Source organism: Pseudoalteromonas sp. MMG007 (assembly GCF_018100985.1).
GTDB lineage: Bacteria > Pseudomonadota > Gammaproteobacteria > Enterobacterales > Alteromonadaceae > Pseudoalteromonas.
This window is the reverse complement of sequence record NZ_JAGJEI010000014.1, coordinates 57,672-115,342: the sequence shown is the minus strand read 5'-3', so window position 1 is coordinate 115,342 and position 57,671 is coordinate 57,672. Positions and strand designations below refer to the sequence as shown.

44 protein-coding genes and 2 pseudogenes (2 of these 46 cut by a window edge) are annotated in these 57,671 nt (G+C 40.6%); 22 read left to right on the top strand and 24 right to left on the bottom strand.

Features of this window, described 5'->3' with window-relative positions:
• The 3 genes from J8L71_RS15265 to J8L71_RS15255 form a co-directional block, all read right to left on the bottom strand.
• Positions 1–815, bottom strand: partial view of a S41 family peptidase gene (locus J8L71_RS15265; protein WP_211001289.1) — the start only. Its footprint begins 2,404 nt before the window's first position; only the first 815 of its 3,219 coding nucleotides appear in the window; it begins with the start codon at positions 813–815; the stop codon falls past the left edge of the window.
• Positions 816–971: 156 nt separating this feature from the next.
• Positions 972–2,369 carry a 5-methyltetrahydrofolate--homocysteine methyltransferase gene (locus J8L71_RS15260; RefSeq protein WP_211001288.1) on the bottom strand — a complete coding sequence of 466 codons (1,398 nt, stop codon included), beginning with the start codon at positions 2,367–2,369 and terminating at the stop codon, positions 972–974.
• Between the two features lie 32 nt (positions 2,370–2,401).
• Entirely contained in the window at positions 2,402–4,789 is a 2,388-nt protein-coding gene (locus J8L71_RS15255; protein ID WP_211001287.1) for a TonB-dependent receptor, read from the bottom strand.
• Positions 4,790–4,930: 141 nt separating this feature from the next.
• Here J8L71_RS15255 and J8L71_RS15250 point away from each other — a divergent pair, with 141 nt between their 5' ends.
• Both J8L71_RS15250 and J8L71_RS15245 read left to right on the top strand, forming a co-directional pair.
• Positions 4,931–5,347 carry a MerC domain-containing protein gene (locus tag J8L71_RS15250; protein WP_211001286.1) on the top strand — a complete coding sequence of 139 codons (417 nt, stop codon included), beginning with the start codon at positions 4,931–4,933 and terminating at the stop codon, positions 5,345–5,347.
• Between the two features lie 402 nt (positions 5,348–5,749).
• Entirely contained in the window at positions 5,750–6,586 is an 837-nt protein-coding gene (locus tag J8L71_RS15245; RefSeq protein ID WP_211001285.1) for an alpha/beta hydrolase-fold protein, read from the top strand.
• A 21-nt stretch (positions 6,587–6,607) separates the two neighbouring features.
• Here J8L71_RS15245 and J8L71_RS15240 read toward each other — a convergent pair whose 3' ends face one another.
• Both J8L71_RS15240 and J8L71_RS15235 read right to left on the bottom strand, forming a co-directional pair.
• Positions 6,608–7,510 (bottom strand): homocysteine S-methyltransferase family protein, encoded by a 903-nt coding sequence (locus J8L71_RS15240; protein WP_211001284.1) that lies wholly within the window; start codon positions 7,508–7,510, stop codon positions 6,608–6,610.
• A 166-nt stretch (positions 7,511–7,676) separates the two neighbouring features.
• Entirely contained in the window at positions 7,677–7,922 is a 246-nt protein-coding gene (locus J8L71_RS15235; RefSeq protein ID WP_004586033.1) for a DUF3297 family protein, read from the bottom strand.
• Between the two features lie 631 nt (positions 7,923–8,553).
• On the opposite strand from J8L71_RS15235, the gene J8L71_RS15230 reads away from it, so the two are divergent.
• From J8L71_RS15230 to J8L71_RS15215, 4 genes are all read left to right on the top strand, one after another.
• Positions 8,554–10,137: an alkaline phosphatase gene (locus J8L71_RS15230; RefSeq protein ID WP_211001283.1), complete on the top strand. Its 1,584-nt coding sequence runs from the start codon at positions 8,554–8,556 to the stop codon at positions 10,135–10,137.
• A gap of 11 nt (positions 10,138–10,148) precedes the next feature.
• Positions 10,149–11,936, top strand: a complete 1,788-nt coding sequence (locus J8L71_RS15225) for an alkaline phosphatase (protein ID WP_211001282.1) — start codon at positions 10,149–10,151, stop codon at positions 11,934–11,936.
• 125 nt (positions 11,937–12,061) lie between these two features.
• Positions 12,062–12,775 (top strand): hypothetical protein, encoded by a 714-nt coding sequence (locus J8L71_RS15220; protein ID WP_211001281.1) that lies wholly within the window; start codon positions 12,062–12,064, stop codon positions 12,773–12,775.
• A 295-nt stretch (positions 12,776–13,070) separates the two neighbouring features.
• On the top strand, positions 13,071–14,834 hold the full coding sequence (locus tag J8L71_RS15215) for a P-loop NTPase fold protein (RefSeq protein WP_211001280.1): 1,764 nt from the start codon (positions 13,071–13,073) through the stop codon (positions 14,832–14,834).
• 104 nt (positions 14,835–14,938) lie between these two features.
• Here J8L71_RS15215 and J8L71_RS15210 read toward each other — a convergent pair whose 3' ends face one another.
• From J8L71_RS15210 to J8L71_RS15170, 9 genes are all read right to left on the bottom strand, one after another.
• Positions 14,939–16,828, bottom strand: coding sequence for a monovalent cation:proton antiporter-2 (CPA2) family protein (locus tag J8L71_RS15210; RefSeq protein WP_211001279.1), 1,890 nt, complete (start codon positions 16,826–16,828; stop codon positions 14,939–14,941).
• A gap of 92 nt (positions 16,829–16,920) precedes the next feature.
• Complete coding sequence (locus J8L71_RS15205) at positions 16,921–17,814, bottom strand: DUF4097 family beta strand repeat-containing protein (protein WP_211001278.1); 894 nt, start codon at positions 17,812–17,814, stop codon at positions 16,921–16,923.
• 204 nt (positions 17,815–18,018) lie between these two features.
• The gene (locus J8L71_RS15200; RefSeq protein ID WP_211001296.1) at positions 18,019–20,550 is read right to left on the bottom strand and encodes a TonB-dependent receptor; all 2,532 of its coding nucleotides are present in this window, start codon (positions 20,548–20,550) and stop codon (positions 18,019–18,021) included.
• Between the two features lie 639 nt (positions 20,551–21,189).
• The gene (locus J8L71_RS15195) at positions 21,190–22,035 is read right to left on the bottom strand and encodes a DUF4198 domain-containing protein (RefSeq protein ID WP_211001277.1); all 846 of its coding nucleotides are present in this window, start codon (positions 22,033–22,035) and stop codon (positions 21,190–21,192) included.
• 34 nt (positions 22,036–22,069) lie between these two features.
• Positions 22,070–22,579 (bottom strand): DUF2271 domain-containing protein, encoded by a 510-nt coding sequence (locus J8L71_RS15190; RefSeq protein WP_211001276.1) that lies wholly within the window; start codon positions 22,577–22,579, stop codon positions 22,070–22,072.
• Positions 22,579–23,211, bottom strand: coding sequence for a PepSY-associated TM helix domain-containing protein (locus tag J8L71_RS15185; protein ID WP_211001275.1), 633 nt, complete (start codon positions 23,209–23,211; stop codon positions 22,579–22,581). The genes J8L71_RS15190 and J8L71_RS15185 overlap by 1 nt, the downstream gene beginning before the upstream one ends.
• Positions 23,212–23,335: 124 nt before the next feature.
• Positions 23,336–23,734 carry a YbaN family protein gene (locus tag J8L71_RS15180; RefSeq protein ID WP_211001274.1) on the bottom strand — a complete coding sequence of 133 codons (399 nt, stop codon included), beginning with the start codon at positions 23,732–23,734 and terminating at the stop codon, positions 23,336–23,338.
• Positions 23,735–23,861: 127 nt separating this feature from the next.
• On the bottom strand, positions 23,862–25,184 hold the full coding sequence (locus J8L71_RS15175) for a FlxA-like family protein (RefSeq protein WP_211001273.1): 1,323 nt from the start codon (positions 25,182–25,184) through the stop codon (positions 23,862–23,864).
• Positions 25,185–25,284: 100 nt separating this feature from the next.
• Positions 25,285–25,767, bottom strand: coding sequence for a MarR family transcriptional regulator (locus J8L71_RS15170; protein ID WP_211001272.1), 483 nt, complete (start codon positions 25,765–25,767; stop codon positions 25,285–25,287).
• A 427-nt stretch (positions 25,768–26,194) separates the two neighbouring features.
• On the opposite strand from J8L71_RS15170, the gene J8L71_RS15165 reads away from it, so the two are divergent.
• The 6 genes and pseudogenes from J8L71_RS15165 (at position 26,195) to J8L71_RS15140 (ending at position 30,490) form a co-directional block, all read left to right on the top strand.
• A complete protein-coding gene (locus J8L71_RS15165) occupies positions 26,195–27,049 on the top strand; it encodes a D-hexose-6-phosphate mutarotase (protein ID WP_211001271.1) in 855 nt (284 codons plus the stop codon).
• Between the two features lie 30 nt (positions 27,050–27,079).
• Positions 27,080–27,613, top strand: coding sequence for a PH domain-containing protein (locus tag J8L71_RS15160; protein ID WP_211001270.1), 534 nt, complete (start codon positions 27,080–27,082; stop codon positions 27,611–27,613).
• The gene (locus J8L71_RS15155; protein WP_211001269.1) at positions 27,606–29,153 is read left to right on the top strand and encodes a PH domain-containing protein; all 1,548 of its coding nucleotides are present in this window, start codon (positions 27,606–27,608) and stop codon (positions 29,151–29,153) included. The genes J8L71_RS15160 and J8L71_RS15155 overlap by 8 nt, the downstream gene beginning before the upstream one ends.
• A 121-nt stretch (positions 29,154–29,274) precedes the next feature.
• Positions 29,275–29,526: a hypothetical protein gene (locus tag J8L71_RS15150; protein ID WP_211001268.1), complete on the top strand. Its 252-nt coding sequence runs from the start codon at positions 29,275–29,277 to the stop codon at positions 29,524–29,526.
• Positions 29,498–29,713 (top strand): annotated as a pseudogene (locus tag J8L71_RS15145) (hypothetical protein); the annotation flags it as partial. The gene J8L71_RS15150 and the pseudogene J8L71_RS15145, both read left to right, overlap by 29 nt.
• A gap of 57 nt (positions 29,714–29,770) precedes the next feature.
• The gene (locus tag J8L71_RS15140) at positions 29,771–30,490 is read left to right on the top strand and encodes a DUF6445 family protein (protein WP_211001267.1); all 720 of its coding nucleotides are present in this window, start codon (positions 29,771–29,773) and stop codon (positions 30,488–30,490) included.
• A gap of 657 nt (positions 30,491–31,147) precedes the next feature.
• Here J8L71_RS15140 and J8L71_RS15135 read toward each other — a convergent pair.
• On the bottom strand, positions 31,148–32,281 hold the full coding sequence (locus J8L71_RS15135) for a PepSY-associated TM helix domain-containing protein (RefSeq protein ID WP_211001266.1): 1,134 nt from the start codon (positions 32,279–32,281) through the stop codon (positions 31,148–31,150).
• 288 nt (positions 32,282–32,569) lie between these two features.
• On the opposite strand from J8L71_RS15135, the gene J8L71_RS15130 reads away from it, so the two are divergent.
• Complete coding sequence (locus J8L71_RS15130; RefSeq protein WP_211001265.1) at positions 32,570–33,184, top strand: PQ-loop repeat-containing protein; 615 nt, start codon at positions 32,570–32,572, stop codon at positions 33,182–33,184.
• Between the two features lie 78 nt (positions 33,185–33,262).
• The gene (locus J8L71_RS15125) at positions 33,263–34,051 is read left to right on the top strand and encodes a PhzF family phenazine biosynthesis protein (protein WP_211001264.1); all 789 of its coding nucleotides are present in this window, start codon (positions 33,263–33,265) and stop codon (positions 34,049–34,051) included.
• A gap of 7 nt (positions 34,052–34,058) precedes the next feature.
• Here the strand turns inward: J8L71_RS15125 and J8L71_RS15120 are convergent, their stop codons facing one another.
• The 5 genes from J8L71_RS15120 to J8L71_RS15100 are packed head-to-tail and all read right to left on the bottom strand — an operon-like array spanning position 34,059 to position 41,119.
• The gene (locus J8L71_RS15120) at positions 34,059–35,303 is read right to left on the bottom strand and encodes an ATP-binding protein (protein WP_211001263.1); all 1,245 of its coding nucleotides are present in this window, start codon (positions 35,301–35,303) and stop codon (positions 34,059–34,061) included.
• Positions 35,290–36,645: a sigma-54 dependent transcriptional regulator gene (locus J8L71_RS15115; protein WP_247655328.1), complete on the bottom strand. Its 1,356-nt coding sequence runs from the start codon at positions 36,643–36,645 to the stop codon at positions 35,290–35,292. The genes J8L71_RS15120 and J8L71_RS15115 overlap by 14 nt, the downstream gene beginning before the upstream one ends.
• A gap of 12 nt (positions 36,646–36,657) precedes the next feature.
• Positions 36,658–39,162, bottom strand: coding sequence for an ABC transporter permease (locus tag J8L71_RS15110; RefSeq protein ID WP_211001262.1), 2,505 nt, complete (start codon positions 39,160–39,162; stop codon positions 36,658–36,660).
• Positions 39,159–39,851 carry an ABC transporter ATP-binding protein gene (locus J8L71_RS15105; RefSeq protein ID WP_211001261.1) on the bottom strand — a complete coding sequence of 231 codons (693 nt, stop codon included), beginning with the start codon at positions 39,849–39,851 and terminating at the stop codon, positions 39,159–39,161. The genes J8L71_RS15110 and J8L71_RS15105 overlap by 4 nt, the downstream gene beginning before the upstream one ends.
• 11 nt (positions 39,852–39,862) lie before the next feature.
• Positions 39,863–41,119: an HlyD family efflux transporter periplasmic adaptor subunit gene (locus J8L71_RS15100; protein WP_193226755.1), complete on the bottom strand. Its 1,257-nt coding sequence runs from the start codon at positions 41,117–41,119 to the stop codon at positions 39,863–39,865.
• 806 nt (positions 41,120–41,925) lie between these two features.
• On the opposite strand from J8L71_RS15100, the gene J8L71_RS15095 reads away from it, so the two are divergent.
• Both J8L71_RS15095 and J8L71_RS15090 read left to right on the top strand, forming a co-directional pair.
• Complete coding sequence (locus J8L71_RS15095; RefSeq protein ID WP_211001260.1) at positions 41,926–43,104, top strand: efflux RND transporter periplasmic adaptor subunit; 1,179 nt, start codon at positions 41,926–41,928, stop codon at positions 43,102–43,104.
• A 12-nt stretch (positions 43,105–43,116) separates the two neighbouring features.
• The gene (locus J8L71_RS15090) at positions 43,117–46,248 is read left to right on the top strand and encodes an efflux RND transporter permease subunit (RefSeq protein WP_211001259.1); all 3,132 of its coding nucleotides are present in this window, start codon (positions 43,117–43,119) and stop codon (positions 46,246–46,248) included.
• Positions 46,249–46,337: 89 nt separating this feature from the next.
• Here J8L71_RS15090 and J8L71_RS15085 read toward each other — a convergent pair whose 3' ends face one another.
• Positions 46,338–46,790 (bottom strand): cytochrome c, encoded by a 453-nt coding sequence (locus J8L71_RS15085; RefSeq protein WP_211001258.1) that lies wholly within the window; start codon positions 46,788–46,790, stop codon positions 46,338–46,340.
• Between the two features lie 225 nt (positions 46,791–47,015).
• On the opposite strand from J8L71_RS15085, the gene J8L71_RS15080 reads away from it, so the two are divergent.
• Entirely contained in the window at positions 47,016–49,355 is a 2,340-nt protein-coding gene (locus tag J8L71_RS15080) for a S8 family serine peptidase (protein ID WP_211001257.1), read from the top strand.
• Positions 49,356–49,366: 11 nt separating this feature from the next.
• Entirely contained in the window at positions 49,367–49,900 is a 534-nt protein-coding gene (locus tag J8L71_RS15075) for a hypothetical protein (RefSeq protein ID WP_211001256.1), read from the top strand.
• 74 nt (positions 49,901–49,974) lie between these two features.
• On the opposite strand, the pseudogene J8L71_RS15070 reads toward J8L71_RS15075, so the two are convergent.
• Both J8L71_RS15070 and J8L71_RS15065 read right to left on the bottom strand, forming a co-directional pair.
• A pseudogene (locus tag J8L71_RS15070) lies at positions 49,975–50,443 on the bottom strand (DUF2721 domain-containing protein).
• A 408-nt stretch (positions 50,444–50,851) separates the two neighbouring features.
• Positions 50,852–52,642, bottom strand: a complete 1,791-nt coding sequence (locus J8L71_RS15065) for a hypothetical protein (protein ID WP_211001255.1) — start codon at positions 52,640–52,642, stop codon at positions 50,852–50,854.
• A 288-nt stretch (positions 52,643–52,930) separates the two neighbouring features.
• On the opposite strand from J8L71_RS15065, the gene J8L71_RS18570 reads away from it, so the two are divergent.
• The 4 genes from J8L71_RS18570 (at position 52,931) to J8L71_RS15055 (ending at position 56,559) form a co-directional block, all read left to right on the top strand.
• Positions 52,931–53,131 (top strand): transposase domain-containing protein, encoded by a 201-nt coding sequence (locus tag J8L71_RS18570; protein ID WP_247655327.1) that lies wholly within the window; start codon positions 52,931–52,933, stop codon positions 53,129–53,131.
• Between the two features lie 303 nt (positions 53,132–53,434).
• Entirely contained in the window at positions 53,435–53,593 is a 159-nt protein-coding gene (locus J8L71_RS18565) for a hypothetical protein (protein WP_247655326.1), read from the top strand.
• 218 nt (positions 53,594–53,811) lie between these two features.
• Complete coding sequence (locus J8L71_RS18560; RefSeq protein ID WP_247655325.1) at positions 53,812–54,318, top strand: transposase; 507 nt, start codon at positions 53,812–53,814, stop codon at positions 54,316–54,318.
• 48 nt (positions 54,319–54,366) lie between these two features.
• Entirely contained in the window at positions 54,367–56,559 is a 2,193-nt protein-coding gene (locus J8L71_RS15055) for a S9 family peptidase (RefSeq protein WP_211001254.1), read from the top strand.
• 49 nt (positions 56,560–56,608) lie between these two features.
• Here the strand turns inward: J8L71_RS15055 and J8L71_RS15050 are convergent, their stop codons facing one another.
• Positions 56,609–57,671: the 3' portion of a HAMP domain-containing sensor histidine kinase gene (locus tag J8L71_RS15050; RefSeq protein ID WP_211001253.1), read on the bottom strand. It continues 425 nt past the right edge of the window; 1,063 of the gene's 1,488 nt are visible here — the last part of the coding sequence; the start codon falls outside the window, past its right edge; it ends in the stop codon at positions 56,609–56,611.

Below are 57,671 nucleotides of genomic sequence, written 5' to 3'. Positions count from 1 at the left end.
TTAGGGCCCGCTGATGGCCAAAGTACGTCAAAGTTTTTATAATTAGTGAGCTTTTTAGGCTCACTGCCTTTGCGGTATTGGTAAAGGTTTAATGTGTAATCACGATCAGATACAAAATAAATATTGTCGCCAACCCAAGTAGGTTGCTGGTCAGTTGCGGGGTTAGTGGTAAGTTGCTCTGAAGTGTTATTTTCTAAATCGTAAATCCATACGTCTTGCGCACGGCCGCCACGGGTGCGTTTCCAGGTGCGAAACTCACGGTCAATGGGCGTATAAACATACTTGCTACCATCAGGGGAGAGCATACCGCCGCCAGTTTCTGGAATAGCTAAAGGTTGCTCAAGTCCACCGTCGGCAGGGACCATATAAGGGCGGCCCATACGTTTTCCCCACGGGGTGCGGTTTGCTCTAAACACTACATTTTTGCCATCGGCTGTCCAATCTAAAACGCGGTAATCAAAACCACCACGCGGTGGCATTGGGCCAACATCGTTATAGTAGGTAAGTTGTTTAAGGCCTGAGCCGTCGCTGTTAATTACATAAATTTGGCGGCTGCCGTTATATTCGGCTGAAAATGCAATGCGTTTACCGTCAGGAGAAAATTTAGGAAAGGTTTCAAAACCAATATGATCGGTTAAACGTTTACTTGCGCCTGTTTGCGTATCAGCAATATAAATATCGCCGCTGTAAACAAAGGTCACGTTTTGGTTATGAATATCGGGAAAGCGCAGTAAGCGTGTGTCTTTAGTTTCATAAGCAGATACACCCGGTGCGATAACCGCAGCCAAGAGTGCTAAGGTTGTTATTTTTTTCATGGGATTACATCCTATATTAAAAGCGGTTACATCATAACAATCAGGTTATAAATAGCGATGCACTTGTGATAAAAGGTCTGTTACAAAATGTGAATAAAAAAGGTTGGCGTTAAGCTGCCAACCTTTATGTAAATGCTCTTTATTTAGCGCATAAAATTAATGGTCGTGGTCATCTTCAACCTCAGCAATACCTAACCATGTTAAGCCTGCTGGTGGAAAAGTTAACTCTAGTTCACCTTCAACCTCTAAGTCTTCAAGGTGTACTTGCACAACGTGCTGAGCAATTGGGTCGGCAACATAAGCAAACTCACCATTTTGCGCCACCGTCATGCTAAAGCTCATACCTTCAGGCATGGTTGATACATCTTGTTCGGTAATATCAACTTGGCCTGCAAGTTCCCAGTGCATTTCGCCATCATGGTCATGCCCCGTAAGTACATTTAAAAAGCCTAAGCTGTCGAGCACTAAAAAGTGTTCACCACTGGCTGAAAAAGAATAAGATACAGCACTTGCGCCATCGGCTAGTTGCCATTCTACTTCTTCCATTTCGGCATTTTCAGGATGAATACTCAGTAATACTGAGCCACTGCCATCGTGTCCTGCGGCAACACCAAAAATAGTGTCGCTATTTTCGTGGCCATATAAAGTACCAATGCGTTCAGTGCCTACCGCTTCTATATTTGCTACTTTTTGTGCTTCGTATACATCACCTTGCTGGTGAGCTATTAGCACACCATCACCACAACCAAATACAACATAGTCGTGATTTTGTGCTGCACCGTGTAAATCAGGGCACGTAACTTCTAAGGTCTGTTCAAGCTCGTATTCACCATCATGAAAGTGATAAACACCTACTTGATCTGGCAGTACTTTAGCAACCGATGTGTTATCTGCATCGTCGCGACGAATAGTTGATAGCAAATGCTCACCTCGTGGCTCTGCTACACCGTGCATATTTATATCGTAGCTAATACCAGGGAGTGTTGGCGTTGCGTTAGTGATATCGCTATCCGTTAACACTTCAACCGAAGCTGGCGCACCTGAATCTGCATCGCCATCGTAAAATATGGCTAATTGTCCGTCGTGGGTCATTAAGTGTGTAGGGCGGCTGCCACTTGTTAGCTCGTAGCTACTAAATGCAGGGCCTTGCTCGTAATCATGCAAGTGCTCACCGTGATCTTCGCGCCACATACCGCCGTCTATAAACCCTAGGTAATCTTGAGTTCGGTTTGTAATTACAGCGTAACGAAAGTCAGGCGAAGCCGACAACGTATTTGACTCATCGTTTAATACAAACGTATCAAGCAGTGCGTTATCGTCTAAATCAAAAAAGCTCGCTTCGTTGCTATCCCCAGCCAGTACGGCAAGTCTGCCAAGTGAGCTTATGGTATAGCCGTCGTCATGGTCGTGATCATCATCATCGTCGTGATCATGTTCATCTTCTACAACGATAGGATCTTGTTCCACAATGTTGGTTTCTGCATCGCCACAAGCTGTAATAAATGTAGTACTAATTGCCAGTGCAATAAGCTTTAATTGATATAGCTTTTTCATGTTTATTTCCTTTAATTATAATTTTTTAACGCTTAAAAATAACCGCGAATACCTAGCGCAAAACTACGTCCTGGACGTGGCGCTATATCCTTTACAAACGAGCTGTGCACGCGTGCCTCTGTATCTGTTAAGTTGCTACCTCGTAGGTACACAGACATATCTTGGTTTAATACTGAAAGGTCGTAAGAGATGCTTGCATCAACCAATGTGTAACCGTCTGTGGCTGTTTCTTGTGGGGCTGTGCGGTCTTGCTTTTGATAGCGAGTAACGTGAATATGCGCACTGAGTTTATCTGTTTGATAGCTTAGCTCGCTACCGAAACGAAGCGGTGGAGTACGGGGTAAATCGCCGCCGTCTTTAAGGCGTGCACGAACGTAATCTGAGAATAAATCTACTTTAAATTCATCGGTTAATTGCCACGCAATTTGCGCTTCAAACCCGTGTAAAATTACGTCGTCTGTTTTAAATAAATAAACCGGCAGTTCTGATGAATGGTCGTGTTCGTCAGCGCCTTCTTCTTCATCGCCATGGTCGTGGCCACTTTCGGCGAATAAACCGGTGTCTATTTGGTAATAGTAATTATCTACTTGGTTGTAAAAGGCATTTAAAATAAAGCCAACATCACCTTGGGTTTTACGCAGGGTTAAATCGATATTATTGGCTGTTTCCAAATCAATTGCTTGATCAGATAAACCCAAATGGCCGTCTTCATCTAAATCAAATAGTGCACCTACTTCGTAAGTGCCAGTACCAATGTGTGGCCCAAACGATAACAATTCAGAGGCAGAGGGCGCACGTTCAGAGCGCGATACAGAAAGGCCTAAGTTATAGTTAGGTGTAAAATCCCACACTACGCCTGCTGATAAACTGATTGGTGTAAATTCATGCTCTACGTCAAATACGCGGGTAATTTCTGCACTTTCTTCATGGTCGTGATCATGTTCGTCGGCTTCTTCTGCTTCATCGTGTGCGTGAGCATCAATATTTGGCAGTAATACGTCGCCTGCATCAATGGTTACACGCTCTATACGCCCACCTACTTGCACTAAAAAATCACCAAAGTGTCTTTCTTCCATTAGTGCTACAGCAAAGCTTTCGGTTTCTGATGGAGGCGTAAAGGCCTCTTCACCTTGTGCTTCAACATCGCTTTGTTTGTAATGAAAGCTAATGCCGCCATTCCACTCGTTAAATTGGTTATGTAGTAGGTCTATGCGTAATTCATTTGTTTCGTTTTTAAAAGTAGTGCCTACAGCGCCACCTTCAATTTCAGCGTGTTCGTAGTCGGTATGGCCAACGCGCAGGTTTACTTTGTTTAGCCATTTATTATCTAGGTTGTACTCACCTAATAATTGCACCTTAGTTTGTTCTAAATCAGCAAATACGCTTTCTTCTTCGTCGCTGTGCGTATGGCCTGGAATGCCGTATTGACGATTAAATTGCTCTACTGCTAAGCCAATAAAGCCGTTATCCATTAAATAGCTAGCGCCAACAGTAAAACCGTCAGACTCTTCATTACTGTTTTCAACAGTGTAATTGCCACTATGGCTTTCATCGTCGCTATCTATATCTGCGGCTACAGGTACCTCGTAGTCGTCGGCCTCACGCCAAAATGCATCGGCGTAAAAAGCCACCGAGTCTGTGCCTGTGGTGGCATTAAACGAGGCTACTTTTTGGTTATCTACCGAGTTATGTTCTACGTTCCACTCGCCGCGTGTTGTGCTGTCGGTTGGTACACGGCTATCTACTACATTAACCACACCACCAATCGCTCCGCTACCATAAAACAGTGTTGCTGGGCCGCGTAATACTTCAATTTGTTGTGCGGTAGAGGCTTCTGATGCAACAGAGTGATCAGGGCCAACGCGCGACACATCGCTTACATCAAGGCCATTTTGAGTAATGAGTACACGCGGGCCGCTTAAACCACGAATAATTGGTGTACTGGCTACTTTACCGTGAAAGTTAGTATTAACGCCTGGGAGTTTTTCAAGGCTGTCGCCAAGGGTTGCAGCTTGTTGTCGTCTTAATTGTTCGCCAGATAAAACGCTAACAGGTGAGGCAGATTCCATTGCCGACATATGAATAGGGGTTGCTTCAATATCAATAACTTCAATAGGCGAACGCTTTAAATTAAACGTAACCGATTGGTTTTCATCATTCGTTATTGTTATATCGCGATGAAGATGCGCATAGCCAGGGGCTACAACGTGAAGTTCTTTTAAGCCATTGTTTAGCTCTGCTATAACAAATTTACCGTTTTCGTCGGTGGTGACTTTAAGGTCTGAGCCTTCAACTTCTATGGTTGCATTGGTAACTATTTTACCTTGATTGTTTAAAACAACGCCTTCAATTGTGGATGCCAGCACACTTGCTGGTAATAAAGCTGCGATGAGAACAGCTAATTGTGATCTAGGTTTCATTTGACTACCTTGTTAGATGTTATATTATATCAATTATGCGAGAAATGTTATAATGTATCAATAGTAATTAACTGTTGTTACTAAAATGTCTCCTTAAAGGTAACGCTTTTGAGTAGAGGCACTAATTTAGTAGAGGAAATAATGAAGTCGAGTCAAAGTGTTATGGATCGTATGGCGATTGGGTTATCGTTAATGTGTACAGTACATTGTTTTGCAACCCCGGTTATTTTAGCGCTATTGCCAAGCTTTGCTGTACTGCAAATAGATAGTGAACAATTTCATTTATGGATTCTTGCAGCGGTATTACCCACCAGTTTATTAGCACTGAGCTTAGGCTGTAAAAAGCATAAGCGTAAACGTTATATGGCCTGCGGCGTTATTGGACTGTCTTTTATGATATGTGCGGTATTGCTAGGGCATGAAATAGCCGAAAAAGCACTAACCTTAATAGGATCAGCGTTTATTGCTGTGGCTCATTGGTTTAATTACCAACAATGCCTTAAACAAAATGATGATAATTGCCCGTGTTCAGGCGATGAATCTGATCAGGTAGTTTAGCGGTGTTAGTGCTACAAACAACTAACGTGTAGCACTTTAAATTAATACCCTAGTGTTTAAATTTTTTAATAGCTTAAAGTAATAAGTGGGTTAAAGTAGTCATCCAATATTGGTTTATTATGCTTGGCTTAGGTTAGGGCGTGCTGATCTTTGCGGATTGAAATTTGTTCAATCTAGGGGCGATTAAATCGCGGCGCGAGGTTTGTAACCTAGTGGGCTAAGTAAAAACCGAGTAACAAAGAGTTTATCGCCCCTAGGCAGAACCCGAAGGGCAGCGCATGTTTGGCATTTATGCTGCGTTATCGCCTATTTATGGGGAGTAACCACACTTCATAGGCTCTGCCTTGCCTAAAAACCAAACATACTGCTGCAAATTCAACCATCAAGGATCAACACGCCCTAATGAATACTGCTGTAAAATACTTACTGTTACTTTGCGCTTTAATGTGTTTTAAATTAAGCGCAAATACCCCGTACCAAATCCCTAGAAGCAGCGTTATTGAGCTCACTGAGCCCGTGACCAATCGGGTATACCCTGTTTTTATTCAGCTTCCTAAGTCATATAAAAAGCACCCTGAAAAAATATATCCAGTTATTTATTTAACCGACGCGCCGTATACGTTTCCTATTGTGGCGGGTGCTACACGGTTTCCTATGAATAGCGGTAAAATGCAGCAGGCTATTATTGTGGCCATTAGCTACGAAAAAGGCTCCAAAGGGTCTAATAGTCGAATTAGAGACTACACACCAAACAAGGCTCAAAGCTGGAAAAAACAAACCGGTAACGCTCAAAACCATGCGCTGTTTTTAAAAAATACGGTACTGCCATATATAGAAAATGCCTACCGAGCAAGTAGCACACAAAAAACCTATATTGGTAACTCTTTAGGCGGCTTATTTGGTGCCACTATTTTATTTACGATGCCCGATTTATTTAACAATTATATTATTGGCAGCCCATCAGTTTGGTTTAATAACAATGCGATTTTAGCGCTTCAAGCATATAAACCTAAAGTGCCTACTAAGGTTTATATATCGGTGGGGGCAAAGGAAACCCCAAGTTTTGGTGAAGGTCAAAATATGGTGGAAGGGGCAAAGCAATTAACGCAAAAAATTAATGAACTTAGCAGTGACAATATTGAATTAAAAAGCGTTGTTATTGAAGGGGCGAGCCATGCAACCGCTTTTCCTACTACGGCGATACAAGGGCTTGATTGGGTAACAACAAATAAGCCCTAATATTTAAAAAGCACTAAATGCCTAAGCGCTTTCAAGTTCCAGCTTCCAGTTTGCCAGTACTTCAATAAACTCTGGGCCTATACCACAGCAGCCGCCGATAATGCTTGCGCCCTGGCTGTGCCACTTTTTAGCAAAGCCTAAGTATTCTGAAGGTGAAATATCGCGGTACGCTTGCGATCCTTCGTTGGCTTTGTAGTCGCGCGCGATAGGTGTAAAGCCATTAGCAAACGCGCCTAAAACAACGCTTTTATTTTGCTTGGCTAATACTGCGTTGGTATCGCTAAAGGCTTGCTCTATAACCTCAGGTATTGAGCAGTTAAAGAAAATACCCGCAACATTTTGTTCAAGCAAAGCCGCTACTGCGTCACTTACCAGTTCACCAGAGCGAAGTTTAGCTTGCTCGCTTACCACATCATTTAAGGTAAATGCGTAATAACATGGCTTGTTTGAGCCTTTAAGTACGCTTGCCATAACGTGTGCTTCTTCAATGCTCGATATGGTTTCGCCAATCCATAAATCTACATACTCGTCTTGCGCTTTATATAACGTATCTAAAATAGTAAATGCGCGCTCGCTTTCAAATAGTTCAGGGCGGTAAGAGCCAAATGCTGGTGGTAATGAACCTGCTACTAATACATTTTGTTTAGCGTTTTGAGCAACTTCTTTTGCGATGACCGCAGCTTGCTTTGCAAGAGCTGCGCCTTGAGCTTGGTATAGCGCTTCACCTAAATGAAAGGGCACACAGGCATAACTATTAACGGTAATTATTTCAGCGCCGGCATTTATAAAGCCTTGGTGGGCCTGCGTTACAAAATGCGGGGCTTCTATTAGTGCTTGTGCACTCCACAGTGGCTGTGTAAAAGGCGCGCCAATGCGCTTAAGCTCGCGTCCCATGCCGCCATCTAAAATAGTGAGTTTATTCATAACAAGCCTTTGTGTATCTGTACAATATGGCGCTATTCAACCATGTTTTTAATAAAATCATAATGAAACTTCATCACCTTTAACATGAAAGAAGCTCAATACTTTTCAATAGGTATAAAAAAAGCGACATCTCGTAGGAGAGTCGCTTATTTGAGTAAGATTGAGCTTACTTATAAAATACCTCTACCGTACCTTTTACTTTCATAAGTAATGGCTGACCGCGGCGGTCTAGCGCTTTAGGTGCGGCAATTTTAATCCAACCTTCGCTAATGCAGTATTCTTCTACGTCAAAGCGTTCTTTGCCATTTAAGCTTACGCCAATTTCGTGTTCAAACACTTCTTCTACGTAATGCTTGCTGCGTGGGTTAATAGAAAGCTGATCAGGTAATGCTGGTTTTGTTGAATCGGTCATGGTTTTAATCTTTATTAAAAAGTGATGCGCTATTGTAGGTAATCCACTCAATACGCTCAAGGTTTAATACATTAGTGATTAAGGTCTGCTGACCTTTCAAGATTAAACTTGCAGCAAGCTATTTGGTATTTAGACCGGCTGAGACTATGAAGTGTGGTTATTCCCCACAAATAAGCGATAACGTAGCTTTAATGCCAAACAGGCGTCTTTTTGGTTCTGTCTAGGGGTTATTTACTCTTGTTGCTTACATGAGTGTAGATAAGGGAGAGTGGGCTGGACACGAAGGATTTGCCCGGTTTTTAGTTATTCTTACATGGATGTAAGTCATCTAGCTCAAAGCCTTGCGCCGCGATTTAATTGTCTGGCAGAAACCGTAGTTTCATGTCTAGTCCACTCTGGTTTAGGTGTAACATTTGTGCCAGTTTTAAATAACTCTTTTAATAATTTACCTTACATGTGTAGCGTTTAACCGCTGCGCTTTTTTTGTCTTATTTTTGTAATGGTTTAGTCATAGTTTCTTCATCAAAAAGTCCTTTGGTAGTCATCTCTGTTTTTTATAGTGCTGCGGTTACAAATTTGAAGCATGCGCTTCAAGCAAAAAATAACCACTACACTATGGGAATAATAAAGGATGAAAATTAAAAAAATTGCTGCGGCAGTTGGCTTAACGCTTATGTTAAGCACAGCAAGCCATGCCAATGTATTACCGCAAAGCCAAACAGATAGTAGCTGGTATACCAATGCCCAAACCACGTTAGCTGCCAAAACGGTTCAAGCACAAAACGAAAGCACAACAAAAGCTAAAAACGTCATTTTATTTGTAGGCGATGGTATGGGTGTATCTACCCTTACTGCTGCACGTATTTTACAAGGCCAGCGCGCGGGTGAGTTAGGTGAAGAAGGTTATTTAAGTTTTGAAGAGTTCCCATACTCGGCGCAAGTAAAAACGTATAACGTAGATGCGCAAACCCCCGATTCTGCGGGTACCATGACCGCGATGATCTCAGGCGTTAAAACCGATGTAGGCGTAATTGGTGTAGATGAAGATATAGAGCGCGGCGCGTGTTCAACTGTTGCGGGCAATGAGCTTTTAACGGCTACGGAGCTTGCTGAAATAAAGGGCCTAGCAACGGGTATTGTTTCAACGGCGCGTATTACTCATGCAACACCTGCGGCAACCTATGCTAAATCCGCAGACCGTAACTGGGAAGATATCTCAGACATGCCAGAAACCGAAACAGCGTGTGAAGATATTGCCTCGCAATTGGTAAATTTTGAAAAAAACCTAGAAGCCCGTTTTGTAGGTACCGACGTAGATGGCCTTGATTTTGTAATGGGCGGCGGTCGTCGTCACTTTTTACCAAAAGATGCTGCCGCTAACTCAGCGGATGCAGTAAGTGAGGTAGAGGGCGATCGTACTGATGAACGTAACTTAGTGACTGAGTGGCAAACTCAATACCCACAAGGTACTTATGTAATGGACCAAGCGGGCTTTGATGCCATTGCTGACGACGCTACTAAAGTATTTGGGTTATTTAACGAATCTCACATGCAATACGAAGCCGACCGCGCAAACGATGTAGCGGGTGAGCCTTCATTAAGTGAAATGACCAGCAAAGCAATTGACGTATTAGGCAAAAACGAAAATGGTTTTTTCTTAACGGTTGAGTCGGGCCGTATTGACCACGCACACCACGCGGGCAATGCTTATAACGCACTTAACGACACCATAGAATTTGCCAAAGCAGTACAAGCTGCGGTAGATAACACCAACCCAGAAGAAACCCTTATTTTAGTCACCGCCGATCACAGCCACGTGTTTACGATTGCTGGCTACCCTAAACGCGGTAACCCAATTTTAGGCCAAGTAGTTGCCGTTGGCGAAACCACACCAAGCCTTGCTGCCGACGACATGCCTTACACCACAGTAGGTTATGCAAATGGCTTAGGGTTTAGAAACTTCGTTGATGAAACAGATGCCGATGCCGCTTATTTAACTGGCCCAGTTGCTGGACGTGTTGAGCTTACAGGCGTTGATACTACTACTCCTGGTTTTCACCAAGAAACCACAGTACCCCTTGGCTCAGAAACCCATGCCGGTGAAGATATTTCATTGCATGCTAAAGGCCCAGGTGCACAGCTAGCTCAAGGCGTAATTGAGCAAAATGTAGTATTTCACTTAATTGATCAAGCTCTTGAACTAACTCAGCAATAATGGCGGCTAACATGAACAAATTAACAGCACTTTCTTTAGCAGTAATGGTCGCGCTTGCAGGTTGCAGTGACAACGACAAAGACGAAAATAATATACTCGCGGTAGATAACACCATTGCCGTAGGCTCTGAGCAATGTGTTAATGGCGGTGTAGAAACCCAAACTGGCGTAGATACAAACGGCAACGGCGTGCTAGATAGCGACGAAGTTAGCTCTTCTAACTTGGTATGTAACGCACCGGCTACGTCACTTACCAGCGAGCAACTTGAATCACTCACCAGTAATACATGGTTTAGCGGCGCACAAGCACAGCTTGAAAAAACACAGCAAGCAAATGCAAGTGTAGTTACAGAGTCGGGTAAAGCTAAAAACGTTATTTTATTTGTAGGCGACGGCATGGGTATTTCTACCGTAACGGCTGCACGTATTTTAGCAGGCCAGCTTGAAGGCGGTTTAGGTGAAGACTACCAGCTAAGCTTTGAAACCTTGCCCTACTCAGGTTTTGTTAAAACCTACAACGTAGATGCACAAACACCGGATTCGGCTGGCACTATGACGGCAATGGTGTCGGGTGTTAAAACCGATGTGGGCGTCATTGGTGTAGATGAAGACATTGAACGCGGTGACTGTTCAACCGCCCAAGGTAATGAGCTAGTTACCTCGCTAGAACTTGCAGAAATTGCCGGTAAAGCAACAGGCCTTATTTCAACGGCGCGTATTACCCATGCAACGCCTGCAGCAACGTATGCTAAATCGGCTGACCGTAACTGGGAAGATATTTCAGATATGCCAGCAGGTTCAGAAGCCTGTGAAGATATTGCATCGCAACTAGTTAACTTTGAAGCCAATCTAGAAGCGCGTTTTGCCGGTATTGATGTAGATGGCATAGACGTAGTAATGGGCGGCGGTCGTCGTCACTTTTTACCAAAAGATGCAGCAGCAAACTCAGCCGATGCAGTCAGTGCGGTAGAAGGCGATCGTACTGATGGCCGCAACCTAGTGACCGAGTGGCAAACAACTTACCCAAGCGGCACATACGTTATGGATCAAACTGGTTTTGATGCAATCAGCGACGATGCCACTAAAGTATTTGGTTTATTTAACGAATCGCACATGCAATACGAAGCCGACCGCGCAAACGATGTAGCGGGCGAGCCGTCGCTTTCGCAAATGACCGAAAAAGCAATTAACGTACTAGATAACAACGACAATGGCTTTTTCTTATCGGTAGAAGCAGGGCGTATTGACCACGCGCACCATGCGGGTAACGCATTTAATGCCTTAAACGATACTGTTGAGCTGGCTAAAGCGGTAAAAGTGGCAATGGACAATACCAACCCAGAAGAAACGCTAATAGTGGTAACTGCTGATCACAGTCACGTATTTACCATTGCAGGTTACCCTAAACGTGGCAACCCAATACTAGGTAAAGTGGTGGCCGTGGGCGAAACCGAGCCAAGCCTTGCCGCCGACGATATGCCATACACAACGGTTGGTTACACCAATGGTTTAGGCTACAGAGATTTAGGCGATGAAACTAACGCCGATGCCTCTTATTTAGCCGCACCGGTTACAGGGCGTGTAGATTTATCAGACGTTGATACAACTACACCGGGCTTTCACCAAGAGGCACTTGTTCCCCTTGGTTCAGAGACTCACGCAGGTGAAGATGTGGGCGTATACGCAATGGGTCCAGGCGCTCATTTAGTAACAGGCACTAATGAGCAAAGCTTTTTATTCCATGTAATGGACTTTGCGGCTGATTTAGTTAAAACAGCCGACGAAAAAGTAACGCAGTAAGCCGCTAACTTGTATGTTCAAAAACAACTCGTACCGTGTGCGAGTTGTTTTTTTATGTCATAAAAATGCCATTGTAAGTCGTTATTGTATAGCTATTACAGTGATGTTTAAAAAGAGAAAATTTAATGAAACTCGCATTATTTTTAATGGCAACACTTGCCAGTACCAGCACGTTAGCGCAGCAATGTAATATTGATAGCGCACATTTAAAAGCAGACTATAAAATTACGAATACTCATAACCATGAGCAAAGCACACAGTCGCTAACGCTTTGGCGCAATAGCTCGCAAGTAGCGCACCAACGTGAGGTTATTACCGAGCTTTGGCAGCACTTAGCTAACAAGCAAATTCGCCCCATTCGTTATTTTAATGCCGAGCAACGGGGTATTGAGTATCAGCCATCTGAGGTGCGTGGCATACAAAATTGGAGTGCTAAAAACCAGCTGGTGGATGCGCATTTAATCGAAAAAATGACCCTTTTAAACACCCAAGGCACAGGCTGTGATGAAGTAAAAAACTACGAACTTACCGAGGGCGACAACCAATTTAAACTCGCTTTATTTACCAAATCAAACTTAGTTAAAAGCTTTAGCGTAACTAATAATAAAAACCACACTCACACTTCACTTACTCTAAATGATGTAAGCAGCAATAAAGCAGAAATAACCGCACAGTTTGCCAAGTGGGATCGCTTTCAAACCACCGACTACGCCGATATTGGCGATAACGAAAACGACCCGTTCTTAGCAAAAATGATCAACCTTGGTTTTATAGAGCACAGCGCAACAGGGTTTTATAACCAACAAGGTAAAGCGATTCAAGGTGGGCACCACCACTAGGTTTTAGCGTTTTTAAATGTAGTAGCTCATAGCTGGAAGGATGATAGGTGGCTATGGGCTACAAGTAGGTATTAAAAAGTAGATTAATTTAAGCCATTCCCCCCCAAGTTATACTGCAAACACTTCCCCATTTTTATAGAACACATACCGTCAGCCGCATAATATTTATAGTTGGTAATAATTTATACTATTTGATATTAATAGAAGTTCTCATCATAGGGACATTGATACGATAAAATTAGGAAAAATGTCCCTTGGTAATATATCAACTAACATCGTGATCATTGGGGCTACAATGAAGCAAGCGGATCAAATTATAGAGCTATTACAAGACACATCATTCCCTCAGGTTGTATTACTTGATGGAGCATGGGGGAGTGGTAAAACACACTTTATTAAGCACTATTTAAGAGCAAAAATTGAAGAGCTATTTGGTCAAAAAGTCTATTTTTTCTCTCTTTATGGTATTTCAAGTATCGATGACTTTAGAGATAAAATCATCTCATTATCGCTGACTGACAAAGAAGAGGCTTCTGTATTCGCAAAGTATTTCTCTAAAGCCATTGATGGAGCAGCACAGAACCTTGGGGAAAGAGGGATTGGTGCTGTATTAAGTGGGGCTGCGGGAGCATATAAATACAAACTATATGGTGAGCTTGATGATTGTATATTGATTTTAGATGATTTGGAGCGTGTTGCTGATGAAAAGCTAATTAAAAATATTTTAGGTGAGAGTTTAAGTTTAGCTGAGTCAAAAAATATAAAAGTAGTTGTTGTTGCAAATGAGGACAAACTTAATTGTAAAAACGATATTGAAAAAGTATTTGCGGATAAATATAAATTTAGCTTTACACATGAGGAGGTGGTTTCAATCCTTAAAGTAGAATATGAAAATCTTGATGATCAATTAGCTAACGAGCTTCTTTTAAATATTACTGCAATAAACTCTAAAAATATTAGAGTTTTAAAAAGAGCTTTATCAAAGTTTACACGTATTCAAAGAGAAGTATCTGAAATAAAAAATGTTGTGCTTGACCAAGCACTGTCGAGAATCTTAAGTGATATAGTAAGAATTTGTTGTGCGAAGTTTGAACATTCCTTCTCTAAAGAAAAAATTATCGATGCAATTGATTCGAGAATTATAAGGCAAATAAAAAAAAGTAATGACGAAGCAGAAATTGAAGGTTATAAAAAATTAGATGCAATATTTGAAGGCGCGATTAATAGATCGAATCAGAAGTTATTAAGTTACTGTTGTGATGGGCTTTATGAATTTTCCAACTTAGAAGTTGAACTAAATTTACCAATGCGACAGACGCTCCTAGATGCTATGCAATCTATATGGGTTCAAAACCAATTATCAGAAAGTGATTTTAAACATGGAGTTCAATTACTAGAAGAGTACATCTTCTCTAAAAATGATATAGATATTTACAAGTGGTTTAGCACTTGTGATATGTACATATATATGCAGACTAACAAAGTGATCGAATCGACAACGTATACGAAAGCTACCCTGTTAAGATTATGTGATGATATTGACGTTAATCAATTTAAAATTACAGCAGTAGAGGATGATTTTGATCAAAGAAGGCGTATTAGTTTTTACAATGAAGAGGTTGATAAAAGATTTAACTTGAAGAAAGCAGAGTTAGAAACTTTAAAGGCTAGTAATAAAAACTCGGAATTTTCTCAAAAATTTCAAGCATCATGGGCTAGTGTAAAAAATGAGGCTCACCAAAATTTGATGCACACGCCATTTTTTCAAAATCTTAATGTAAATATTGTCAAAGCAGCTCTTCAGACTTGGTCTAACGAGGAGGTTTTTCAGTTCGTAAGATTCATTAATGAGAGATACCGCTTTAGTAATATTGACGATTATTTTCAGCCAGAATTAGAAGCTTTAAAAACAATATCTTCAATGGTGGGCTCTTTATTAAAAGAGATTGGTTTTGGACTAAAAGTAGCTAGTCTGAGTGAGCTTCATGAAAAGTTACTTGAAGCTCACTCTAAAATGGAACTAAATATTTCAAAAAAAGAGCAAATAGCTGGACAGTGAGCTATTCAATCAGATGAACAATAATCGTCTTTTTCTACTACTAGACTATTTTATTCGTTATTGCCTCCCAACGAGGCAATATCATAGTTTACTAATCGCCTAAACTACTCCAAATGAGCATCATCAGGCTTTTTAGGTTTACTCGCTACTTCTGTTAAGCCATCTTCGCAATCGCCGCTGTCGCAGGTATTTAAATCGCTTTGTGCCTGCTTGTCTTGTTGCAGTACTTGTTTTAAATCTTCCATACGTTGGCGCACGGCTACGCCGTAGCTGGCGTCGTCGCCCCACAGCTCGGCAAGTTGCACAACCGCAGCGCGGTCGTGGTCTCTAAATAGTTTTCCGGCGCGCTCGGCATCTTCTTTATTGTTACCTAACAGCTCAAGTGCCTCTACTGCAAGGTTAATGGCGGAGTCGACCGTTTCGCGGTTAAAGGCATCTACTTTTAAGTTAAGCATTTGATACGCATGGCGACGGTCGATTGCGCGGGCAACAATTTTAAGCTGCGGGTAGTTTTTACGCGCGAGCTTAATTATTTGTATGGTTTTATCTGGGTCGTCTATTGCTACTACTAGCATTTGTGCGGTATGTGCGCCTGCGGCTTCAAGCAGTTCTTGGCGTGCAGCATCGCCATAAAATACGGTATTGCCAAAGCGGCGTAGTAACTCTATTTGGCTTGGGCTGTGATCAAGTACAGTAATGTCGTAGCCTTGGGCGTGTAATAAGCGACCCATAATTTGCCCAAAGCGTCCGTAGCCCGCAATAATTACGTGTTTTGCGCTACTAATTTGTTCAGGCTTATCAAACTCAGGCTGAGCACTGCTGCTGCGTTTTTGTATTTGCTCGTACACCATTAATAGCAGCGGAGCAATAAGCATTGAAACAGCTACCACCAAGGTTACTACCCCTGTTTGCTCTGGTGTTAAAATGCTTAATGTAGTGGTTACGCTTAGCAATACAAAGGCAAATTCGCCGCCTTGCGCCAACGCTAAGGCAAACAGTAAACGCTGCTTTTTACTAATGTTAAAGGTAACGGCAAGGGCAAATAGAATGCAGGCTTTTACCACAATGAGTAGGGCAACGAGCGCGATCACAGTAGTAAACTCATCAGCTAATAACTCAAAGTTTATTGATGCGCCCACGGTGATAAAAAATAACCCTAACAGTAGGCCTTTAAAGGGTTCTATGTCGGCTTCGAGCTCGTGTCTAAATTCGCTTTCGGCAAGCACTACACCGGCTAAAAATGTACCTAGCGCCGGAGATAAGCCAATACTTTGCATCACTAGCGCTATGGCCACCACTAAAAACAGCGCAAAAATAGTAAATATTTCACGCATGTGGGTTTGTGCTATGTATCTAAATAACGGCGCCGACACATATTTTCCGCCGACAATGATAGCGGCAATAACTGCTACCGATATGCCTACTTGCTGCCATACCGGCCAGCTTGCAATAATAGAGTCGCTAATCTCTTTTGAGCTACTCTGCGGTGCAAAAGCCAGTAGTGGCAGGAGCGCTAAAATAGGAATAATGGCGATGTCTTGAAACAACAAAACCGAAAACGCGTTTTGCCCGGCTTCTTGCTTTAACCAGCCTTTTTCTTCAAGGCTTTGCAGCACAATAGCGGTAGATGAAAGCGCCAGCATTAAGCCTATTGCTAAAGCAGTTTGCCAATGCATGGTAAAAAACCAATAACAAAACGCAAAAATAGCTGCGGCGGTTAGTACCACTTGTAAGCCGCCAAGTCCTAATATTGAATGGCGAAGCTTCCATAAACGCGAGGGTTGTAGTTCAAGGCCGACCAAAAATAGCATCATCACTACGCCAAATTCAGCAAAATGCATTACATCAGTTTGATCGCCCACCACACCTAAGGCATAGGGGCCGATAAGTATGCCCGCAATTAAATAACCAAGTACCGAGCCAAGCCCAACACGCTTGGCAATAGGTACAGCCACTATGGCCGCTGCTAAGTAAATTAAAGCTATTTCTAACACGCGTATGTCCTAAGACCCTAATAATATCAAGGCTTTTAGCATGGCTTAGTCGCTTTTAAAATACAATGGGTCATGTGGCTGAAAATGCTAAATTAATCAGCTACTTTTACGGGGCCGTTAATGTTATCAATGCTTACATCGCCTGAGCCTGCCTCAGTAATAGTAAGCCCCTTAGCATGATTTACACGAATGTCGCCCGAACCATCTTCAATAGTTACGTTTGCTTGCACGTGCTCAATGACTAAATCGCCAGAGTTATCGTCTACATCAACCGGACCATTAATATTATTAATAGCCATGCTGCCTGAATCGTCTTCAACAGTTAAGGTGCCGCGCACATTGCTAATGCGCATATCACCCGAACCATCATCAACAACTGCATTGCCGCTAACATTATTAATATTTATGCTGCCAGAGCCGTCGGTAAGTGCTAAGTTACCGGTGATGTTTTCAAGGGTTATATCGCCTGAGCCATCTTCAATGGTGAGGTTTTTAGCGCTGTTTATAGATAAGCTGCCAGAGCTGTCTTCTACGTTAATGTTATTTTGCATGGCGCTTATAACAATGTCGCCAGAGCCATCATCAATATCTAGGTTTAAGTTGCTTGGCACGGTTACAACTACATCTATATGTGGAGATTGGCCGCTGTAAAAACTAAGACCAATGCGGCTTTTATTTTGGGCAACAAGCTTTGCCTGTTTACCGTCTTGCTCGAGCGTCAGCTCGTACTCATCTTCAATGTCGGCGGTAAAAATTGTGGCATCTACACTGATGCTGGTGGCATTGGGCGAGCCTTTTATTTCAAGAGAGCCTGGACCGCTTAATACGTTTAAATATTCTAGGTTATTGCTTGGCAGTGATAACTGCTGAGTTTGTTTTACTGAGGCAACGCTTGGCGATATATGAAATACACAGCCGCTTAATAATAAAATGCCGCCAATAAGTGAAAGTGGTTTTGTAATGTTAGATACAGTTGATGAGCTCATGTTTAGTCCTTTGTGTTTGTTATTTATGCTTGTTTTGTATAAGCATAGTAGAGCAAAAACGAGACCAACTGTAAGTTGTTGATTTTATTATGATGAGATGTGTTTATGAAAGATGGACTTACTAATAAGTGGTTAAAAACACTAAAAGTTAGCAAAAAGGATGCACATGGCATCCTTTTTAAGTGTTTGCTTTTAGGTTATTTATTAAAAGCTGTAAGTAATATTACCGTACAAGAAACGCCCGTCTAGTCCGTAAGGTGCATAGGGGCTGTATGGGAATATTTGGCCAAAATCAGAGTAGCCAATGTTATCTACCGTTGCTTGCGGGTACTGATCGAACAAGTTGTTTGCACCTACTGCAAATTTCCATGTTGCGTCTGGACGGTAGGCCACTTCTAGGTCGGTGATCCATTTAGGATCTAGGTATTCGTCGCCCGCTGCGGTGGTTGAAATATCAGCCACTTCACCGTAGCGCGTTGCGCGCAGGGTAGTTTGCCATTCGTTAAAGTTCCACACTGCCGATAAGTTCCATTTGCTATCTGGTGTGCCTTCTTCAAAGCGGCCTACTTCACGACGTGCAAATACTACGTAGTCGTCGCCTAGTGAGTTTAGCTCGCTTGGGTTGTCGTTTACGTGCGTTACTTCGGTGTCGTTAAAGTTAGCTGCTACGTTTAAACGTAAATCACCTAAGTTGTCTAAATCTAGGTTGTAGGTAGCAACAATATCAACACCTTGCGTGCGTGAGTCAATTGCGTTAGTAAAGTAACGTACGCTTTCTGTATTTAGCTCGCCGGCATTTTGTAGTATTTCTACTACGGCATCGCCTTCTAGGTTTTCAGACAATACAATACGGTCATCAATATCAATGCGGTACGCATCAACAGTTAAGCTAAAGCTGCCTTGGGTGTAAATAAAGCCCGCTGTTAGGTTTACCGATTCCTCTGCGTCAAGTGGTTGTGCGCCTAGTGCTTGTGCAGCGGCTGAATCGGTTGGGAATAAACCTACTTCAAATGGTTCGTTGTTTTCAAGCACAGTTGAGATTTGCTGGTACGAGCTTTGTGCAAGCGATGGCGCACGGAAACCTGTGCTAATTGCACCGCGTAGTGATAGGTTTTCGGTAATGCTGTAACGCGAGGCAAGCTTAGAGGTAAACGTATCACCAAAGTCGGTGTAGTCTTCGTAACGTCCGGCTAAAACTACGTTCCAATCTTCTGTTAGGTAAGTATCAAACTCTACAAATAAAGCGACATTATGGCGGCTTCTATCAGTAACGCTTTGCGGGCTAAAACCTGCAAGTACTTGCGCGCCACCGGCTGCGATTGGGTTGCCATCGCTATCAAGGGCTGTAATGTAAGAGGCTTCTTCGCCTTGCTCTATTTTATAGCTTTCATGGCGGTACTCTGTACCTACCGTGAAAAATACGTCATCTGGTAAGCCTAAATCTAGCGTGGTATTGGCTGTGGCGTTAACTAAAAGCTGATCGTAAACCAGTGCACCGTTGTCAAATTCGGTTGGGCTGTCTGCACCTAATGATGTATTAATACTGTTTACAACACCAAAACCAAAGTCGTTACGGCCGTAGTTGGTACTTACATCCCATGTCCACTCACCAGTTTCGCCTTTTAGGCCAAGTGCTAATGAGTAATCTTGGACGTCGGTTTCAATTTGCGGTAAAAAGCCGTCTGGGTAAACTTCTAATACGTTGCGGCTGTCTTGTGCGCGGCGGTAAAAACCACCTGAATTACCTTCGCGTTTTGAGTAGCTACCAAATGAGTAAAGGTTATAGCCGTTATCTAAATCGTAACCCATGTTGTAAAACAAGGCGTAGTCTTCAAGGTCTGCTTTACCAAAGCGATGATTGTAACGGTCGAAGGTAAATTCGCGCGGGTCTAAGCTGCCATCTTCTAGGCGGTCGTATTGTTCGCGCGGGTCAAAACCTGAGCGCTGTGTTGAGTCGTTATCGCGATACTCAATAGAGACGTTTACAAAGCCGCTATCTGCTAATGCAAAGCCAGAGTTTGCGCTAATAGTGCGAGTTGCGCCGTCGTTTACTTCACGGTCTGCTCCGGTATTAAATGCAAGGTTACCATTTGCGTCGGCGTAAGTGCTTTCTAGGTTAGGTACACCTGCCATTTGGGTGTCGTATTCGCCGTAGGTTACGCTTACGCTGCCGCCTTCGGTGGCATCTTTAAGTACAATGTTAATTACACCGGCAATTGCATCAGAACCATATTGCGCTGCTGCGCCATCACGTAATACTTCTACACGTTTAATGGCTGATGTTGGGATCATGTTTAAATCAACCGCCGTAGAGCCACGACCAACTGTACCACCTAAGTTTAATAAGGCGCCTGAGTGGCGGCGTTTACCATTGATAAGTACTAAGGTGTGATCGGGTGCTAAACCACGTAAAACAGCAGGTTTTGCGTGGTCGGTACCATCTGCAAGTGTTGCACTTGGGTAGTTAAAACTAGGTACTTGGTTTGCAAGTACTTGGCTTATCTCTAGCTGACCGGTGCTTTGCATATCACCGCTGGTAATAATATCTACAGGTACTGAGCTTTCGGCAATACTGCGTAAGCTACGGCGAGTACCTGTTACTGAAATCACTTCAATGCTTTTTTCGGCTTGAACATCTTGTTCTGCAGCAAATACAGAAGAATAGGGTGCACTAAGTGCAGAAGAAATGGCCAGGCTAAGTGCTACTTTTTTGGCTGATAATGGCTTTAACATGATGTTGATTCCCTTGAGGGCTGCTGACTATTGATTTTAAAAAGGAGCGCATAATATAAAAGGCGCTACCTGTGTGCAAAGATAAAAACTGTCTAAGATATGCTAACTTGTTAACACATGAGGTCACTGTTTACGTGTGTTAAAGGCGTTTCGATCGCTGCAGTTGCAATCTTGTGTCGAATGGTTACGAATTCAAGGTAATTGTGATGAAAAGTTAGGGATAAGTAAAAAGGCCAAGTTAGGGCGTGTTGCACCTTGCGGATTGAAATTTGTTCAATCTAGAGGCGATTAAATCGCGGCGCGAGGTTTGTAACCTAGTGGGCTCGGTAACTGCTCCTGCGTTACCCTACTGGCTTACATCCATGTAAGAATAAGTAAAAATCGAGTAAAGTTTCCGCGTCCTGCTCACGCCCCTTACCTACATCCATGTAGGCAACAAAGAGTTTATCGCCCCTAGGCAGAACCCGAAGGGCAGCGCATGTTTGGCATTTATGCTGCGTTATCGCCTATTTATGTGGAATAACCACACTTCATAGGCTCTGCCTTGCCTAAAAACCAAACATACTGCTGCAAATTCAACCATCAAGGTACAACACGCCCTGAAAGCTTGGCCCTTATTTATTTTATAAATTACGCAAAAAATTATTCAGGCGCTACTTCAAGTGTTGTAAATAATGCATAACGACCTGAATCTACGCCTGCTTCATTAACGTCCACATCTGATGATGTTTCAATTAGGTATAAGCCAGGCTCTTGCCATGTTGCTGTGAAAAAGCCGCCTTTGTCGGTGGTTACTTTTACTTCGCCACGTTCATTACGGTAGCGTGTGTCGCCTTTTAAAATACTTACTTCAATACCAGAGCCTGCAGGCTTACCATCTTGTAAAAGCTGAAATTTAGCGCTCTCACCCACAAATAAGTCATTTGGGTGTGTAGGGCCGCTTAGTTCTAATCCTTTACCAAGTAATGCTGGTTTTGATGTGCCGTTACGACTAACAAAGGTATCGACTGTTGAAATCATTTTGGTTGTTTTAATTTGAGTTGCATCGCTTGGTAGTTTTGCTTCTGACTTTTTACCAAATACACGTTTACGTTTGCCTTGTGCGTCTTTGTAAAAGGTCATGTAGCGAGGCGTTTGTGTCATTGCAATGTGATAAGTGCCTTCTTCGCTAAGGCTCACTGCTGCTGAGCTTTTACGCTTTAGGTAATAAGCACGAATGGTGTCGCTTACTGGTTCGCCATTAGGTGCAAGCGCCATTAATAAGTTGTCGTCGTACTCTGCACCTTTCTCTTTTGGTTTAAAGGCTTTGTCTGGTGCAAAAATTTCGTTAGAGATGCTGGCATCAATCATAACGTAATGTGCTTTGTCACCAGATAACGATGTGTGCGAAGGGTGTAACCAACGACCATGTGCACTTGCCGATGTAGACACAAGCGCTGATAAACTAAGTGCGCCGATTAATGCAGTTTTCAATAAATTAATTTTCATTGTATTTCCTTAAATTCAAATAATTAAATAGCAGCTACTTAGTGCTTACTGTGACGAAACTTGTCGAGAATTCTTTTTTACCTTCAATTGTTACTTTGCCTGCTTTTGTTAAATCAAGCTCAACGCGGCTGTAATCACGGCCACCTTCTTCACGAACTACTTCAATATTTAAAAGGTATTTACCCGGTGCGACGGCGTTGCCCTCTAAATCTTTGCCATTCCAATCAATTGTATAAGTACCAGCGCGTTTTGTAGCGCCGCTAATGCCGTCAAAGTTAATGTCGGTTTTACCCGCTTTACGCCACCATTGGCGTAGGTCTTTAAACCATTCTGCTTTTTGTACCCATAGCGCAAGCGTTGTTACGTGTTTGCGCTCTGGGGTTTCTAGCCATATAGCTACGTACGGGCGATGATACGGCTGTACGTCAAGGTCGGTTTGGGTAAATTCAATCTCTAACTGCGGCGTTTGTGCCTGCGCTGTTGTTTGAAATAAAGCGGCAACTAATAATAGGGCTGCGCTAAATACAGTACTTACTTTTAACATTAAGACACTCCTTTAATTTGTGGCACCCAGCATAAATAAATAACTACCGGCGTTGCGATGCCGAGAACAGTTATCCATACGCCGAGAAGTCGTTTTTTTCTATTTTGAAATAAAATAATCATGCCGGTGATGGCAAAAATAATCATTAATACTGCTGATATATCAATTACCCAGCTCCAAACTTCACCAGTGTAGCGACCTTTGTGTAAGTCGCCAATAAGGCTTAAAAAGCCCCCGGTTTGATAATCTAGGTTTAACTCGCCAGTTGTAAAATCAAGTTCTGCGTAGGCAAAACCTGCTGGCAGCGGGTAGTCAATCATCACTAGTGCGTCTTCTTTTTCCCACTCAATGCTTTTTACTTTGGTTAAAGAGTATTGCTTGGCAAGAAAGGCTTCTATTTCTGGGTAAAGTGTTGGCAGTGTATCTAGTTGCGCATTAGCTTTAGTGACTAACTCTGCTGGAATAGCCGCAGTTACTTGACCATTATTTTTATCGTTTTTAAGCCAGTCGACATGGTTAAGCACAATGCCACTTACGCAAAACAAAATGAGCAAAAAGAATAAAGCTGTAGAGATATAAATGTGTAGTGTGCGACTAGTGCTATACAAAGTACGCTTGTTTATAAACGCCATAAAAACAGTAATTAAGTTAATTTTACAACATGATAATGATTTGCATTAACCATTACAAACTTACTTACTTAACTTTACGTTAAAAATTTATAAACACAGTTTATACGGCAAATTTAAATGGTAATTAATGAGCTTTTGGTGGGTGAGAAGGTCTTAAAATTAGATAGATCATGACTGATATTTCTATTGCGGCGACTAAATACACAACCCAAATTGGAGCCCCGGAATAAAGTAAAAATATAAATCCGACAGTCATACCAATACCCGCGTAACATTTTGCCTTTACAGGCACTACTTTATAGGCTTGCCATTGTTGTAGAGTAACGCCGTAGCGAGGGTGGGTTAATAGCCATTGTTCAAGCGCGGGGGATGAGCGCGTAAAACACGTAAGGGCTAAAATAAAAAAGATGGTGGTAGGCATCACTGGCAATAAAATACCAATAATGCCAAGGGCTACTAACAACAACCCAAGTGCTTTAAGCCATAAGTTTTTATAACAAATAAATACTGATTTTATATTCACTTAGGCTCTTTGAGTTATGGCTGATACTTTGGATTGTAGGCCAAATAACTATAAAACCGAAGTCTAAAACCAATAAAAAAGGACAAACTAAGTTTGCCCTTTTAAAATACTAAACATGTTTAATTGTTTAGAAGTAGTAACCTACATTGATGTTAAAGCGACGCTCTGTGTCGCCATCACCAATAATTGTGCCGCCGATAAATGGCTGGTTACGTGCTTGAATGAAGTCTAAGTAGGTAAACAATGGGCCAGCCGATACGCTCATACCGGTAACGTTCATCCATGTATCTGCACTGTCGTCAGATTTGTCGTAGATGATGCCGTAATCATTATAAAATTGAACACCTGATACAGGGCCCCAATCAAGCGATAGGTCGTAAGCTACGTTAAAGTTAGTCATTGTTGCTTCGCTTGATACGGTGTCGTAGTAATCAAACGCACCTACAACAAAGCGGTTGCTGTTGTCATCTAGGTCGTAGTCGTACTCACCGTGCTGAAATTGAACATTCCAGTTGTTAATTTGGCTATTTACGTGGAATGCCCAAGCACTGTAGTTACCTGCGCGGTCGTTTCCATCGTGTAGGCCACCACTTAATAGTGATACACCAACATCAGTTTTTGCGTTTTCGCTGTGCTCAATTTGATATACCGTACGCGCTGCAAACGTGTTGTATTCACCAAGGCGTGAACCTGGCGCATCGTACGTGCCTTCAGTTGTTGCACGGCTACCAACTATATCAAAAGAGTAACGCTCGTTAACTTCTGAACTGCCATCAACGCCACCGACTTCATCATTTTTGAAAAAGCCTAGGTCTAGTTTCCAGTTGTCTTTAAGTTTACGGTTTACTGTTACACCTAAATCAAAGTCGTCTTCTAGGCCAACATAGTAGTTAGTGCTAAAAAAGTAGCTGTGTGAATTATAAGGGCCGTTACCAAACGGAACTGGAGCAATACCTGCTTGTGCTTCCCAACCATCTGTAAATTCATAACCTAAGTAGGCATATTTCACCACGGTCATGTAGTCGTAAAAACGAAAATCACCATTTACAGAAATATCGCTTATTTCGCCTGATAAGTTGATGCGAAATACTTCAAAATCTAAATCGCCACTGCGGTCTTGTGTGTCTTCATCGTACGAGTTAGTGCTGTAGTTAAAACGTACTGCGCCGCCAACCTTAACACCTTCGTCTTTTTTCTCAGATTCTGCGGCTGCTACAACAACCTCTTTTTGATCTGCTTTTTTACTAATTTGTGCAACTTCTTGCGCGTGTTGCTCATTAATTTTTTGCTGTTTAGTTTTTTCGTCAGCTAGCTTGTTTTCAAGCTGCTGCATTTGCTGCTTAAGCAGTTTAAGCTGTGTTTGAAGTGCGTCTAGATCTTCTGCTGCATAAGAAGTGCTTGTAACACCACCTAAAATTAGTGCTAGTGTTAATTTTGAGAGTTTAGTCATAATTGCCGCTCAGATTTTGATTAAAAAATAAAAAATTCAAGACGTCGAAAAACGCCTTACGTTTAGAGTAAGTACTAAATTATTGTATTTTTTTTATTGTTTATTCTTTAGGAGCTTGAGTAAGTGCACCGACTTCTAGAAGGGGTGATGCATCTAATTTATCTGCATCCATCATAGCAGCAACTCGCTGCATTGATGAGAGTAAAAGACTCTGTTCCCACTCAGCTAACGCAGAAAACTTTTCAATAAAGTGTTCTTGCAATGGCTGAGGTGCTTTTTCAAGTAACTCTTTTCCTTGCTCGGTGAGGTATAAGCTCACTCGGCGTTTATCCATTTGACTGCGTACGCGTGTTACTAAGTTTCTGCTTTCTATTCTGTCGAGAATATTGGTGACCGTTGCCGGGCTTAAATTTACATTTTGAGCAACACGGCTCGCCGTAATTCCATCGGTTTGGGAAACTTCTTGCATTATAAGCAATTGAGGCCCGGTTAAACCTGAAGTTTTATTTAGTTGCTTAGAATGTAAATCAATCGCGCGGATTACTTTACGTAAAGAAACCAATAACTCGTCATATCTTTGCATTTGCTTATCTCGTCGATGGGGCGGTGGTATGCCGTAATCGCGAAATGTTACACATCAAATAAATTGAATTCAAATAATAAATTGCACTTTAGGCTGCTTTTATTGGTTTTTAATAGTTAGAGCAGTAACTAATGTACAACTGTGTTGTTTAAATTTTATGAAATATTCTTTGCATCTTGTATGCATTAAGTTGCGCACATTACGTATGTTGCGAATAATTGGCAAGCCTTATTATATAGACTTTAGTATTATTCATTTACAGCTGTTAGTACGAAGTAATTGTTTGTAAGTTAGCTGTGTATGTATTAATCGGCAATGAACAAATTCAGCAATCAGTATTTAATGCGTATAGCGTATACTTTGAGTATGCATTATTGTTTGTGTGTATATGTTAAAAATCTTTAGTATCAATATTATAGGGGAAAATATGAAATTATCGCCATCGGTTAGCATTGAACAAAGCAATACAGGCCTTGAGTTTATAAAAATAGCTAGCGAAAACTGTGATGCAAAGATATTTTTGCAAGGCGGGCAAATTACCGAGTTTATCCCTAAAAATAAAAAGCCACTTATTTGGGTTTCACAAAATGAAACCTATCAAGAAGGCGCAAGTATTAGAGGCGGTATTCCAATTTGTTGGCCTTGGTTTGGAACACATAAAAATGATGGTTGGCCTGCTCATGGCATCGCGCGAACTAGCTTATGGCAAGCCGACGAAGTACATGAAGATGATGAGCAAATTACTATTAGCCTAAAGCTACCAATGAAATGGGTAAATACGACATATTGGCCGCACCAATCATCGTTAGCTGTTGAATTTATTTTAACGGATAAACTGCAAGTGCGTTTAACTACAACTAATTTAAGTACTGCTGCATTTAATTATACTCAAGCACTGCATACCTACTTTCCTACATCAGATATTAAAGAGACCGTTGTTGATGGCCTGCAAGGCTCGCAATATATTGAATTTGGCGAAGGGCCTTTTGCACAAAACGAGCAGGTTAGCTTTGCACGTGAAACCGACATGGTTTACACCGAGGCGGGTAGCTCTCAAAATATACACACCCCAGAAGGTGTTATTAATGTGAGCCGAGAAAACTCAAGCTCGTGTGTGCTGTGGAACCCTTGGATCGAAAAATCAAAACGCTTATCTAATTTTGCTGATGATGAATATTTAACTATGGTGTGTTTAGAGGCTGCTAATGTACTTGAAGATGAGATAACACTTGAGCCAAAACAAAGCCACACATTAGTAACGACTATTGGCTGGGCAGATTAATTTAATAAATAAACTCGATAGGAAGCGATTGTGTTTAAAAATCAACAAATAATGGATTTACCAACGCATAGCGCCATTAGCTTTATGCCTTTAGCTGATAAGGCGTTACTGCATAAGCAGCTAAATTGGCTTGCGTTTTATATCCCGCTAATTGGTGTGCTTATAGCCCTTTGTTATTTTAATGAAGCGTTTGCCAATAATGCGCAAACACATTTATTGATTGGCATGCCCATTTTGATTGCAGTCTCTATGTTATACAACATGGTTAATATTAGGCTGCAAGGCTTTGCTGTGAGAGAACACGATGTTGCCTTTAAAAAAGGGGTGATTTGGCGCCAAGTAACTATTTTGCCATTAGCGCGTGTACAGCATATGGAAATCCATCAAGGGCCTATAGAGCGCAAGCTTGACCTTGCGAGTATAAAATTATTTAGTGCAGGAGGCGTTAGTGCCGATTTACAAATAGGTGGCTTAACGCATGCTGATTGTAAAAATATGCGCCAGTTTGTGCAAAACTACCGCCAAGAAGATACAAACTCTCGAGCTGAGTTTATTAATGAGTAACACAATTAATGAGGAGCAAAAAAGCTCTCTTCACTGGCAAAAAGTGTCGCCTTGGGCACTATTATATTTTGTGGTGTATTTTAGTGTGCGCTTTGTAAAAGATGGCCTTTTAAACTTGTTGCCTATGCTTGTGGTGTTTGTAACACAGGTGGAAAATAAATTATTTTGGGCACAGGTGGCCGGTGGCGCTGCATTTATTTCGTTGCTAGTTTATTCATTTTTATACTATTTGAATTTTAGGTTTTGTATAAGCGATGATCACGAAATACTGCTTAACAAAGGCGTATTTAAAAAAGAGCGACTAACGCTAAAATTTGGTCGCGTACAAAATGTAAATATTGCCGAGCCATTTTATTTTACCCCTGTAAGCTTGGTTAATTGTATTTTTGATGCCGCAGGTAGTGTGTCGCAAGAAGTTGTTTTACCCGGCGTCACTAAAGACTACGCGCAGCAAATGCGTAAGCAAATTTTTGCATTTAAGGCGCTACAGCAAAATGAAGATGAGCAACCAGCGCTAAGCGAAGCCGACTTAGCTGAAAACAGCCTACGTATTAGTAATAAAGAAATAGCCAAGTTTGGTTTAATGTCGAACATGGCTATTTTAGCGATTGCAGCACTTGCACCGTTTATAAATGTGTTTATTGATTTTTTAGAGCAAAAAATAATTTATAAAGTTGAAGGGTTTTATCAGCAAGAACTTGGCATGCTAGCAAACGCAGCCACTTTTGCGATGATTACTCTAATTGTAATGCTTGTTTTAATGGCCGTTTTGCTCTCTGTGACCATGTCGCTTATTCGTTTTTATAACTTTGAGCTTTATTTTAAGGGCCAAAAATTTAAACGTATTGCTGGCTTGTTAGAGCGCCATCAGCTTTCTATGAGCATGGATAAGGTGCAATCTATTGTTATAAAGCAAAACCTAATGGGGCGGTTACTAAAGCGATTTACCGTTGAGTGCTTGCAAACAAGTAGCGGAGGAATAGCTGCTGGGGTGGCTGCTAAAAAAAATAAACAAACCTTAGTATTGCCAGTATTAAATAGCGAACAAGTAGATAGCGTGTGCCAATGGATTTACCCTTGGTTTAATAGTAAAAAACTGCTTTTTAAACAAGCCGAACGTGCCTTACTTTATAAAAACCTTGGTTTTTATGCTGTGCTACCGAGTGTTGTAGTGCTTTTAGTATGTTATTTAGGTGAATTTAATTACTGGCTAAGCTTAGGCGCATTCGTTATTTTTACTGGGTTGGTAAGCTTATCGTATCAGCGCTATGGTTATTATTTACATGAAGATAATGGCCGTTTTTATATGGTTGTACGAAGAGGAATGATAGGCGTGCATTATCGTGTATTTGAGCTTTATAAAGCACAAAGCGCACGCAGTATAAGTACATATTTAATGCGCCGTGCGGGGCTTGAAAGCCTGTATATACAACTTGCGTCAGGCCAGGCGTTTATGCCGTATATAAAAAAGCAAGACGCTGACTTTATTATAGATTTTACTCTTTATCAGGCTGAGTCAAGCAACCGTAGCTGGATGTAAACCCCTCTAATAAAACATGTGCAAACGCATATTTGCACATGTTTTATTACACTTTTTACTGCTCCTGAAAGACATTTAATAATACCCTAGATAGTATTAAGGAATTATTTTAGGGACGCTCATGAAAAAAACACTTATCGCATCGGCTTTATTACTAGCAACACCTACCTTTGCCGCAGATTGGCAAACTATTCATACCGAACACTTTGATGTGCACTTTAGTAAAGAGCATGTCGATTTTGCTAAATCAACTGCAACAGAGCTTGAAATAGTACGCACCAAAGTGCTTGAGCAGCAAAACCGAGCACTTGATAAAACCGTTGGTGTAGTAGTGTTTGATCTTAAAAGAAGGTATACCATGGGTTTACTATAAGCAACATCAACTCGATTATGTTGTATATGCACAAAGTTACGGCTTAAAGTACCAAGGTGATTTTAGTTTTGGAATGGGTCCTGCAGGTGTAAACGATTTAACATTTAATATAGGGCTATCGCGAGTAGAAGGCGATAGTTTTGAAGATGAAATGCGAGCGTGGCTAAGCTTTTATTATTCGCTTTAAACGTCTATAAGGTAAATGTTATATTATTTGTTATTCTAATAAAAAAGTATTCTTGCCATGTCATTTAAACATTTGAAAGTATCCGAAGGTGTCGCTCTACCAAGTGTTCCTCCAAATTCGCCAGGGTTGAGATATGAAAAGCCTGAACTTGGTAGTAACTACTGGGTTGCTGATGATTTTTTTAAACATGAAGAAGCAATGGCTATTCGTTCTTCATGTTTAGAAAAGGAAGTGTGGAAATATGGGAAACCATATACTAAAGAGCTTTGGCCTGGAATGCGAACACCAAATGCTTTAAATCATAAACAGCTTAAAAAAATAGAGAAATACGTTAAGTCAGTTGTAAAAAAAAATAAGCTTTGGGTTGCTGACTCCAATAAAGTGGTAGTTGATACCAACACTGCAATTTTGGTTGGAGCTGAAGAAGGATCTTCTAGACCCCACGTAGATAACCGTTATTTATGTAGGTACGCAGCTGTTTTATATTTAAATCCCAACCCAATAGCCTCAGCGGGCACATCTTTTTATCGTTTAAAGTATGCAAATGAGGCCGCAGGAGGGAATATTGTAGATCCACCATTTGCAAATCTTGTTGATGCTCTAAATGTAACTAGTCTTCCATATAGTGCATGGTATAAAGATATAGACATTGAGAACCGGTTTAATCGTTTAATTGTATTTAAAGGTAATATTGTTCACAGTGCATCAGAGTACTTTGGAAGTGATTTAGACTCAAAGAGACTCGCAATTACTTTTTTTTGGATGTGCGAGGATTGAGGGTTGCATTATTTTACTTAGGTCCGTATATAATTTTACCGGTTACTATAAAACTTAGAAGCTAAATCGTTGTAATCAGCACGACTTGAATAAAAACTGCGGCGAGTCGGAAAGTACTCAATTCATGTGTCGGCTCGAAAAAGCTCAATAATATTATCTTTTTTCTACCCTCGGGGTGTAGGCTTTTGTTCCAAAGTGGCTTGCAACATAAATAACATAATTCTTTTTTGCATATATGGGCTTGCTTCTAATCCAAGGGTTTGTGCGTAGCTTTGGGTTAAAATGGCAAAACTAATACAGTTACCTTGGGAAAGCGCTATAAGTGTATCTCCATGATATGTAAAGTTAGATAGCTCTTAAGATAGTCATACCCAATATGGCCTTTACGGGTTTGAGTTTCTCGGTGTTCTTTTACATAAGCTAAAAATTTTTCTTTTTTATCACTAGCCAGTTCGACAAGACTTTGTTTAGAGGGGCATCGAGTTTGCTAAACAATGAATGATTAAATAGCTTGCAAGCCTTACCTATGCTCAAATAGCTGAGTTTCAGTTGTGTTACACTCAACTAAAATAAAAAAGTAATACTGACCGCTATTTCTTTAACTCATAAAGCCACCTCACTGTGATTTTTAATCATTACAATGAGATGAACTGTTAATCAAGCACTTACAGTGCGGTGCTTACTTAAGCGATTTTTTTGTGATTGCTTTTTACGTTTACGGCGGGTAAACCATAAGTAAAAACCTGTACCACCAAGCCACACTGGGCTTAAACCAATAACACACCACAGTATTTTACTAATTAAACCTGCAAAGTAACCAAAGTGAAGTTTTCTAAAGCTATCAATCACTTGCCAACCTACACCCACTTCGCGGATGTCCCAGTTTGCCATATGCTCGCCCGTTAGCTTGTTGTAAGTAACGGTGTTGGCATATTCACTCGCAAGCGGATTAGGGGTATCTACTTCACCAAATAACGTTATGTTTTCGTCAGGCTCAAGGGGCATCACTAAAAAAGTACCGTTAAAAGTGGGGATTTGTTTTTGGCTGTCATCAAGCACATGTTGAAAAGAGATTTCCTCATTGTATAAGTTTTTAGTTAATACAAAGTGCTCTTCTTCTGCATGCTCAATTACTTCGTGATACCACACAGCGCCGTTAAAGTAGCCACCAGTTATGGCTAAAATAATAATAATGGGTGAGCCAATCACGCCTGTCATTTTATGAATGTCGCTAAGTACTATTTGCAGTGTTGCACGCCAGCGCACACTAAATAAACGCTGCCAAAACTTACGATAAATAATAAGGCCGGTAATACCTAGTACCAAGAAAAACACGGCAAAAAAGAAGCCTAAAACAGTGCCGGTTTGCCCAGGTAAGCTTTTTAAGTCGTTAAGTAAAAAAGTATAATGTAAGTCTAAAAACCAGTCGGTAAAATAATGACTAGTGCCAACTGGCTCAGAAAGGATGTTTCCAGTGTATTGATCTAAATGAAATTTATACCAATCTTCCGTGCCGCGTTTTATTAAATAAACCCGATCAGCGGTATCATCGTTAAATATTTCCCAACTACCAACAACATACTCGGGGTAAGCCATTTGCGTTTTTTTAATGAGTGTATCTATTGGTAGGCGCTGGGTCTGTTCTTTAACCACAAAGTGACTATCGGGCATTAGCAAGCCGTCTATTTCACTTTTAAATACTAAAACGCTACCTGTAATACTAATTACAATTAGTGGTATGAGCGCTATAAGTGCAACCCAGCTGTGAATTTTAAATAGTGTTTTTCTCATAGTCGCTATAGTAATAAATTGTTAATGACTTGCGCATGATAACAATTATCAGTTTTATTTGGTAGTTATGCGTTCACTCCTTAAAAACTATATAGCTGTTAACTTAAGGCAACGCTTTTTGTATGCTCAAGTTGCCAGTACCAAATATAAAAACACGTTAATTAGTTGAGTAAATTTTATTCACCATTACAATGCCGCGCTCACATTAAAATGTTATTAAAAACAGATGCTTATTATATGTTTTTATTTAATGTTTTGTTAACAGTTACGTAACGGAAGAGGTGTGTTTTGGCGCATTATTTGCCTATCTTGTCAGCTTTTATTTTAGTTTTTAGTTTTTTACCGCTATTAAATAAAATAAGAAAAAACCGAAGTGTGTCTGGCTTATCATTACTAATGATGACCTTTGGTTTAGCGCAAAGCCTCTACTTTATAGCGTACAATATTTATTTTGAACGCTTTTATATAGCACTGCCATTTTTTGTGACAGGGGCGCTTAGCAGCTTAATTTTATACTTTTTTGCACGTTATAACGCAAAAAAAACAGAGCGAATGCAGCTCATCGCTATGCTTACCTTTTCATTGTTGCCTTTTGCATTACTGCTTAATCCTAATTTAGATACAGCGGCAGTTTTAAATGGTTTAACCTACGTGGGCTTGGTAATGAGCTCAGTACGTGTAATGCCACAAACTTATAAAACTCTTCGCAGCGGCAATATTAGCAATTTGAGTGCGCGTTATTTTAGTTTGCAATTTATAGCTGGTATTTGCGGCATAACAGTTGAGCTTTCTATGGCTGTGCCAAGTACATCACATGTATTAATGTTTATTATGCTATTGCTTACCAATGCTGTGCAATTTGCATGTATGCAGTATTATAAAATTCGCCCAGCAATGGCTTAACTTACTTATTAAAATAAACGTGATTAATGTATCCGTATATGGCAGTTTTATATTTTCTGACTATTATGGGTTTAAATTATGCAGTTAACTATTCATCAAATTGATGCATTTACGAGTGAGTTATTTAAAGGTAATTATGCTGCGGTGATCCCACTTGAGTCATGGTTAAGTGATGAGTTAATGCTTAACATTGGCGCTGAAAATAACGTATCCGAAACCGCTTTTACCTGCAGGCAAGATGATGGTAGTCACGCTATTCGTTGGTTTTCGCCTTTGATGGAAATAGACTTTTGTGGGCATGCAACTTTAGCGGCTGCGTATGTTTTATGTGAAGAGCATAATATATCGCAAGTGCGCTTTACTGCCGAAGCCGTTGGGGAGCTTATTGTAAATAAAAAAAGCGATGGTAGTTTTGCCATGACCTTTCCTAAGCAAGCACCCACAAAGGTTGATGATATACCTGATGCACTATTAAAAGGCTTGTCTATACAACCTATGCAAGTGCTCAAAAATCGCCAAGCTTACTTTGCTATTTATGACACTGCCCAGCAAATACATGAACTAACTACCAACTCAGCGCTTTTAAAAACGTTACATCCATTTGATGTTGTGATTAGTGCAAGCTGTGCTGAATACGACATTGTATCTCGCTATTTTTGGCCTGCAAGTGGTGGAGAGGAAGATTTTGTTACTGGGTCTATTCATACCGGGCTTGCTCCTTATTGGGCGCAGCAATTGGGCAAAAATACATTAAGTGCTTATCAAGCTTCAAGCCGCGGCGGACATATATACTGTGATGTAGGCGAACATACAGTCACCTTAACAGGGCGAGCTGTACGCTATATGCAAGGCACGATTTATTTGTAGCAAAGCGCTATAAAGTGCTGCCTTGCGGAAGCTTAATGGTGATTTGTGCGCCATGTTCGGTATTCGCTAACTGTAGCTGGCCGTTGTGTTTTTGGACAATATCATTACATAACGCTAGGCCAAGTCCATGACCGGTTTTTTTAGTGGTGTATAAAGGCTGGATTGCGTGCTCTAGATTAGCAAAGCCTGGGCCGTTGTCGGTTAGCTGCAATATATGCATATCCGCTTGTGCAAAGCTGCGAAATGTAATGTGTGGTTTATCGCCACCGGCTTCGAATGTATTTTTAAATACGTTAATTAATAGTTGCTCAATCAGTATTTTATCAGCAAAGCATCGTGACTCGCCAGCAAAATTAAGTTGAACGTTTTGCTCGGTTGCATTGAGAGTCGCTAAAGTTTTTAAGTCAAAGTATTGTGGTTTTGCTACGGGCAAGCGGCTTAATTCTGAGTAAGCTTTTATAAACTGCAGCAGTGACTCACTGCGTGATTTTACTCGCGTTAATACTTGCCTTGTTTGTTTTTCATTTAATGCCTCTGCGCTTAGTAATGTATCGGCCATTGAAGCCATTGGAGTGAGTGAGTTATTTAACTCATGCGATAAAATGCGAATTAAATCTGCTTGGGATTGACGCTTTGCATCTTGTAATTGATGACCAATATAACTGGCGGTAATGAGTGTTTGCTTTGCGTCGCTTAGCGCGATTCGTTGCACTTGCCAGTCACGGCTTAATTTAGCATGGCTGCATTGCTTATTATTAATTGTAAAGCCGCATTCGGTCATGGTCATACCCCGTAGTAGAGGGGTTTTAAGTTGCTGATACATTGGATGATTGAAAAAAATAAGCTGATCTTGCTGGTTAAACAAGGCAATTGGGTGTGGCCAATGTTGAAATAGACCGTCGATCAAGTGCGTTGATTGTGGGGATTGCTTGTTAAAGAGTGTTTCAATTTGTGCACCGAGTGTGGTCCATGGTGAGCTTGAATCTTTGTAACTCAAACTAAGGTTGCTTTGCCCTTGTTGTTTTGCATCAATGTAGGCTTGTAATTGAGCAACAGGTATAAAGTAAGCGTTAAATAACCTATAAATGCAGATAATGAGCAGGTAACTTAAGCAAATAGCCAGCGTAGTCGTTAGTAGAACGTCTTTGCTTAACTGGTGAATCCAGCCGGTGCTTGGCACTATGATAGCGCAAAAAATAGCTGCTAACGTCCTCACTACTTTCGCTTTATGGCTCAATTTAAAGCGACTCATCAAATCCCTCTAGTTGGTACTTTTCCATCCGTCGGTACAGCGCATTACGTGAAATACCTAGGCTTTTTGCCGCCGCAGTTATCTGCTGATTATGTTGCTGTAGTGCATCAGTGATTCTTTGTTTCTCAAGCTCTTCGAGTGTGAGTTGTGGAATTGATTGATCTTGATTTGTTTGGCTATCCAACATTATATTAGATAGCTCGATAACGTTGCCGGTGCTAATCAACATTGCGCGCTCTATCACATGGCTTAGCTCGCGAATATTACCCGGCCAGTTATAGTTGCATAACAGTTTTTCAGCGCTTTGAGATAATGTACAAGTCGGCTTGCTATACTTGCCAGCAAATAGATTAATAAAATGTGCGACAAGTGGTAATATATCGTCTTTTCTTTCACGCAGGGCTGGGAGTTTAATTACAAAGGTATTTAAGCGGTAATATAAATCTTGACGAAACTGCCCGTCAGAGATAGCAGCGCTCAAGTTTTGGTTCGTGGCTGCAATTAAGCGTACATTAACGAGTTCACTTGCATTTGCACCAAGCGGTGTAAATTCACCTGTTTCAAGTACTTGTAATAATTTAGGCTGTAAATGAAAGGGTAATGTGCCTATTTCATCCATAAATAAAGTACCACTTTTAGCGCGACTAAACGCGCCTGTTCGGTCTTGTTTAGCATCGGTAAACGCGCCTTTATGATGACCGAATAGCTCACTTTCAAATAAAGATTCTGCAATCGCCCCCATATTTAGGCTCACAAGCGGTGCTTTATTGCGCGTACTTAATTGGTGGATACGTTTCGCTAGTTGCGATTTACCGGTGCCGTTTTCACCTAAAATTAATAAGTTTGCGTCAGTTGGTGCAAGTTGTGTAATGAGTTTATCGAGAGATTGCATTGCGCTTGAGCAAGCTATCCAATCACTTTGTTCAATCTGAGATGAAATAGGCTCAATATGATTCGCTATTTGGGCGAGTAATTTCTCTTTTCGCCATGGTTTTTCGATAAAGTTTTTAGCACCACTTTGTAATCCGGTAACGGCAAGTTCAATATTTGCCCATGCAGTCATTAATATAACGGGAATATTTAATGGCTTAATTTTCGCAAGTAGCGCAAGTCCTTCCTTACCAGAGGTAGTATCGCGGGTGAAGTTCATGTCTAGTAACACCAACGCAGGCGTTACCCGTGAGAGTAATTGCATACATTGCGCTGGTCCATCAGCTTCAATCACACGATAGCCTGCTTGTTCTAAAAGTAGCGACAGGGCAAAGCGAATATCATCGTCGTCATCAACAACTAAAATAGTATGTGGGGTCATCGTGGTTGTAATGGCAGCGTCTGCTGCCATCTCCTTAAAAGTTTACTGCTCTCTAAGCGCGCGCATAGGGTCTGCGTTAATAATACGCCATACTACCAAAACAATGGCAATAAAGACGATAGCAATCAATAAACTAGTGAAAATTGTTAATGCTTGCCATGAAAATGCAGGCAGTATAGGAATGGCATTTTGTAGTGCTAAATAAATACTGCAAGCTAACGTGATTGCTATCGCCAGCGCACTGAGAAGCAAGCCATTAAAGCTTTTTAACGTGCGTTTCATTAGATTTATACGGCTTGCACCAGTTGCCATGCGTATCGCAAGTTCAAAGCGTTTTAATTCTGTAAAGCTCATTGCCATACCATTACTCCCAACAGCTGCAAGTAGCAAAGTTAATAGCGATAACGCACTAATAAAATAAAACTGTACGCGTTGTGGCATTGTTTGCTCTTTCCAGCGTTCGTCTAATGTACGCGCATTTACCTCAATTACTTGTGGGTGAGCATATTGAATTGCTTGCATAATGGCATTTTTATCAAAGCTTTGCCCAGGTGGCAGCTGCATAGCAATATTAATTACAAAATCAGCATTATCGTGCGAATAACTGTAAAACATAGTCGGATAGCCTTGCTCTTTACCCATCATGGTATAGTTGTCTGCAATTACGCCAATAACTTGTTTATCAGATACTTCTTTACCAATTACTGATTCAATTGTGCCATCTGTGGATAATTGCTTTGCAAAGGTTTCGTTGATCAATGCAACAGGCTCTAAATTTTGATATTGCGCTTGGCTCATATTTTGCCCTGCTAGCAAATTGAGTTTATAGGTTTGTAAATAATCAGGTGCAATATTAATTGTCATGTAGGTAAAGCGCTCTTGTGTTTGCTCATCCTCAGTCATATTTATGACGGTACTAAAACTAAAGGGTTCTCCTTCGCTTTGTAGCGGGGTAATATTGGGTTGGACTTGAAGTATGGCTTGCTCAAGTTGACTTTTTATTTCCAATGCCCCCTGATAACGTTGCTTAGTTTTTTGCTCTGCGGCTTCGGGGTTTTGTGCTGCTTGAGCTGCCTTTTCCTGCATTTCTGCATTGTTTAAAATTGCTTTTTCATTACTTTGTAGGCGTACACTTGCAATGAGTGTATTACCTGGTTTAAAACCTAAGTTAATATTTAGCTTATCGTAGGCGGTATTTGCCAGCATAGCGGTACCGGTTAAAATAACCGCAGCAGAACTTAACTGTGCAATAAATAATACGTGGCTAAGGCGGGTTGCTTTACCTGCATTAACACCTTTATTACCGTTATTAAGATTACTAATTAACTGTTTTTGATCAAACTGACGGGTTGATAAAAATGCAAAAAATAAATTTATGACCATCACAATTGAAACCGCTACAACAATCGTTATCGCATCAACTTGCACGAGTTCAAGCATCGCGATATTACCACCACTAATGATAGGTAGTAGCCTAATAAGCCAAGCGGCACCTAACAACCCTAATACTGCGGCAAGTAAAAAAGTGCTCAGGTTTTCTAAAAAGCTCATTACTAATAATTTGTTACGTGATGCGCCCATACATAACTGTGTGGCAAATTCTTGTTCGCGTTGTTGGTAATGGGCAATAAATAGATTTAGTAAGTTGAGGCTTGCCATAACGAGCAAGATGACCACTGTGGCTAATAAAAACAACAGCATGGTTTGCTGATCTTCCATCAAATTATCGCGGTATAAGGTTGCTGAACTTTCAGGGTTCATGCTCTCAAACATTTGCTTCATAGGGCCAAGTTGTTCGCCTTGGTCAAGGTAATACTGTTGCCAAAAGCTCTCCATGTCATCGGCTGTAAATGCATGTTCTGTTTGGCGAAATAGGGGTTGTAGACTGCCATCAATGGTCATTTGTGTTGGCATTGCAGCTTTTTCGGCTAAATCATAATAGCGCCAAACCTGTTGGGCATATTTTTCATCGTTGTCTGAATTAAATGATGAGAAGTCGCTAACCACTCCGCGAATTTGCAAAGCTTCGCCGTCTATTTGTAATGTTTGACCAATTGTATTGACACTTTTTTGAAGTGCGCTTTGCCATAAGCTTTCAGAGATCCACACCGCATTTTGAGTATTTACTTTGTTTGGCTGCTCTCCTAATAACAGGTTTCCTGCGACCATAGACATAAAATTATTACTGGCATCAAAATATGACACTGGGTAACTCGTTTCATGCACTTTGACTTTACTTTTACTCGCTTGATACGCAGCAAACTGGCCATACCCTTTGTATTGCTCAGCTAATAGAGCAAGTCGCTTGGTGGTAAACATTGAAACACGCATGTCTTTTGAAACCGACATAGTGCGATTAATCGTATACAAGCTTCTTTCGTTTTTTATATCAGGTAAAGGTTTAAAAATAAGATGACTACTCATGGCGACAACAGCAAGCACGGCAGCCAATGTTAAACTTAATGTAAGTAAAATTGGCAGTGATAAACGTGGCAATGTAAAGAGTCGTAAAACACCGTGGCGTAATGCGCGAAGATAAAAACTCATACTGTAGCCTCCTGATGTTCAACTAATATTTTGCCATCAAATAAGCGGATTTGACGCTGCGCCATCTGACTGTAGCGTTCGTCATGCGTCACCATAATTACGGTGGCACCTTGGTTATTTAAATCGAGCAATAGTTGCATAACGGCATCGCCATTTTGGCTATCTAAGTTGCCTGTCGGTTCATCTACTAGCAGTAAATCAGGGTTGCCAACTAATGCGCGCGCAATTGCAACGCGTTGCTGCTGCCCACCAGAGAGTTGACTTGGTTTATGGTCTAATCGTGCACTCATGTTTACCGCAGCTAATTGCTGCTCCACTGCGGCTTTTATTTCTTTGCCAGATGCGCCACGGTGTTCAAGCGGCAATGCCACGTTTTCAAATACAGTTAAACTATCAATTAAATTGAATGACTGAAATACATAACCAATGTGTTTGTTACGTACGCTAGAGCGTTGATCAACCTTAAGATTGAGGGTATCAATGTTGGCTAATTGATAGTGACCATCAGTAGGGGTATCCAGTAAGCCTAAAATACTGAGCAAGGTTGATTTACCGCAACCTGATGCGCCTGAAATGGCGATGAATTCCCCTTTATTTATAGTTAAAGATACATCTTGTAGGGCATGCGTTTTCACTTGGCCTTTGCTGTACACTTTATTGATATTATTAATTGTTACTAGTGTGGTCATGGGGTTCTTCCTTAAAGGTTAGTTGTATCTAGGGCCAAGTGGCTGTAAGTATGCCACTGGCTTAAATCATTTGTGATAATTTTTTCACCCGCAATGGCGCCGTTAGTGATGAGTAAGTTCGTGCCTGATAGTTCACCAAAGGTTATTTGCTGTTGCTGTAGTTGTGCTTGGTTGGGAATGTGTTTATAGAGAAGTTGCGCACCAAGAGGTTTTAAACCAGGCTCTTGACTCACATACAGTGCATTCTCTTTACGCTCAACAAATATCAATGCATTGACCGGTTGTGCAGGGCGTAGGTTTGCTGGTAACGGTTCTCTCAGATGCACTTCAGCAACAATAAAGCCGTTTTCGACCACTGATGTAAGTTGTTTAACCGTGCCTTTTAGTACGCCATTAGAATACTTTAAGTCAACTGCAGCACCAATTTGGATACGCTCAGCAATACGCTGTGGAATATTTAGTTTTGCCATTAGTTGTGTTTTTGAACCAACACGCGCCATAGCTTGACCTTGGTTTACTCGTTGACCAAGCTCAATATCTAAGCGCTGTAGTGTACCTGCAATTCCTGCTGTGATTGTTAATGCCGCGACTTTGTTACTAACTAAATCGACTTGTTTTTGTTGTTGTGTTAATAGAATTTTTTGTTGCTCAAGCTCTAATTTATGCATTTCTTTTTGTTTTTCAAAGCGGTAGTTTGCAAATTCTAGGCGCTTTTTAAGTTGATTATATTTAAGAATGGCGCGTTCTAAATCAATTTTTGCAGCAATACCTTGATCTGATAGGCGCTGATTTACGTCAACATCTAACTTAGCACCTTGTATCTGACTATCAATATCAGCAAGTTCGGCTTGGAAGGTGAGTTGCTCGTTTTGTTTTTTAAACTTAAATGCAGCAAATTCAGAGTGCATACGCTCGAGCTTGGCTTGTGATTCAAACAGTTGTTGTTGCAAATCGGGGTTAACTAACTTTGCGATAACTGTATTTGCTTCTACATCAGCACCGGCACGTAAATAAATTTCACCCACTTGACCAGTTGCTGGTGCACTGAGCAGGCGCTCATAACGTGATGCATATTGACCATACACAGGTGTCATAATGTCAATATCACCTTGTTGTACAGTAACCATATTGAGCGTGTTTGCGCTGAGTTTGGGTAGGGTGGGTTTTATTGTAAAATAACCGATACATATGACGACTAACAGCGTTGCGATAGTCAGCACTATTTTTAATTTGTTCGGTTTTGTTGTTTGGTCAATATTTATATTCATTATCTACTCATCACTTTGATTGATACAGTCGTTAATGGAAGTTTAATGCCAAGTTTTAAAATGCTTATATTTCAAAGTTTTATATATTCCCCTGGTGCTTTGAAATAAAGAGGTGTTCGATATCGAACACGCCGGTGTTCGGTTATGAATAACGGTTGTTGGCCCTAGGGCGTGTTGATCTTTGTGGATTGAAATTTATTCAATCTAGGGGCGATTTAATCGCGGCGCGAGGTTTGTAACCTAGTGGGCTAAGTAAAAACCAAGCAACAAAGAGTCAATCGTCCCTAGAAAGAACCCAAAGGGCAGCGCATGTTTGGTTTTTATGCTGCGTTATCGCCTATTTATGGGGAATAACCACACTTCATAGGCTCTGCCTTGCCTAAAAACCAAACACACTGCTGCAAATTCAACCACCAAAGGTCAACACGCCCTAGTTCAGTAAACAGGCGTAAGATAAGTAATCAAAGCTTTGGTTAAGCCGATTTAAACGTTAAGTGCAAAGGGGGACTTGCTCATTTTATTTAGATTTTTTTCATATTTGTTAATTTAATTGGACGGTACGTAAACTAATTTATTTGACATAGTTTAGTGAAATTATTTAGGTTTTTATCTTAAGCTTCTGATGTTAAACACTTAAAATTTGTTGGTAAATATAGTGATGTGGATTAATTATTATCTTCATGTGATTTTTATTACCTTAATCTTTCAAACTGACTGTGTTTGCAACAGTTGCTTACAAATGTCACATTAATGTTTTATCTAGCTCTGTTATTATGGCGTTAATAGAAATTTGGGGTAATTAGGATATGCAAACAAATTCACTTAGATGGGTTTTCCCATTTGTAGCGCTGGCCATAGGTATTGTTGGCTTTATGGGTGTTAATGCTATAGCGCAAGAACCAGAGCAAAAGAAGGCGGTAGATACGCGCCCTACGGTGCAAGTTGAGCCTGTAGCAGCAAACGATCATCAAGTAATTATAAATAGCTATGGTGAGATAAAGCCGCTTGAGAACACGCAACTTTCGGCGCAAGTGTCGGGTGAAGTATTAAGTTGGCACCCTAACTTTGTTGCCGGTGGTGTGGTTGCTCGTGGTGAAACATTATTCACTATAGAAAAAGATAACTATGAAGCTGCAGTACTTGTTGCTGAGGCTGATGTTGCTCGAGCACAGGCTGCACTTATTGAAGAGCAGGCTCAGGCTCAGGTAGCCGAAGACGAAGCAAAGCGTTTTCCTAGTAAAGCGCGTACCGATTTATTTTTACGTAAGCCGCAAGTGTTAAGTGCTCAAGCTGCAGTTAAATCGGCGCAAGCAGCTTTAAAGCGTGCGCAACGTGATTTAGATAATTGTGAAGTGACAGCGCCATACGATGCTTTAGTGGTTAGCCGTAATGTAGGTGTTGGTCAGTTTGTTACTATGGGCTCACAAGTTGCTGAATTAAATAATATTGAAACCGCTGAAGTGATCATTCCTATTGCAGGGTTCGATAGCGTGTTTTTACCAGAGCGTATTAAAGGCATTACCGCTACCGTGATTCAAAAAGGGCTAAACAGCTTTACGCGCGAAGGGATAATAGACCGTGATTTAGGAATTGTAGATAGCGCTACACGTATGAGCAGTTTAGTTGTGCGTATTGAAGACCCATATGGTTTAAAAACAAAACAACCTACTATTAAGTTTGGCAGCTACGTACAAGTTAATTTTGCTGGGGCTACGCTTAATAATATTTACCGCTTGCCGCAAGCTTTAGTGAATAACCAAACCGTATGGGTAGTAAACGAAAGCCAAGAGCTTGAGCCACGTAAAGTAACGGTTATTCGTGAAGAAGGTGAATACTTTTATATCAGCAGTGGTTTAAATGCTGACGACCAACTCGTTACTACTTTACCTGAATACCCACAAAAAGGGATGCAGGTTAAAATTGCAGGTGTAGCTGCAGCACCTGAAAGCTCAGAGTTGAGCACCTCAAATACGCAACAGCTGTAAGGTGTATTAGACATGAGCGAATTAATACAAAAAAAGCAAACAGGACTCATTGCCTACTTTGCTAATAACTCGGTTGCTGCAAACTTAATGATGTTTTTTATCATTGCTATGGGTTTGATTAGCTACTTCACTATTCAGCGTCAAATGTTTCCAAATATAGAAGTTAACTATATTAACGTTGAAGCTAATTACCCGGGTGCCTCACCTCAAGAAATAGAAGAAAGTATTCTTATAAAAATTGAAGAGTCACTTAAAGATATAACCGAAATTAAAAAAGGTGTGTACCGTGCATTCAGAAACGGCGGCACTGCAAGCCTTGAAATAAACACTGATGCAGAGCTTACCGATGTACTTGATAAGGTAAAATTACGTGTAGATGGTATTGCGACTTTTCCGGCAGGTATGGAACCGGTCACCATAAGCCAAGTTGAGTTTAGACAAGATGTAATAGGTATGACACTTGTTGCTGATTTACCGCTTACTGAGCTTAAGCCTATTGCTAACCAAATAGAGGATGAGCTACTACAACTGTCCAATGTTTCACTCGTTGAAAACGATGTACCGCTTGACGAAATAGCAATTGAAATAGACCCAGATACGCTTCGCCAATATAACTTAACACTCAGTGATGTGATGGATGCGGTGCGTCGCTACTCAGCTAACTTTTCGGCAGGGCAACTAAAAACAGATTCAGGTGTTATTTCTGTTCGAGTAGAAAACCAATTTTACTCGGGTGAAGAGTTTAGACATATCCCGGTAAAAATTGGTGCTAATGGCGCTAAAGTATTATTGCAAGATATAGCCATTATTAAAGACCAATTTACTGAAGGTGAGCGCTACTTTAAATTTAACGGCGAAAATGCCGTTTATATGTCGGTTAAAGCAACGCAAGAGCAAAATATAATTCCTGTGGCCGATTCGGTTAAGGCATTTATTGATCAAAAAAATAAGCAGCTACCGCCAGGTATTAGGTTAGAGCCATTAATGGACATGACATATTACCTAAATGCACGCCTCGATATGATGAAGGCTAACTTGTTTCAAGGTGCAATTTTAGTGGCTATTATGCTGTCGTTGTTCTTGCGCTTTAAACTTGCATTATGGGTGATGATTGGCTTACCCGTTTGTTTTTTAGGGGCCATGATGATGATGCCGCTATTTGGTATTAGCATTAATATTATTTCGTTATTTGCGTTTATTATGGTGCTCGGCATCGTGGTGGATGACGCCATAGTAATAGGCGAAGCCGCCTATACCGAAGTGGAAAAAAATGGTGGTGGTGTCGAAAACGTCGTACGTGGTGCAAACCGCGTAGCAACTCCAGCAACGTTTGGTGTACTAACAACCATTGCTGTATTTGCACCGTTTACGCTTTCAAGCGGCCCAGAAAGTGCCTTTTTCTATGGTATAGCTGTTGTAGTTATGCTGTGTTTAGTATTTAGCCTTGTAGAGTCAAAGCTTATATTACCGGCTCATATTGCACACACACACTTTTCACCGATAAAAAAAGGGGGCTGGCGCGATCGCTTCAATACTCGCTTTTTTGGGTTTGTAAATGGCCCTTATAAACGTTTTATTGCAAAATGTGTAGATTGGCGCTGGACGGTGTTATTTGCCTTTATTGCTATGTTTATAATAAGTATTTCGCTTATTACCTCCAACAAAGTACGCACAGTACCTACGCCTAAAGTACCGCACGATTTTCCGCAAATACAAGTTGAAATGAATGACAATGTTTCTGACTTACAAACTATTGCAGCTATTCGTGAAATAGAAGCCATGGTACTTAGAGTCGATGAAGAAACCGAACGTGAATTTGGCCAAAAAATTATTCGTGATGTGTTGGTATTTAACCAAGGCAGAACTGAGTCGCAATTACTTGCGCCTTTAGTTGATGAAGATTTGCGTCCGTATAATGCATTTGAACTTTCGCGTCGCTGGCGTGAGGCTATGCCAACTATTGCCGGTATTAAGTCGTTAACTATTCAAGATGATGTTGGTGGCGGCGGTGGCAACGGCGGCGGTGAGTTTGGTTACTTACTGTTTGGCTCTGACATAGATACTTTAAATCAGGCAGGTCGTCGTTTTATTCAATTACTACAACAGCAAAAAGGACTGTTTGATATAAGCTCAACGATTGATCCTGCGAGCAAAGAAGTGCAAATGAGCTTAAAACCGGTCGCTTACGATTTGGGTTTAGATTTGGCAAGTATTGCTAATCAGGTGGGGGCCAGCTTTTATGGTGGTGAAGCGCAGCGCGTGATCCGAAACGGGGAAGAAGTGCGTGTAATGGTGCGCTACCCTAAACTGACTCGTGAAGCATTTTCATCGCTTAAACACACCGTTGTTACTACCCCACAGGGGCGAGAAGTATTACTTGGTGATGTTGTAGAGCTAACCGAAACGCCAGGTATTAGTTATATTCGCCGTGAAGGTGGTTACCGTACTGTGTATGTTTATGGCAATATTGATGAAGAGCAAATTGAACCTGGTGAAGTAGTTAAGCAGGTAAAAGAAAACTTACTGCCACAACTTAAAGAAGAATACCCAAGCGTTAAATCAGAACTTGGCGGTGCAATTGAAGAGCAGCAAGCTCAAGCAAATGAGCAATTACTATTTTTTGCCGGCGGTATGATTTTAGTCTACATATTACTGGCTGTGCCGCTTAAGAGTTATGCGCAACCGCTGATCGTAATGTCAGTTATTCCGTTTAGCTTAACGGGCGCTATTTGGGGCCACTTTTGGTTTGATTTAGATATGAGCTTAATGTCGGGCTTTGGCTTAATTGCAGCTGCAGGCGTAGTTATAAACGACTCCCTAGTAATGACCGACTATGTAAATCAAGTTCGCCGCGAAGGGGTTAGCGTTAAACATGCGGTAATAGAAGCCGGTTGTGCACGCTTTAGGGCAATATTGCTTACCTCAATCACTACCTTTGCTGGTGTATTGCCTATTATGTTTGAAACGAGCTTACAGGCTAAATTTGTAATACCTATGGCGGTAGCATTAGGTTTTGCGGTTATGTTTGCAACGTTGATAACACTAATATTAGTGCCATGTTTATATATTATTTTAGGTGACATTGGTGCGGTATTTAAGCGCCCGTTTAAAGGGCGTTCTGCAAAGGCACCAATAAATAGTTAATAGACATTAAAGTAAAAAAAGCCCTGAATGGTTAACCGTTCAGGGCTTTTTTATTATCTTTTTCATGCAGCTTAAATACTGCAGTAAAATTAATCTTTAAATTGTTTATGACAATCTTTACAGCCTTTAGCCCATGCGCCAAAAGCTTTACCAATTACGGCTTTGTCGCCTGTTTGCGCTGCTGCAGCTAGCTTATCTGCATTTGCAGCAAAGACATTAGCTTTTTCAACAAAGGCTGCGTTTTCAGACCAAACTGCGGCAAGTGCTGCTGTATCGCCTTTATCTGTGCCTTCGTAAAACGCCTCCCAAGGCATTTTAGAAAGAGCGGCTGCGTTATTAGCACGCATTTTAAACTGCTCTGCATCAAACGGCACTTTGCCTTTTAGCATAGCGCCCATGTTACCAATTTGTACTGAAATCATTGAGAACGCAGCTTGACGGTATTCAATAGCATCACTTGGCTCTTTAAAGGCAGAGTTTGCTGATACACTAAGTGCGCATGTAGCTAATGCTATTGTTGCTAATAATTTATTTAATTTCATGTTTGCCCCTTTTAAAGTAACTGTTAATCCTGTTCTATATTAGCTTCTTTGAAAGCTCAAGTTAATATATGTACTTAATAAGTGTTTCTTTAACTAAGCATACAATGATTACCATACCGTTACATCTATTGTTTTTATTGTTAATGACTGTAAATACATCGTTGTTATTTTGATTAGTGTTGTGTAACGTCTTCCCATCATAAAAATAATTAACAAAGAGAGTTTATGAAACATAATATTTTTAAAATGTCAGCATTGTCTGCTGCAATAGTGGTATCACTTTCTGGTTGTGGAAGTAGTGATGACGATAATAAAAGTAGCGTACCATTAGTTACTGATGTAGCGCCTAAAGCGAGTGATGTAGCTATTGTAGATTTAAAACAATGGCTCCCTGTTACTGCTGAATTTAAAGCCAGCGATAACGATGGCGATGCACTTACATTTAGCTTCACTGAAAATGGTGAAGAAGTGGTTGCAGAAGATGGCGTATTCACATTTAGTCACGGTACTTTAACTGTACAGGGAACATCATTTACTTATGTTCCAATGACGGATGGTGATGTAGTTATTGATTACACTGTAAACGCAAATGGTAAAACGGCTTCTGCGCAAATAAATATTTCAGGAGTTGTTGGTGACCCATTAGCAAATCAACAATGGCACTTAAATAATACAGGCCAGAAAGCATACTCATTAAGCGATGAAATGAAGCAGGGCTTAGCCAATTTATATGTAAATCTATTCGGCGATACCGAAGAAGAGGCGCAAGCAAGTGTTGATGCTAGTTTTGCGAATGCAGAAGCTACAGGTTTGGTTGCTGGTGAAGATATGAATGTAACAGCCGCTTATGCTCAAGGCGTTACAGGTGTTGGTGTAACTGCTGTTGTTGTTGACTCAGGTATGGAAATTCGCCATGAAGATTTAGTAGATAACGTATTACCAAATCGTTCTTTAAACCTTAACGCTGAAGCTCTGGATCGTACAGATCCTACAAGTACATCAAATAACGGTGACCATGGAACAAGTGTTGCCGGCTTAATTGCAGCAAAAGGTTGGAATGGCAAAGGCGGCCGTGGTGTGGCACCTGATGCAGGCTTAATCGGTATGAACTACCTTGGTGGAGAAAAAGTACCACAAACTGATTTACTTGCACATGGCTTCCCTGGTAGTGGTATTAGTACGTCTGAAAGTATTTCAGCGTTTAACCGTAGTTACGGTATTACGTTCCCTGCATTCTTTGGCTATTCAGAACTAGATGAAGCAATTGAATCCTACCCTAACCTGAACCTTCGTGATGGTAAAGGTGCGCTAAATATGAAATCTAGCGGTAACTCATTTGTTGATGGCGACAGAGAGGGCTCGTTTTGTACTGATAATGGTGCAAATGACTTAGGTTTAACTTGTTACAATGGCGCATTTGAGCCAAGCCAAGGGCATCCTTATTACTTGAGTGTTGCTGCAGTAAATGCGAACGGGAAGCATACTAGCTATTCTACAGCGGGTGCTAACGTAATGGTATCGGCTCCAGCGGGTGAATATGGTCGTTTTGCTCCTGCAATGGTAACTACAGATCAAATGACGTGTATTAATGGCTATTCAGGTTTCAATGGTGGCTCTATTACAGCTTGGGCTGCAGCTTACGGTGAAGAGTTTGCTGCAAGTCAGTATCCATTTAACTACCCAGGCCATGCAGACAATGCGAGCTGTAACTATACTTCAACATTTAATGGTACATCATCTGCTGCGCCAAATGCATCGGGTGTAGTATCGTTGATTCTTTCGGCTAATCCTGATTTAACATGGCGTGATGTTCGACATATCCTAGCATCAACAAGTACTTTAATTGATGCAGATAATACTGCTGTTAAATTAGCAATTGGTGAAGGCGAGTTTGTTGCTCATGATGGTTGGGTTGAAAATGCTGCAGGTTATAACTTCAACAATTTGTATGGTTTTGGTCGTGCAGATGCTGGAGCTGCGGTTTCTATGGCTAAATCTTACGATGTTGCTTTAGGTGAGCAAGTTATTACTCAATGGAGTGGTGTTGGTTCAGCAGTTGCTGAAGATGCGCTTATGCTAGAAATTCCAGATAACAATGCGATGGGCCTTATACAAGAAATTGAAGTGGCTGAAGAGCTAAGCATTGAAGCAATGCAGTTTAAGTTTGATGTAAGTAATGCAGAAATGGGCTTAGGTTTAAGCGATGGTACACAAACTTCAGCCGGTACAGATTTAGCTATTGAAGTTACATCACCAGCGGGTACACGCAGTGTATTACTGTCTTCTAAGCAAGCGATGCTATACCCAGCATACAATACTTCAACTGGGTTCAGTAGTGGGTATATTTTAAAAGATGCTGTAATGCTTTCAAATGCGTTTTATGGTGAGTCGACTAAGGGTACTTGGACAGTTCGTTTACTTGATACAAGTGCAAATAGTTATGCATTTAGTGATGCTCCGGATAATATTTTTGGTGGTGTAATAACGGGTATTACTAACAATAGCTCAGCGAGTATTTTAGAGGGTGTGTCTTTACGCGCATTCGGTCACGCAGGTCAAGAGTAAGGATTATCAAAATGAAAATAAATAAATTAATTGTATTAAGTACCGCTGCGTGTATTTCTTTAAGCGCTACCGCAAACACAAGCTTTGATGAAAGGCTTCAATTACCAAAAAAACAAGTGTCTAGTGTTAAATATACTAAAGCTGACTTTGGTTCTTATAAGGTAGAGAGAAATTTGCGCCTAGTGCCTTCAAGTGTTGCTGCCGATGAGCATGTAGTTATGAAAAAAGGCGATATGGCAGTTGTAAATGCTGCAAGCACATCTGATTTAGTAACTAAAGGAACTTTAGTTCGCAACGTTTTAACCAATAGCTTAAGTTCTTTATCAGGTAATATTACGGTACTTTTAAAAGATGGTATTACTGCTAGCGATATTGCTGCAGCAGCTGGATTAAAAGTGGTGTCTGTATTTCCTGGTACTAAGATTGCCGTTTTAGCAGTGAATGATGAACAAGATATTTTAGTTGCAGCAGGGCAGTTAAATGCTTCAGGTTATGCTAAAGAAGCTAGAATTGAAGTACTAGAGACGATTTATACTGCGCAATAAGTTATTTTATTAAATAAGCTTATTTAATAAAAACCCCGAGTAACATTAGTTACTCGGGGTTTTTTATGAAAAAATTAATCATTTATATCAATATCTGCAAATATCATTCCTCGGCGCATACTTCTGGTAGCCAAAAACACTTCTCCAAGTAGTGAAATAAATGCACAAATGAGTAACGCCATGGCAGCTACAAAACAACAAGCAATGGTCACGCTTAAGTTTATAGATTGGATATGTGATAAAAATAAGAACATAACCACAGCACATACAAGTAATGCGCTTAATACACTTAAACTAAAAGCAATATGGATACATCGGGAGCGCTTTAATAGTGCACGTAATTCCGTGGCAAGTGTCTTGTTAAAGTCTTCATCGATACTGATTTTTAGTTTTCGTTCAAGCTGGCGAGCTCGGTCTGTTATGCGTGCTAATCGATTAGATAAAACCCCGAGAGTGGCTGCAATACCAGTAATTAAAAATACAGGGGCGACGGCTGTTTATAACTTTAGCCATCGTTAATATATTGATTACGCCGTTATTCATAAGTTTCTTGTTTAGAATTATTATTTTTTATACGGATAAGAACAGTAATATAAAAATAGAATTAGCAAAGCTAAGTATCTGTTAAAATATGAAGCGAATTAATTTTATAAATTTTTGCATTTATAAAAACCTAAGTGCAATATTGAAATCATTTCACTATGGCGTTACATGAACTCTTATTTTTGAAAGTTACAGAGCTATATAATCAAAATACCACTATCATTTTGAAGTTAGGCTATAAGGTAATGACGAATAAAGCGAACAACATTGTACCGTAGTTTGGGCGTTTGATAATAAAACAGTTTGTTTAATACTTCAATTTAACTGAAATATACAAATTACTACTAGTCTAAAATAGTAATTATTAGTTCAAGAGATTGCCAAAGCAATCTCTTGAAGAGGTTTAGCTTAAAATGTTGGTAAACCCTCATCGCACTTTGGAGGATCAGGTAAACATATATAACCAGCTGGTGCCCTACCACCTATTGGACATGCAATTGCTCCTTTAATACCAGGTGGAAGAGCTATTGGTAATGGAACATGACATACTACCGGTGGGTCAAGTCTACCACCACCACTTGAAGTAATATGAATCTCTTTTTGTGTGTATGCTCCACTTTTATGCCTTACTTTAATATTATGATAGCCTTGGCTTAGCGTTTTTGTAGAAGTATTGGTATTGCTAATATTTGATATGTTTTTCGTGCCTTCATTACCCCAATAAATAGTAAAATCTTGATGCTTTGAATTGAGTTCGTTTGCTATACAATTTCGCAATGAAGTTTTTAATGTAACTGTGTTGCCACTAATTGTTGCTTTGATTAATGGAGATAATGCAGTACTCGGATTTAGTAAATCCTTGTAGCCTAAGTTGCTGCGATAAAACTGCTTATAATTACGGTCTGACTTGTGCTGTAAGAATTTTGTTTTCCAAGTTATTCCCGCACGGATATCGGCACTTAGTAATCCAGCTGTTACGCGCTCATTTTTAGAGTCCCCATCACCATCACCACATTTATTTCCAACGTAGCCAAATAGCTTTAATGGTAAAGAAGGCTGTAAGCCAACCTCTGCATAGACTGATCCCCAATAAAGACGACCACGAACAGCTGCGTTGATGTAGGGTTCAATTTCAGCTTTTGCGATAACTTGGTAAGCCAAGTTAGTGCTATTTAAAGCTTGATCTGAGTTATTGAATGATTCACTTTGTTTTATACATTTTTTCTTATCACATACATAGCTAAATGTGCCTTCACTTAAGAATGGCTTAACCATTCCTATTTCACCTTGTGCTGAAAGTTTTAGATCTCCTGTGCCTGCACGTACATAAGTTTTTACATCGACTTGCACAGGAATAAACCCGACCATGAAATAACTGTCGTATACTTTGGCCTGAAAAAGCTCAAACTCCTTTCCTTTCAGTGTGTGCTCTGCTTTACCGTGTAATCCTAAAGTGCCCTCAAAACGATAGTTTAGTTTTGCATCTAAAAAATCTATACGCACTTTATATTTAATTCCCCACTTTTTTTTGTAGCGGTATTCAACTTTTGCTGTAGTATCGGCTTTGACTGAGCCGATAATATCCATTCCCACTGAGCCGTAAGTACCTCTATACAATTCAAATTTTTTATTAATATCTTTGTTTATACTTTTTTGATATTGCTTTGAGCGGCATTTGTATTTTCTAGGGCATGAATTACCATATCCGCTGTTTATGGAGTTGTTATCTGAATCGTCACTAACTTCCAAGCCCCACTTCGCAATATATGCATCGGCTTGAGATTGAGAGGATATTGCATCCGCTTCAGCATCTATTATGGTCAACATGCCGGATGATAAATCGTCAGCATAACTGACAGAGTTCAATGGAGTGCTATTTCGCTGGCTGAAACTTAATGGAGAGTTATAGTCATTTGCTGTTTCTTGGTAAGCTTCAAAAGAGAGGCTTGCATTATTATATGCATTTTGCGCTCCTAAGGCTGAATCAATAAAAAAAAGTTTCTTTTTTATTGCTCTTCCATCCGTACTTATATACTCAATTACCCTAACTTCGTAGCCTTGTTTATCTAACGAACCTTGTATTGTTGAGTTCCTAACATTGGAGGAGTTTTTTGGCGCTAAATGGTCATTACTAGCTATCGCTTGAAATGAAAGCAATAAAGTTGCTACTTTTAGGATTGTAACGCTAATTTTCTTCACTTTTTATTTTTCCTTGTTAAAAATGAGTGAAGGATGGTACCCCCTTTAGGAAAGGAAGTATATAAGATGTTTAATTGTTGTTTATTTGCTGGATTATGGTGTAACTATTTTGTAATGCTTGCGCTCTAACTCTTGCGTCGTTGAAAGCAAAAGTAAGCTTAAAAACGTCTACGAATTAAATAAAGGGAGCTTCGGCTAATGCCGTTCAGTTAAGAAATATTTTAATGAACGGTTGACCGATCTTTTATAGATGTAAGAATCCGATGAGCATTTGCCATCGGATTTTTTATGAATATTAAAACAGCTTTAGATACCGCATTTAATGCCAGTACCCAATTTCATTCGCTTGAAAATCTCTTATCACTTCTGGATCTATCTATTATTGATGAGGCTTTTGTTGAAGCGGGAGTCGCAACCGTCAGAAAACGTCGCTTACCGCTTGAATCGGTGATGTGGTGCGTCATGGGAATGAGCCTTTTTCGGCAATAATCTGCATGGAATATTGTACTAAAATGGATAATTCGCTTCCCGGTAAAGCGCCGCTAATAGCGCCAAGTGCGATGATTCAGGCGCGACAGCGCTTAGGAACGAGGCCGTGAAGCAATCCCTTAAAAAGGCGGCTCAACATTGGTATCAGCAAAATAAATTCGAAACATGGAGCGGTCTGAATTTGCTGGGTGTAGATGGTGTCATTTGGCGAATGGCTGATACCCCGAAAACCATAAAAAGTATGGCTCTGGCAGTACTCAACATGGTGATACTGCATTTCCTCAGATCCGCATGGTGTGTCAAATGGAACAGACAAGCCATCAACTTACCAATAGTGCGTTTGATAATTACAAATCCAACGAGATGGTGCTAGCTGAGCAGTTAATTGAAGACACGCCAGATCACACACTGACCTTGTTTGACCGTGGTTTTTACTCATTAGGCTTGCTGCATCTATGGTAAAAAGCGGAAGAAGAAAGGCACTGGATGATACCGGCAAGAAAAGGACTCCAGTTTGATGTATTAAAAAGTTATAGCCGTGTAGATAAACAGGTAAGGCTGAGAACCACACTAAAAGCGAGAAAGAATTTCCCCGAGCTGCCGGACGAGATTGAGGCACGGCTAATTACGAAAAAAGTTAAAGGGAAGAGTGTCGGATTCTTACATCGCTTACCGATGCAATGCGTTACTCCAGTGACGAAATTGTAGACTTATACAGTCACTGCTGGGAAATTGAGTTAGGATATCGTGAAATGAAACAAACGCTACTGAACAGTGAATACACGCTTAGAAGCAAACGCCCAGACATGGTTGAGCAAGAGTTATGGGGGTTATTGCTTGCTTATAACTTGATAAGAGTGGCTATGACTGAAGCGGCTATACGCAAAGGTATCTGGCCAAATCAACTAAGCTTCAGCGGGTGTTCAAGCGCGGTTGTGGCATTTCTACTTACAACAGGATTTACAAGTCCTGGAAAGCTCCCCGTGCTGTATGAAAATCTCATCAATCAGCTAACTTATTACGAGCTTCCGACAAGGCGGGAAGATAGGCTATCCCCTCGGAGGGTCAAACCCAAACCAAGTAAATATCTCACCAAAAAAAACACCAGTCAGCTTAACTGGCTGGCATTGGAGCTTCGGCTCCCTTTTTACATAGCTTCACAAACTAAATCACACCGTGCTTTATAATTAGGTATATTTAATATTACCAATAATAACAACGACTGAGATTTATAAATGTTCCGTTCTTCATTCACACTAGCCGCGTTATCACTAGCTGTTTTAGCTGGGTGTGACAAAGCACCACAAGGTACATCTACCGATACTTCAATAACCAATACTATGCAAACACAGCAAGCACCAAAAACAGTTAATGCAGTGGCGCCTATCGCTAAAAAAGTACCTCACGAAATGACTATTCATGGCGACACGCGTATTGATGATTACTACTGGCTACGTGATGACGAGCGCAAAGCGCCAGAAGTTATTAGTTATCTTGAGGCTGAAAATATCTACACAGATACCATGCTTGCACATACTAAAACACTCCAAAGTGAATTATTTGAAGAGCTAAAAGGGCGTATTCAAAAAGATGATGACTCAGTACCAGTAAAAAGGGGGGACTATTTTTACTCAACACAAACACGTGGTGATAATGAGTATGCAACGTACCTTCGTAGTAGCGACTTTAACGGTGCTGATCAAGAAGTTATTTTAGACGTAAATGAACTAGCTAAAGGCCATGACTATTATAATGTAAGTGGTTTAAATGTAAGCACTAATGGCAATTTAATGGCCTATGGGGAAGATACTGTTAGCCGACGAGTTTACACAATAAAAATAAAAGACTTAAATACAGGTAAGTTGCTCGAAGACACACTTGAGGGAACGAATGGTGGCGTTATTTGGGCAAGCGATAATAAAACGGTTTATTACATAAAAAAAGATTTACAAACTTTACTTGGCTATCAAGTTTATCGCCATACGCTAGGTACATCTCAAAGCGATGATGAACTAGTTTACGAAGAAACTGACACCAGTTATTACACGGGAATTAGTAAAAGCAAAGATGGCACTGAAATTTATATTTGGCACAGCAGTACTGCGGCATCAGGTATGTCAGTGTTAAGCGCTGATGATGTAAGTGCCAAGCCTAAGCGTTTTATTGAGCGAGAAGCAGACCTTGAATACAGCATTTCTAAGTTAGGTAATACGTATTACATTGTCACTAATCTAAATGCGGTTAATTTTCAGCTTATGAAAGTAGACGTTGATAAAGCGCATGATAAAGCGAACTGGCAAACAGTGATAGCGCCACGCGAAGAAGTGAAATTAGAAGGTATTGATTTATTTAAAGATTATCTAGTTTATCAAGAGCGAGAAATGGGGCAGTCTAAGTTGATTGCTCGTAATTTAACAACGGGTAAAGAGCTGCCGCTTAGTTTTAATGATAGTGCTTATACAATTGCAGCTTATGGTAACAACGATATAGACAGTGACACATTACGTGTTTACTACACGAGTATGACTACACCAGGTACATCTTACGATATTAACCTTAAAACGGGTGATAAAACGCTTCTTAAGCAGCAAACTGTCTTAGGTGACTTTAATGCTGATAATTATGCGTCTGAACGTATTTTTGTAACGGCTCGCGATGATATAAAAGTTCCGGTAAGCTTAGTTTACCGAAAAGATGCATTTAAAAAAGATGGCACTAACCCATTACTGCAATACGGTTATGGCTCGTATGGCGCCACTATGGATCCTACTTTTTCTAGCTCACGTTTAAGTTTGTTAGACCGTGGTTTTGTATATGCTATTGCCCATGTACGTGGCTCGCAAATGTTAGGCCGCCCTTGGTATGAAGATGGCAAATTACTCACTAAAAAGAATACCTTTAACGACTTTGTTGATGTAACTAAATCATTAGTTGCACAAGGTTATGGCGCTAAAGATGAAATATTTGCTTACGGCGGCAGTGCTGGTGGCTTATTAATGGGCGCGGTAGCAAACCAAGCACCTGAGCTTTATAAAGGCATGGTTGCCGCTGTACCGTTTGTTGATGTAGTTACCACCATGCTTGATGCGAGTATTCCACTTACTACCAATGAGTATGGAGAGTGGGGTAATCCAAATGAAAAAGAGTATTACGACTATATGCTTTCGTATTCGCCATACGACCAAGTATCCAAACAAGCATATCCAAATATGTTAGTTACAACCGGTTTGCATGACTCACAAGTTCAATACTTCGAGCCAGCTAAATGGGTTGCTAAGCTGCGTGATTACAAAACAGATGACAATAAGTTACTGTTCAAAATAGATATGGAAGCAGGGCACGGTGGTGCTTCTGGCCGCTTTAAGCGCTTAGAAGATACCGCACTAAACTATGCATTTATGCTTGATTTAGCGGGTATAAAAAAGTAATTGATCTTCTATTTAACACCAGTAGATTAAACTCATTAAAAGGTGCTTTTTAAGAAAGCACCTTTTTTTGTGGTAAATTAAAGCTAAACATAGTGCCTTTGCCAATTTCACTTTGCACGTATATTTCGCTATCCATAAGCTTTAATAATCCTCTGCAAATAGCCAGCCCTAAACCACCTTGCTGGCGTCCCTCTTTATTAGAATTACTTGCTTGATAATGGGGATCAAAAATAGCATTCAGCTCATCTTCTTTTATACCTACGCCAGTATCTGATACATGCACAAACAGTTGGTTATCGTCACTGCGTTTTACATGTATGCCAATGTTGCCTCCACGATGGGTATGCCTAATGGCATTATCTATTAAGTTACTCAATACTCGCTCTAATTTTGCTATATCAGCTACTACTGGGAAATCGCATATAGCAGGCTCTACAGATAAGTTAAGCCCTTTCTTTTCGGCGGTAATACTAAACTTAGCAATGCAGTCGTAAATGAGTTCACCTAAATTAAATGTTTCTTTATGTATGTTTATTTCGCCATTTTCTAAGTGCGCAAGTTCAAATATTTGCTCTATGAGCAATTTAAGCTGTCCGCAATTATTAAGTGATACCTGTAAGTACTCTTGCTGTTCTTGAGGGCTCAACTTATCTTTTGACTGGTTTAATACCTCTAAAAAACCTTGCAGAGAGGCAAGGGGGGTACGTAAGTCGTGAGATAAATGTGTTAATAAAACTTTGCGCTGCTTGTCGCCTTGCTCTAGTGCTTTAAATTGCTCATTAATACGAGTAAGCATAGCTTGAATACTGCGCCCTAAACTATGTACTTCGTTACTTTTTTGCGTTGAGTAGTTACTAAGCTTTGTGTCTGTAAGGCTATAATTAGCGGCTTCAATATTACTTACATCACGGGCCAATCGTTGAATAGGATTGGTAAAAAAGCGCAGTAAAATAAGCATTGCAATGAGTAAAAATGCAAGTGCAGATCCAAGCCATAAAGCAGCTAGCCATAGCTTGTCATTATTTTTAATGGTGTTTAAAGACGTGTCGTAAGCTTCGCCCCCAATAATTACATATAAGTATCCTTGCAGCTTATCGTTATTAAACACAGGG

Bases quoted from the DNA above. Each gene is read 5' to 3' on its own strand.
- J8L71_RS15100 (WP_193226755.1), bottom strand. From the start codon at position 41,119: ATGAATATAAATATTGACCAAACAACAAAACCGAACAAATTAAAAATA.
- J8L71_RS15075 (WP_211001256.1), top strand. From the start codon at position 49,367: ATGAAAATAAATAAATTAATTGTATTAAGTACCGCTGCGTGTATTTCT.
- J8L71_RS15150 (WP_211001268.1), top strand. From the start codon at position 29,275: ATGAAAAAAACACTTATCGCATCGGCTTTATTACTAGCAACACCTACC.
- J8L71_RS15115 (WP_247655328.1), bottom strand. From the start codon at position 36,645: ATGGCAGCAGACGCTGCCATTACAACCACGATGACCCCACATACTATT.
- J8L71_RS18560 (WP_247655325.1), top strand. From the start codon at position 53,812: ATGCGTTACTCCAGTGACGAAATTGTAGACTTATACAGTCACTGCTGG.
- J8L71_RS15220 (WP_211001281.1), top strand. From the start codon at position 12,062: ATGAAACTCGCATTATTTTTAATGGCAACACTTGCCAGTACCAGCACG.
- J8L71_RS15235 (WP_004586033.1), bottom strand. From the start codon at position 7,922: ATGACCGATTCAACAAAACCAGCATTACCTGATCAGCTTTCTATTAAC.
- J8L71_RS15255 (WP_211001287.1), bottom strand. From the start codon at position 4,789: ATGAAACCTAGATCACAATTAGCTGTTCTCATCGCAGCTTTATTACCA.
- J8L71_RS15120 (WP_211001263.1), bottom strand. From the start codon at position 35,303: ATGAGTCGCTTTAAATTGAGCCATAAAGCGAAAGTAGTGAGGACGTTA.
- J8L71_RS15175 (WP_211001273.1), bottom strand. From the start codon at position 25,184: ATGACTAAACTCTCAAAATTAACACTAGCACTAATTTTAGGTGGTGTT.
- J8L71_RS15205 (WP_211001278.1), bottom strand. From the start codon at position 17,814: ATGAGCTCATCAACTGTATCTAACATTACAAAACCACTTTCACTTATT.
- J8L71_RS15195 (WP_211001277.1), bottom strand. From the start codon at position 22,035: ATGAAAATTAATTTATTGAAAACTGCATTAATCGGCGCACTTAGTTTA.
- J8L71_RS15125 (WP_211001264.1), top strand. From the start codon at position 33,263: ATGCAGTTAACTATTCATCAAATTGATGCATTTACGAGTGAGTTATTT.
- J8L71_RS15080 (WP_211001257.1), top strand. From the start codon at position 47,016: ATGAAACATAATATTTTTAAAATGTCAGCATTGTCTGCTGCAATAGTG.
- J8L71_RS15085 (WP_211001258.1), bottom strand. From the start codon at position 46,790: ATGAAATTAAATAAATTATTAGCAACAATAGCATTAGCTACATGCGCA.
- J8L71_RS15155 (WP_211001269.1), top strand. From the start codon at position 27,606: ATGAGTAACACAATTAATGAGGAGCAAAAAAGCTCTCTTCACTGGCAA.
- J8L71_RS15095 (WP_211001260.1), top strand. From the start codon at position 41,926: ATGCAAACAAATTCACTTAGATGGGTTTTCCCATTTGTAGCGCTGGCC.
- J8L71_RS15055 (WP_211001254.1), top strand. From the start codon at position 54,367: ATGTTCCGTTCTTCATTCACACTAGCCGCGTTATCACTAGCTGTTTTA.
- J8L71_RS18565 (WP_247655326.1), top strand. From the start codon at position 53,435: ATGGAACAGACAAGCCATCAACTTACCAATAGTGCGTTTGATAATTAC.
- J8L71_RS15105 (WP_211001261.1), bottom strand. From the start codon at position 39,851: ATGACCACACTAGTAACAATTAATAATATCAATAAAGTGTACAGCAAA.
- J8L71_RS15140 (WP_211001267.1), top strand. From the start codon at position 29,771: ATGTCATTTAAACATTTGAAAGTATCCGAAGGTGTCGCTCTACCAAGT.
- J8L71_RS15215 (WP_211001280.1), top strand. From the start codon at position 13,071: ATGAAGCAAGCGGATCAAATTATAGAGCTATTACAAGACACATCATTC.
- J8L71_RS18570 (WP_247655327.1), top strand. From the start codon at position 52,931: ATGAATATTAAAACAGCTTTAGATACCGCATTTAATGCCAGTACCCAA.
- J8L71_RS15230 (WP_211001283.1), top strand. From the start codon at position 8,554: ATGAAAATTAAAAAAATTGCTGCGGCAGTTGGCTTAACGCTTATGTTA.
- J8L71_RS15090 (WP_211001259.1), top strand. From the start codon at position 43,117: ATGAGCGAATTAATACAAAAAAAGCAAACAGGACTCATTGCCTACTTT.
- J8L71_RS15260 (WP_211001288.1), bottom strand. From the start codon at position 2,369: ATGAAAAAGCTATATCAATTAAAGCTTATTGCACTGGCAATTAGTACT.
- J8L71_RS15245 (WP_211001285.1), top strand. From the start codon at position 5,750: ATGAATACTGCTGTAAAATACTTACTGTTACTTTGCGCTTTAATGTGT.
- J8L71_RS15185 (WP_211001275.1), bottom strand. From the start codon at position 23,211: ATGGCGTTTATAAACAAGCGTACTTTGTATAGCACTAGTCGCACACTA.
- J8L71_RS15165 (WP_211001271.1), top strand. From the start codon at position 26,195: ATGAAATTATCGCCATCGGTTAGCATTGAACAAAGCAATACAGGCCTT.
- J8L71_RS15170 (WP_211001272.1), bottom strand. From the start codon at position 25,767: ATGCAAAGATATGACGAGTTATTGGTTTCTTTACGTAAAGTAATCCGC.
- J8L71_RS15110 (WP_211001262.1), bottom strand. From the start codon at position 39,162: ATGAGTTTTTATCTTCGCGCATTACGCCACGGTGTTTTACGACTCTTT.
- J8L71_RS15135 (WP_211001266.1), bottom strand. From the start codon at position 32,281: ATGAGAAAAACACTATTTAAAATTCACAGCTGGGTTGCACTTATAGCG.
- J8L71_RS15190 (WP_211001276.1), bottom strand. From the start codon at position 22,579: ATGTTAAAAGTAAGTACTGTATTTAGCGCAGCCCTATTATTAGTTGCC.
- J8L71_RS15240 (WP_211001284.1), bottom strand. From the start codon at position 7,510: ATGAATAAACTCACTATTTTAGATGGCGGCATGGGACGCGAGCTTAAG.
- J8L71_RS15225 (WP_211001282.1), top strand. From the start codon at position 10,149: ATGAACAAATTAACAGCACTTTCTTTAGCAGTAATGGTCGCGCTTGCA.
- J8L71_RS15250 (WP_211001286.1), top strand. From the start codon at position 4,931: ATGAAGTCGAGTCAAAGTGTTATGGATCGTATGGCGATTGGGTTATCG.